This window comes from Halovenus anhuiensis (assembly GCF_037080055.1).
Classification (GTDB): Archaea; Halobacteriota; Halobacteria; order Halobacteriales; family Haloarculaceae; genus Halovenus.
Genome location: NZ_JBAOJI010000003.1, coordinates 166114 through 220729 on the forward strand (window position 1 = coordinate 166114; position 54616 = coordinate 220729).

At 60.6% G+C, this 54616-nt stretch carries 64 protein-coding genes, 1 tRNA gene and 1 pseudogene (2 of these 66 running past the window's edge); 29 read left to right on the forward strand and 37 right to left on the reverse strand.

What is annotated here, in order from left to right:
* A protein-coding gene (locus V8P86_RS09595) for a protein phosphatase (protein ID WP_336327044.1) crosses the window boundary here: on the reverse strand, positions 1-462 show its 5' portion. Its footprint begins 105 nt before the window's first position; only the first 462 of its 567 coding nucleotides appear in the window; the start codon lies at positions 460-462; its stop codon lies beyond the left edge, outside the window.
* A 217-nt stretch (positions 463-679) separates the two neighbouring features.
* On the opposite strand from V8P86_RS09595, the gene V8P86_RS09600 reads away from it, so the two are divergent.
* A complete protein-coding gene (locus tag V8P86_RS09600; RefSeq protein ID WP_336327045.1) occupies positions 680-1474 on the forward strand; it encodes an enoyl-CoA hydratase/isomerase family protein in 795 nt (264 codons plus the stop codon).
* A 1-nt stretch (position 1475) separates the two neighbouring features.
* Here the strand turns inward: V8P86_RS09600 and V8P86_RS09605 are convergent, their stop codons facing one another.
* From V8P86_RS09605 to V8P86_RS09620, 4 genes and pseudogenes are all read right to left on the reverse strand, one after another.
* Positions 1476-2600: an ABC transporter ATP-binding protein gene (locus V8P86_RS09605; protein ID WP_336327046.1), complete on the reverse strand. Its 1125-nt coding sequence runs from the start codon at positions 2598-2600 to the stop codon at positions 1476-1478.
* On the reverse strand, positions 2597-3409 hold the full coding sequence (locus tag V8P86_RS09610) for an ABC transporter permease (RefSeq protein WP_336327047.1): 813 nt from the start codon (positions 3407-3409) through the stop codon (positions 2597-2599). Before V8P86_RS09610 ends, V8P86_RS09605 begins: the two co-directional genes overlap by 4 nt.
* Positions 3406-4350 carry an extracellular solute-binding protein gene (locus V8P86_RS09615; protein ID WP_336327048.1) on the reverse strand — a complete coding sequence of 315 codons (945 nt, stop codon included), beginning with the start codon at positions 4348-4350 and terminating at the stop codon, positions 3406-3408. The genes V8P86_RS09610 and V8P86_RS09615 overlap by 4 nt, the downstream gene beginning before the upstream one ends.
* 261 nt (positions 4351-4611) lie before the next feature.
* Positions 4612-4896, reverse strand: a pseudogene (locus V8P86_RS09620) (DUF5789 family protein); the annotation flags it as partial.
* 100 nt (positions 4897-4996) lie between these two features.
* On the opposite strand from V8P86_RS09620, the gene V8P86_RS09625 reads away from it, so the two are divergent.
* From V8P86_RS09625 to V8P86_RS09635, 3 genes are read left to right on the forward strand one after another with little or no spacing between them, the layout of a single operon-like run.
* On the forward strand, positions 4997-5830 hold the full coding sequence (locus V8P86_RS09625; RefSeq protein ID WP_336327049.1) for a cell division protein CdpA domain-containing protein: 834 nt from the start codon (positions 4997-4999) through the stop codon (positions 5828-5830).
* Between the two features lie 54 nt (positions 5831-5884).
* A complete protein-coding gene (locus V8P86_RS09630) occupies positions 5885-6205 on the forward strand; it encodes a transcription factor S (protein ID WP_336327050.1) in 321 nt (106 codons plus the stop codon).
* A gap of 7 nt (positions 6206-6212) precedes the next feature.
* Positions 6213-6851 carry a DUF6517 family protein gene (locus V8P86_RS09635; protein WP_336327051.1) on the forward strand — a complete coding sequence of 213 codons (639 nt, stop codon included), beginning with the start codon at positions 6213-6215 and terminating at the stop codon, positions 6849-6851.
* Here V8P86_RS09635 and V8P86_RS09640 read toward each other — a convergent pair.
* The 7 genes from V8P86_RS09640 to pyrB form a co-directional block, all read right to left on the reverse strand.
* Positions 6848-7579 carry a methyltransferase domain-containing protein gene (locus V8P86_RS09640; protein WP_336327052.1) on the reverse strand — a complete coding sequence of 244 codons (732 nt, stop codon included), beginning with the start codon at positions 7577-7579 and terminating at the stop codon, positions 6848-6850. The genes V8P86_RS09635 and V8P86_RS09640 overlap by 4 nt on opposite strands.
* 2 nt (positions 7580-7581) lie before the next feature.
* Complete coding sequence (locus V8P86_RS09645) at positions 7582-7965, reverse strand: nascent polypeptide-associated complex protein (protein ID WP_336327053.1); 384 nt, start codon at positions 7963-7965, stop codon at positions 7582-7584.
* A gap of 95 nt (positions 7966-8060) precedes the next feature.
* Entirely contained in the window at positions 8061-9221 is a 1161-nt protein-coding gene (locus V8P86_RS09650; RefSeq protein ID WP_336327054.1) for an acyl-CoA dehydrogenase family protein, read from the reverse strand.
* A gap of 67 nt (positions 9222-9288) precedes the next feature.
* Complete coding sequence (locus V8P86_RS09655) at positions 9289-10467, reverse strand: hypothetical protein (protein ID WP_336327055.1); 1179 nt, start codon at positions 10465-10467, stop codon at positions 9289-9291.
* A 27-nt stretch (positions 10468-10494) separates the two neighbouring features.
* Positions 10495-11595: an ATP-binding protein gene (locus V8P86_RS09660; protein WP_336327056.1), complete on the reverse strand. Its 1101-nt coding sequence runs from the start codon at positions 11593-11595 to the stop codon at positions 10495-10497.
* Between the two features lie 59 nt (positions 11596-11654).
* Positions 11655-12113, reverse strand: a complete 459-nt coding sequence (gene pyrI / locus V8P86_RS09665; RefSeq protein ID WP_336327057.1) for an aspartate carbamoyltransferase regulatory subunit — start codon at positions 12111-12113, stop codon at positions 11655-11657.
* Complete coding sequence (pyrB, locus tag V8P86_RS09670) at positions 12110-13024, reverse strand: aspartate carbamoyltransferase (RefSeq protein ID WP_336327058.1); 915 nt, start codon at positions 13022-13024, stop codon at positions 12110-12112. Before pyrB ends, pyrI begins: the two co-directional genes overlap by 4 nt.
* Positions 13025-13177: 153 nt before the next feature.
* Here pyrB and V8P86_RS09675 point away from each other — a divergent pair, with 153 nt between their 5' ends.
* Positions 13178-13810 (forward strand): HAD family hydrolase, encoded by a 633-nt coding sequence (locus V8P86_RS09675; RefSeq protein WP_336327059.1) that lies wholly within the window; start codon positions 13178-13180, stop codon positions 13808-13810.
* An 18-nt stretch (positions 13811-13828) separates the two neighbouring features.
* Here V8P86_RS09675 and V8P86_RS09680 read toward each other — a convergent pair whose 3' ends face one another.
* The gene (locus tag V8P86_RS09680) at positions 13829-15316 is read right to left on the reverse strand and encodes an FAD-binding protein (protein WP_336327060.1); all 1488 of its coding nucleotides are present in this window, start codon (positions 15314-15316) and stop codon (positions 13829-13831) included.
* A gap of 101 nt (positions 15317-15417) precedes the next feature.
* Here V8P86_RS09680 and V8P86_RS09685 point away from each other — a divergent pair, with 101 nt between their 5' ends.
* On the forward strand, positions 15418-16371 hold the full coding sequence (locus V8P86_RS09685; RefSeq protein ID WP_336327061.1) for a ribose 1,5-bisphosphate isomerase: 954 nt from the start codon (positions 15418-15420) through the stop codon (positions 16369-16371).
* Complete coding sequence (locus V8P86_RS09690) at positions 16368-17231, forward strand: ATP-dependent ribose-1-phosphate kinase (RefSeq protein WP_336327062.1); 864 nt, start codon at positions 16368-16370, stop codon at positions 17229-17231. The genes V8P86_RS09685 and V8P86_RS09690 overlap by 4 nt, the downstream gene beginning before the upstream one ends.
* Here V8P86_RS09690 and V8P86_RS09695 read toward each other — a convergent pair whose 3' ends face one another.
* The 9 genes from V8P86_RS09695 to V8P86_RS09735 all read right to left on the reverse strand — a co-directional run bounded on the left by V8P86_RS09695 (position 17232) and on the right by V8P86_RS09735 (position 26622).
* On the reverse strand, positions 17232-18251 hold the full coding sequence (locus tag V8P86_RS09695) for a phosphotransferase family protein (RefSeq protein WP_336327063.1): 1020 nt from the start codon (positions 18249-18251) through the stop codon (positions 17232-17234).
* Between the two features lie 74 nt (positions 18252-18325).
* The gene (gene rbcL / locus V8P86_RS09700) at positions 18326-19576 is read right to left on the reverse strand and encodes a type III ribulose-bisphosphate carboxylase (protein WP_336327064.1); all 1251 of its coding nucleotides are present in this window, start codon (positions 19574-19576) and stop codon (positions 18326-18328) included.
* Between the two features lie 41 nt (positions 19577-19617).
* The gene (locus V8P86_RS09705; RefSeq protein ID WP_336327065.1) at positions 19618-20994 is read right to left on the reverse strand and encodes a hypothetical protein; all 1377 of its coding nucleotides are present in this window, start codon (positions 20992-20994) and stop codon (positions 19618-19620) included.
* Between the two features lie 123 nt (positions 20995-21117).
* Positions 21118-23529: a hypothetical protein gene (locus tag V8P86_RS09710; RefSeq protein ID WP_336327066.1), complete on the reverse strand. Its 2412-nt coding sequence runs from the start codon at positions 23527-23529 to the stop codon at positions 21118-21120.
* 122 nt (positions 23530-23651) lie between these two features.
* Positions 23652-24251, reverse strand: a complete 600-nt coding sequence (locus V8P86_RS09715; protein ID WP_336327067.1) for a flagellin — start codon at positions 24249-24251, stop codon at positions 23652-23654.
* Positions 24252-24433: 182 nt separating this feature from the next.
* Positions 24434-24721: a DUF7521 family protein gene (locus tag V8P86_RS09720; protein ID WP_442909380.1), complete on the reverse strand. Its 288-nt coding sequence runs from the start codon at positions 24719-24721 to the stop codon at positions 24434-24436.
* Between the two features lie 259 nt (positions 24722-24980).
* The gene (locus tag V8P86_RS09725; RefSeq protein ID WP_336327068.1) at positions 24981-25316 is read right to left on the reverse strand and encodes a helix-turn-helix domain-containing protein; all 336 of its coding nucleotides are present in this window, start codon (positions 25314-25316) and stop codon (positions 24981-24983) included.
* Positions 25317-25468: 152 nt separating this feature from the next.
* Positions 25469-26194 (reverse strand): RAD55 family ATPase, encoded by a 726-nt coding sequence (locus tag V8P86_RS09730; protein WP_336327069.1) that lies wholly within the window; start codon positions 26192-26194, stop codon positions 25469-25471.
* 2 nt (positions 26195-26196) lie between these two features.
* Positions 26197-26622, reverse strand: coding sequence for a chemotaxis protein CheW (locus V8P86_RS09735; protein ID WP_336327070.1), 426 nt, complete (start codon positions 26620-26622; stop codon positions 26197-26199).
* A gap of 234 nt (positions 26623-26856) precedes the next feature.
* Between V8P86_RS09735 and V8P86_RS09740 the strand changes: the two genes are divergently transcribed.
* From V8P86_RS09740 to V8P86_RS09760, 5 genes are all read left to right on the forward strand, one after another.
* Entirely contained in the window at positions 26857-27933 is a 1077-nt protein-coding gene (locus V8P86_RS09740; protein WP_336327291.1) for a protein-glutamate methylesterase/protein-glutamine glutaminase, read from the forward strand.
* A 2-nt stretch (positions 27934-27935) separates the two neighbouring features.
* On the forward strand, positions 27936-29930 hold the full coding sequence (cheA, locus tag V8P86_RS09745; RefSeq protein WP_336327071.1) for a chemotaxis protein CheA: 1995 nt from the start codon (positions 27936-27938) through the stop codon (positions 29928-29930).
* On the forward strand, positions 29927-30733 hold the full coding sequence (locus tag V8P86_RS09750; RefSeq protein ID WP_336327072.1) for a CheR family methyltransferase: 807 nt from the start codon (positions 29927-29929) through the stop codon (positions 30731-30733). Before cheA ends, V8P86_RS09750 begins: the two co-directional genes overlap by 4 nt.
* A complete protein-coding gene (locus V8P86_RS09755; protein ID WP_336327073.1) occupies positions 30733-31977 on the forward strand; it encodes a HEAT repeat domain-containing protein in 1245 nt (414 codons plus the stop codon). The genes V8P86_RS09750 and V8P86_RS09755 overlap by 1 nt, the downstream gene beginning before the upstream one ends.
* Before the next feature lie 78 nt (positions 31978-32055).
* A complete protein-coding gene (locus V8P86_RS09760) occupies positions 32056-32919 on the forward strand; it encodes a CheF family chemotaxis protein (protein ID WP_336327074.1) in 864 nt (287 codons plus the stop codon).
* Between the two features lies 1 nt (position 32920).
* Here the strand turns inward: V8P86_RS09760 and V8P86_RS09765 are convergent, their stop codons facing one another.
* The 3 genes from V8P86_RS09765 to V8P86_RS09775 form a co-directional block, all read right to left on the reverse strand.
* Positions 32921-33799: a CheF family chemotaxis protein gene (locus tag V8P86_RS09765; RefSeq protein WP_336327075.1), complete on the reverse strand. Its 879-nt coding sequence runs from the start codon at positions 33797-33799 to the stop codon at positions 32921-32923.
* An 84-nt stretch (positions 33800-33883) separates the two neighbouring features.
* Complete coding sequence (locus V8P86_RS09770) at positions 33884-34312, reverse strand: DUF7112 family protein (protein ID WP_336327076.1); 429 nt, start codon at positions 34310-34312, stop codon at positions 33884-33886.
* 4 nt (positions 34313-34316) lie between these two features.
* Complete coding sequence (locus V8P86_RS09775) at positions 34317-34703, reverse strand: 30S ribosomal protein S6e (RefSeq protein WP_336327077.1); 387 nt, start codon at positions 34701-34703, stop codon at positions 34317-34319.
* Positions 34704-34817: 114 nt separating this feature from the next.
* Here V8P86_RS09775 and V8P86_RS09780 point away from each other — a divergent pair, with 114 nt between their 5' ends.
* The 4 genes from V8P86_RS09780 (at position 34818) to purF (ending at position 36981) form a co-directional block, all read left to right on the forward strand.
* Positions 34818-35063, forward strand: a complete 246-nt coding sequence (locus tag V8P86_RS09780; protein WP_336327078.1) for a hypothetical protein — start codon at positions 34818-34820, stop codon at positions 35061-35063.
* A gap of 115 nt (positions 35064-35178) precedes the next feature.
* Positions 35179-35373 carry an LSM domain-containing protein gene (locus V8P86_RS09785; protein WP_336327079.1) on the forward strand — a complete coding sequence of 65 codons (195 nt, stop codon included), beginning with the start codon at positions 35179-35181 and terminating at the stop codon, positions 35371-35373.
* Positions 35370-35540, forward strand: coding sequence for a 50S ribosomal protein L37e (locus V8P86_RS09790; protein ID WP_336327080.1), 171 nt, complete (start codon positions 35370-35372; stop codon positions 35538-35540). Before V8P86_RS09785 ends, V8P86_RS09790 begins: the two co-directional genes overlap by 4 nt.
* 1 nt (position 35541) lies before the next feature.
* Complete coding sequence (gene purF / locus V8P86_RS09795; protein ID WP_336327081.1) at positions 35542-36981, forward strand: amidophosphoribosyltransferase; 1440 nt, start codon at positions 35542-35544, stop codon at positions 36979-36981.
* A gap of 40 nt (positions 36982-37021) precedes the next feature.
* On the opposite strand, the gene V8P86_RS09800 is transcribed toward purF, so the two are convergent.
* Positions 37022-38131 (reverse strand): sensor histidine kinase, encoded by a 1110-nt coding sequence (locus V8P86_RS09800; RefSeq protein WP_336327082.1) that lies wholly within the window; start codon positions 38129-38131, stop codon positions 37022-37024.
* Positions 38132-38172: 41 nt separating this feature from the next.
* Positions 38173-38667, reverse strand: coding sequence for a multiprotein-bridging factor 1 family protein (locus tag V8P86_RS09805; RefSeq protein ID WP_336327083.1), 495 nt, complete (start codon positions 38665-38667; stop codon positions 38173-38175).
* Between the two features lie 216 nt (positions 38668-38883).
* Between V8P86_RS09805 and sdhC the strand changes: the two genes are divergently transcribed.
* The 13 genes from sdhC (at position 38884) to V8P86_RS09870 (ending at position 48445) form a co-directional block, all read left to right on the forward strand.
* Positions 38884-39276, forward strand: a complete 393-nt coding sequence (gene sdhC, locus V8P86_RS09810; protein ID WP_336327084.1) for a succinate dehydrogenase, cytochrome b556 subunit — start codon at positions 38884-38886, stop codon at positions 39274-39276.
* The gene (locus tag V8P86_RS09815; protein WP_336327085.1) at positions 39276-39641 is read left to right on the forward strand and encodes a succinate dehydrogenase/fumarate reductase transmembrane subunit; all 366 of its coding nucleotides are present in this window, start codon (positions 39276-39278) and stop codon (positions 39639-39641) included. The genes sdhC and V8P86_RS09815 overlap by 1 nt, the downstream gene beginning before the upstream one ends.
* A 2-nt stretch (positions 39642-39643) precedes the next feature.
* Positions 39644-40501 (forward strand): succinate dehydrogenase/fumarate reductase iron-sulfur subunit, encoded by an 858-nt coding sequence (locus tag V8P86_RS09820; RefSeq protein WP_336327086.1) that lies wholly within the window; start codon positions 39644-39646, stop codon positions 40499-40501.
* A gap of 28 nt (positions 40502-40529) precedes the next feature.
* Positions 40530-42359: an FAD-binding protein gene (locus tag V8P86_RS09825; RefSeq protein WP_336327087.1), complete on the forward strand. Its 1830-nt coding sequence runs from the start codon at positions 40530-40532 to the stop codon at positions 42357-42359.
* A 70-nt stretch (positions 42360-42429) separates the two neighbouring features.
* On the forward strand, positions 42430-43098 hold the full coding sequence (locus tag V8P86_RS09830; protein WP_336327088.1) for a helix-turn-helix domain-containing protein: 669 nt from the start codon (positions 42430-42432) through the stop codon (positions 43096-43098).
* 57 nt (positions 43099-43155) lie between these two features.
* The gene (locus V8P86_RS09835; protein ID WP_336327089.1) at positions 43156-43536 is read left to right on the forward strand and encodes a hypothetical protein; all 381 of its coding nucleotides are present in this window, start codon (positions 43156-43158) and stop codon (positions 43534-43536) included.
* 46 nt (positions 43537-43582) lie between these two features.
* Positions 43583-44119: a cob(I)yrinic acid a,c-diamide adenosyltransferase gene (locus V8P86_RS09840; RefSeq protein WP_336327090.1), complete on the forward strand. Its 537-nt coding sequence runs from the start codon at positions 43583-43585 to the stop codon at positions 44117-44119.
* 47 nt (positions 44120-44166) lie between these two features.
* Complete coding sequence (locus V8P86_RS09845; RefSeq protein ID WP_336327091.1) at positions 44167-44430, forward strand: DUF7553 family protein; 264 nt, start codon at positions 44167-44169, stop codon at positions 44428-44430.
* A 56-nt stretch (positions 44431-44486) separates the two neighbouring features.
* On the forward strand, positions 44487-45242 hold the full coding sequence (locus tag V8P86_RS09850; RefSeq protein ID WP_336327092.1) for an alanyl-tRNA editing protein: 756 nt from the start codon (positions 44487-44489) through the stop codon (positions 45240-45242).
* 29 nt (positions 45243-45271) lie between these two features.
* A tRNA-Val gene (locus tag V8P86_RS09855) sits at positions 45272-45346 on the forward strand.
* 329 nt (positions 45347-45675) lie between these two features.
* Entirely contained in the window at positions 45676-45912 is a 237-nt protein-coding gene (locus V8P86_RS09860; RefSeq protein WP_336327093.1) for a DUF8599 family protein, read from the forward strand.
* Positions 45913-45988: 76 nt separating this feature from the next.
* Positions 45989-47614: an SLC13 family permease gene (locus V8P86_RS09865; RefSeq protein ID WP_336327094.1), complete on the forward strand. Its 1626-nt coding sequence runs from the start codon at positions 45989-45991 to the stop codon at positions 47612-47614.
* Positions 47615-47749: 135 nt separating this feature from the next.
* Positions 47750-48445, forward strand: coding sequence for a DUF7978 family protein (locus V8P86_RS09870; RefSeq protein ID WP_336327095.1), 696 nt, complete (start codon positions 47750-47752; stop codon positions 48443-48445).
* Positions 48446-48474: 29 nt separating this feature from the next.
* Here the strand turns inward: V8P86_RS09870 and V8P86_RS09875 are convergent, their stop codons facing one another.
* The 10 genes from V8P86_RS09875 to V8P86_RS09920 form a co-directional block, all read right to left on the reverse strand.
* A complete protein-coding gene (locus V8P86_RS09875) occupies positions 48475-49344 on the reverse strand; it encodes a universal stress protein (RefSeq protein ID WP_336327096.1) in 870 nt (289 codons plus the stop codon).
* Positions 49345-49411: 67 nt separating this feature from the next.
* Positions 49412-49903 (reverse strand): pyridoxamine 5'-phosphate oxidase family protein, encoded by a 492-nt coding sequence (locus V8P86_RS09880; protein ID WP_336327097.1) that lies wholly within the window; start codon positions 49901-49903, stop codon positions 49412-49414.
* Between the two features lie 73 nt (positions 49904-49976).
* Positions 49977-50453, reverse strand: coding sequence for a bactofilin family protein (locus V8P86_RS09885; RefSeq protein WP_336327098.1), 477 nt, complete (start codon positions 50451-50453; stop codon positions 49977-49979).
* A 112-nt stretch (positions 50454-50565) separates the two neighbouring features.
* Positions 50566-51000: a pyridoxamine 5'-phosphate oxidase family protein gene (locus V8P86_RS09890; protein WP_336327099.1), complete on the reverse strand. Its 435-nt coding sequence runs from the start codon at positions 50998-51000 to the stop codon at positions 50566-50568.
* 100 nt (positions 51001-51100) lie between these two features.
* A complete protein-coding gene (locus tag V8P86_RS09895; protein ID WP_336327100.1) occupies positions 51101-51265 on the reverse strand; it encodes a hypothetical protein in 165 nt (54 codons plus the stop codon).
* 90 nt (positions 51266-51355) lie between these two features.
* Positions 51356-51523: a hypothetical protein gene (locus V8P86_RS09900; protein ID WP_336327101.1), complete on the reverse strand. Its 168-nt coding sequence runs from the start codon at positions 51521-51523 to the stop codon at positions 51356-51358.
* Positions 51524-51943: a universal stress protein gene (locus V8P86_RS09905; RefSeq protein ID WP_336327102.1), complete on the reverse strand. Its 420-nt coding sequence runs from the start codon at positions 51941-51943 to the stop codon at positions 51524-51526.
* A 179-nt stretch (positions 51944-52122) separates the two neighbouring features.
* Complete coding sequence (locus V8P86_RS09910) at positions 52123-52410, reverse strand: hypothetical protein (RefSeq protein ID WP_336327103.1); 288 nt, start codon at positions 52408-52410, stop codon at positions 52123-52125.
* A gap of 65 nt (positions 52411-52475) precedes the next feature.
* Positions 52476-54077 carry a preprotein translocase subunit SecD gene (locus tag V8P86_RS09915; RefSeq protein ID WP_336327104.1) on the reverse strand — a complete coding sequence of 534 codons (1602 nt, stop codon included), beginning with the start codon at positions 54075-54077 and terminating at the stop codon, positions 52476-52478.
* Positions 54074-54616, reverse strand: partial view of a protein translocase subunit SecF gene (locus tag V8P86_RS09920; RefSeq protein ID WP_336327105.1) — the 3' portion only. Its footprint extends 339 nt past the window's final position; only the last 543 of its 882 coding nucleotides appear in the window; the start codon falls outside the window, past its right edge — the gene reads right to left on this strand; it ends in the stop codon at positions 54074-54076. The genes V8P86_RS09915 and V8P86_RS09920 overlap by 4 nt, the downstream gene beginning before the upstream one ends.

A 54616-nucleotide genomic window follows, 5' to 3' on the forward strand; every position in this document is an offset into this window, starting at 1 on the left:
CTCGACGATTCGGACTGCCCGGTCCGGCCGGTACCCGCGGTCATAGGCGAGCCACGCCGACAAGACCTGCCCCGTCCGGCAGAGCCCCGTGAGTCCGTGGACGACAGTCGCCTCGTCTGCTGCTTTGCCCGCTTCGAGGAAGGGAAGAATCTCCCCGTTCAGTTGCTCGGGTTCGGCGAGTCTGTTCGTCGGAATTGATGCGTGTAACGTTCGGTCGGGGCCGAACTCCTCACGATAGACGCCAACGTTCGCCCGCTCTGCTTCGTTTTCGCTGGCCGCGAGCAGACAACAGACGCGCTCGATTCCCGCCGACTGCACATCTTCGACCCACTCGTAGATGCAGGTTTCGTGGTCCGCCGCGGCGTGCCACCCCGGCGCACACGAACCGTAGACATACTCTTCGCCTGGTGCCGCGGGACCAAGTCGATGGGCGTCCTGAAGGAGGGCTTGTGTATTCCCCATCGTTGGACACCTAGTAGTGCGCTCACTTCAGTCTGTGTGTGCAGTTCTCAGGGCTGAGAACTCAACTCTGAGAGCTCACGCTCTGGGATCCGATCACTCCGGTCAGACAGTCGATTCCCTCTCTGTCGGATCGCCTGCAAATTCTGAACGATGGAAATGAACGGCCCGGGTGAAAGGGGAAACTGTTACCTATCAGGCCCGAGATGATGACAAGCGTATGAGTGACGAATCGGTCCTACTCGACATCGAAGACGGCATCGCAACTATCACGCTTAACGAACCGGATCGGCGCAACGCGCTCTCGCAATCCATCGAATCGGGGATGCTCGACGCGCTGGACGAAATCGACGACAGTGACGCCAGCGTCGTCGTCATCGAGGGTAGCGGCGGGTCGTTCTGTGCAGGCGGTGACATCGACCGGATGCTCGAAGGGCTCACGGGAGACATTCCGCTCGACGACCGCGCCAAGGAACTCGAAGAGGGGACGCCCGAAACACTGACGCGAATCTACGAATACCACCTCCCGACGATCGCCAAAATCGACGGTCCTGCCGTCGGTGCCGGCGGGAATCTCGCAATCGCCTGTGACATCCAGGTCGCCAGCGACGACGCTAGTTTCGGCTTCGTCTTCCGTCAGGTTGGCCTGAGTGTCGACGCGGGAACATCTTTCCTCCTGCCGCGACTCGTCGGTCTGAACGTCGCCAAAGAACTCGTCTTCACGGGCGACATCTTCGGCGCCGAGCGCGCCAAAGAGATCGGACTGGTCAACCACGTCTACGACTCCGAGGAAATCGACGAGAAGGTCGACGAACTCGCCGCGAAAATCGCCTCGGGCCCGGACGTGGCTTTCCGACACACCAAACGCCTACTCAACGAAGGCTTCGAGAAATCCATCGAACAGGCGATGACCGACGAAGCCGTCGCACAGGGTATCGTCTTCCAGACCGACGACCACCACGAGGGCGTCGAGGCCTTCATGGAGGGTCGTGACCCCGAGTTCCAGGGCGAATAACTCACTTCAACCGGAGTTCCGGTTTCGGTTTCAGCGAGCGCTCGACCGCCCAGTGGTCGAGTCGCTGCCCATTACCGCTGAATACAGACAGCGAATCGGCAGCGGCCTGTACGCGGACGGAATCGCCGACCGACGGCGGTGAGTCGGTCCCTTCTACGACGACGGAATCGCCGCGGTCGAGTTCGACGGTCACGTCGTATCGCCGTCCGAGGTCGTCGACCGACTCCACACGGCCGGGCAACGACACGGCCGCTCTATCGTCCTCCTGTGGGCTGATCGTGAGGTCCCGCGGTCGCAGTTGACAGATAACCGCATCGGGGACGCCTCCCGCCTTTTCGATACTGATCCGTCGCATCTCGGCTCCGAGTTCGACCGCGGGCGTGTGTCGGCCCGTCACCTCGGCGGTGATCGTGTTCGACCGGCCCAGAAACTCCGCGACGAATCGATTCGGCGGCCGTTCGTACAGTTCGCGGGGCTCCCCGACGGCGGAGACGGTCCCGCCGTTCATCACCACGAGCCGATCGGCAAGCGCCATCGCTTCCTCCTGGTCGTGGGTGACGAACAGCGTCGTCACGCCCGTCTCCGACTGAATCCGCGCGATTTCGTCCTGTAACTGTTTGCGGAGCCGTCGGTCCAGTGCCGACAGCGGTTCGTCGAGCAAGAGCAGATCCGGTTCTGGCGCGAGCGCGCGGGCGAGTTCGACCCGCCGTTTCTGCCCGCCGCTCAGGTTGCCGGGCGAGGCGTCGGCCTGCTCCCCGAGTGCGACCAACGTCAGGTACTCCTGGACTCGCTGCTCGCGCTGGTCAGCCTCGATTCCTGCCGGCCTTAGCCCGTAGGCGACGTTTTCGGCGACGGTCATATGCGGGAACAGCGTCGGCTCCTGAAAGACGAGTCCCACGTCTCGGCTCTCGGGTGGACTCTCGGTCACGTCCGCACCGCGGAGACGAACTTCACCCTCCGACGGCTGGAGATGGCCCGCAATCGCCTGTACGAGTGTGGTCTTCCCGCAGCCACTCGGGCCGAGCAGGGCAACCAGTTCACCCTGTTCGACACCGAATGAGATATCTTCGACGGCCGGGTCATCGTCGTCGTACCGGTGTGAGAGAGCATCGAGTTCGAGGATCATCTGTCGATCACCGTTGGAACGCGTCCGAGTCGCTGGATGCTCGCCACGACGAGCAACGTGATCGCGAGTAGCGCGAGCGCGAGTGGAATGATTTCGTCGATGCCGCCGGTGATGAACTCCACCCACAGGCGGGTGGGCATCGTTCGGGGATTGTACGCGACCATCATCGTCGCGCCGAACTCCCCGATAGCCCGGGCGAAGGTCAGGACGACGCCAGCGACGATTGCCCCGCGAGCCATCGGTAGCGAGACGTTCCAGAAGGTCCGCAGTGGGCCGTACCCCAGCGAGCGCGAGGCTCGTTCGAGCCGTTCGTCGATGGCACCGAAGCCCGCCCGTGCGGTGATGATGACGAACGGAGCGGCGACGAACACCTGTGCGAGAATCACGCCGAGCAGGCTGTTGGTGAGCGCAATTCCCACCGTTTCGGCGGCCGATCCCAGCGGCGTGAACTGGCCGACGGCGGTCAACAACATCGCACCGCCGACGACCGGCGGCAACACCAGCGGCAGGATGACCACTGCCTCGACGACTCGCTTGCCGGGAAACGAGCGCCGCGCGAGCACGTACGCGAGCGGGACGCCAAAGACCGTCGCGATGGCCGTCGAGACTGGAGCCGTGAGCAGTGAGTTGCGGATCGCTTCCTGCGTCCCCGGCGTCGACAGTCCCGCCAGTACGTTCGCGGTCCCGGTCCGGGAGAGGAAGGCGACGAACGGGAGCAGGAAGTAGACGAGCAACACACCGCCGAGCACGGCGGGGACGAGCAGTTCCCGGCCGGATTCGCCGGAGCCGAGTCGACCGACGTAACTCATACGGTGATCCCCTCCGGAGTCGACCCGCGTACGGCCGGCAGCGGGTCGTTGACGGTTAGTCCGGCGTCGCTCAGCATCTGGGGATTGTCCGCGAGAAATTGGACAAGATCCCGACCGAGTTCTGGTGAATCTGCCTCCGAGTGAACCGTGGCATTGTACAGAATCGGGCGGCCCTCGATCGTATGGTTCTCCTCGTCAGTGGTGTAGGAAACTGTCCCGTAGTGGCTCGCCAGCGATGGCTCCGCGAAGTTGTACGCCGGGGGGAATTCGTAAAACGGAACATCGTGGTCGATGGCCATATTCCGGTAGACGATCGCTGCCGCGCTGGATCCCGTCTCGATGCCGGCCATGATCTGTGGCTCTTCGGGCTCTCTGTACGCCGAGTCGAGCATCTTCTCGCGGAAACCGTCGAGACCGTGTTCGCGCTCGGCCAACTCGAACGCCTGTACCGCGCGGTAGCCGAGCGGATCCAGATCCGGATCGGCAATTGCCAGTTCCCCGTCGTCGAGTTCACTCAGTAGATCGTACCACTGCTCCGTGCCGGCGTCGAGTGCCGACCCGACATCGGTCTCGGTGCTGTACCCGATACCTAGCGAATTGGTCGCAAATTCTACGTCCCAGTCGGGCGAAAGTCGCTCTCGCAGCAGCGTCGCGTCGGCACTGACGATTACGTCCGGGAGTGCCGTCTGGTCTTTGACCATCCGGATGAGCGCGTTCGTCCCGAAGTACTCGCCACGCAGGTCGGCCCCCGTCTCAGACTCGAAGGCTGGGCCGACGTGGTCCTCGAAGGTCGTCGCCAGACTTCCCGCCGAGAGTACGTGTACGGATTCACCGCCGACGCCCAGACAACCAGCCACGCCTGCACCGACGACAGCCCCCGCAGTCGCAAGCACGTCCCGCCGACTCCGGGCCGACCTGTTGACCTCGATGGGACTCTCCATCACGGTAACATTCCGTCGCGTCGTATAAAAAACCAGTATCGATTACCGACCCCTTGGAACGCAGGGCTGGCATCCCTCGATCAGCGTCTACTCGTTCTCTTCGTCCGCTGGTGCATCTTCGTCCGTCGTTGACTCTGGTGTCTCTTCTGCCGTGGTTGCGTCCTCGGCATCGGTCTCCCCGTCGGTCTGTTCGGCTGCGTCCTCGCCAGCATCTTCAGCCGGTTCGGTATCCTCGTCTTCGGCCGATTCGACTGCTTGTTCGTCCGATTCGGTGGAGACTGGCCCGTCTCCGATCACCGCACCGAGTGCGGCCTCGAACTCCTGGCGGGTGGCAAAATACTGCTTGTCGACGTCGTCGAGCAAATCGCCGAGTTCCCGTGGGCCTTCGGGGGTCCGGATCACGGTGTCCCCCTCGCGTTCGCGGACCACGCTCTGTTCGATCCCCCACATGAGGCGTGCCGTGACGCGGGCGAGCGGTGCTCCCTCGACGGCCCGCTCGGTCCCGAGCGTCACCGCTGGCTCTTCGCTGTCCTCGTCGTCTGTCATATCCGACAGTTCAGGTGCACAGCGATTATGACTTTCGGCTCGTGTTCGTCTGACGGCCGTCTGACGGGTAGTTTTGTAGGTGCTCAAACAACACGAGGATATGACCAGCCTCTCGGACGTTTACGAGGGCGGCATCAACACCGTCGCCGACCCCCGCCAGCGCCGCCTCGGGATGGCGCTGTTCGCTGTGGGCGCGGCGATGGTCGTCGGGTCGATTCCGATTGCGACGACCGACCTGTCGACAGTGTTCGGACTCGATGTGTACGCCGCCCGGGAGGTCGCTGGCGTCCTCGCCGGCCTCGGTATCCCCGCTGTCTTCGTCGGCCTGTTCGTCGTCCTCCCAGCCAGTGATCGTGCCCGCGCCGCCGCGGCAGTGGGCGCGAGTCTGGCTATCCTCGGCGTGTTGCTCTTCCAGCAGGCCTACCCCTACCGCTGGTTGGCCAACGACCCGCAGGTTGCGCTGGCGACGACGGCCATCTACGCCTTCGGGACGCTGCTGACGCTGTGGGCGCTGTTCATCAGCGTCGCGACGTTCAACCGCCGCATCGACCCCGGCGGAACCGCCCGAATCGCAATCACCGAGGAAGGAAACGTCCGCGTCATCTCCTCTGGCGGTTCAGAGGGCGGCGCTGGCAGCGTCGGTCTGTTCGGCCGCGAGCCAGACGGCTCCGTGCCGACACAGACCAACGCAACCGATGGCGGGACGACCCCCGAACCGGCCAGCGACGGGAGTGGTGCCGTCACTGACGACGCGCTCGTTGACGACGAGATTTTCGAGGCGACTCAACAGCGTGGGATGCCCGACGAGTACTGTGGCAACTGCAAGCACTTCAAATACGTCCGGCTGGACGGCGAACTCGTTCCATACTGCGGGCTCCACGAGGATCTGATGGACGACATGGACGCTTGCGAGCAGTGGGAAGAGAATGCGTGACCCGGATCGCAAAAAACCAGTCTTTTATATGATCTCCGTGGCATATCCGGTGACATGGAATTCTGTGACGAATGCGGCTCTATGATGAAAACCGAGAACGGCTCGTGGGTCTGCGGTAGCTGTGGCTACGAGAAGGTCCGCGACGAGAACAAAGAAGAAGGAATGGTCACCACGTCGGGTCAAGAAGAGACCGAAGTCGTCGACGTGAGCGATGTCGAGGACCAGGGCCGGCCGACGACGACCGCGCAGTGTCCCGAGTGTGACAACGACCAGGCCTACTGGTACATGCAGCAGATCCGTGCGGCCGACGAGAGCGAGACGCGGTTTTTCGTCTGTACCGAGTGTGAACACAAGTGGCGGGAAGACGACCACTGACTGTTGAATGACGACAGACGGGCCGGAGCTACCAGTTCCCGAAACGATGCTCGACGAGAAAGGCTTTGCCCTCGCCGAGCGTCGCACGGAGACGCTGTTCGAGTTGGCTGCGGTCCGCATCGAGGGAATCACACGACGGCACGAAGACGACCACTCACGTGAGGCGCTGCGGGACGCCACCGGCGGAGCAATCGATCATCCAGTTCGATTTTTGGCGGTCACACAACTGCAGTTCAAACCCGCCTTGCCGCCCGGCGTCTCGCTGTCGATGTTCGCCTCGACCATTCGCTCTGAGGCCCGCTCGTCGTTCGAGTCACAACTCGAAGACCGGGGCCTGACGAACGTCGAACGCGGGTCGTCGAACCGGCTTCGACTCGACGGCGGCAGCCGTGTTCGGGTCCGAGAGTTCACCGCGGAGGATCCACTGCCGGACGCGGACGGACACTCGCTCGAACTCGAATTCCGGCTGGCTGTACTCACTCACCGCGGAACGGCGCTAGTCGTCACGGCCGGGTTCCCGGTCGCTGCGCTCGCCGACCAGTTCGATCTGCCGAACCCGCCTGCTCCGCTCACCAGAACGGCCGAAGAATACGACTCGGCGTTCACCGACCTTCTCGACGGGATCTATGCAGAACTGACCGATTAGACCGGATTCCGCGCGAAGGTCAGATAGCCGGTGTGGCCGACGCCGGCCGTCGACGGTCGCGTACCGCGGTCGCCGACATCCATCTCTCGCTGGATCGTCTCTAAACTCTCGACTTCTTCGAGTCCCGCCTCCCGGGCAGTCTCGACAACCTCGCTGGTCGCCTCGACGAACGGCGAGTACACCGCGAGAAATCCGCCGGGCGCGAGCAGTTCGGGCGCGCGCGCGACAACTGTCGGCGCGTCCGCCGTATCGAGCGTCACTAAGTCGAACGCTGATCCGGTCAACTCGTCGATTTCTTCGGTCACGTCGCCGGCCCGAACTTCGACCGCGTCGGCGACGGAGCCGAGTTCCATGTTCTCGCGGGCAACCTCGGCAAACTCCGGGTCCTGTTCGTAGCTGAGGACCTCAGCGCCGGCCCGTCCGAGTGATGCGGCCAGCACGCCCGTTCCCGTCCCGGCGTCGAGGACGTGGTCGCCCTGTTTGACCCCCGTGTGGCCCATGACGAGACCGATATCTCGGGGCATCATCGGTGCGCCGGTCCGCTCGAAGTGATGAAAGAGATCAGGACCGCGGAGTTCCCGGGCGACGAACTCTGTCCCGAGATGTGTCTCGACGGTCTCACCGGCCGCAACGCCCTCGGGAACTTCGAGAATCCCGAGATCGGATTCGAGTGTCTCGCCCGGTTCGAGCAGGTACTCTCGGCCCTCGCCGACGAAGAGATACGCCACTCTTACTCCGAGAGGTGCTCGATTGCGTCAAGCGGCATTCCGTCGGTCGCTTCGAGCGCTTCTCGGGCCTCGTCTTCGCTCACACCGGCACGGTCTGCGACCGTCTCGATGTCTTCCTGTGGGATCTCGTCGTCGTCAGATCCTGCGTCGGCATCTCCCGAGGAGAGTTCGCTGGCCTCCTCCGTCCGGGGACTGCCGACGATGTTGTACGTCTCCTGGCCCTGTGCGTCCATCTTCTGGACATCGGGACTGTCGAAGACGAGTGTCTCGTCGGCTGTTTTGATGATCACTTCTTCGGCATCGAGTTCGTCGATGTCGATGCCCATCTGTTTCATCATCTGCTGCATCTTGCGTGAGTCGAGTCCGCCGCCGCCTCCTCCAAACATACCTCCCTCTTCTCACCACGCAATAAAAAGATCTGCGTTGCTGACTCGCTGTCCTGCCGTCGAAAAAATCGCGTCGGATGGTGGCGCTCCTGCGGTTAGGTCATGCCCTTGTCCTGCAGCTCGCGGGCGATGATGTTCTTCTGGATCTCGGTGGTGCCCTCGTAGATCTGGGTGATCTTCGCGTCGCGGTAGAACCGCTCGACGTCGAAGTCGTCGACGTAGCCGGCACCGCCGTGGATCTGCAGCGCCTCGTTGGCCACATCGACGGCCACGCGGGAGCCGTACTCTTTGGCCATCGACGCCAGCTGAGTGAGGTTCGTGTCGGCGTCGTTCTCGACAGCCCACGCGGACTTGTGCGTCAGCAGGCGTGCGGCCTCGATTTTGGTGAACATATCCGAGAGCTTGTGCTGGATAGCCTGGAACTCGCCGATCGGCTGACCGAACTGCTCGCGCTCGTCGGCGTACTCCAGTGCGCGCTCTGCGGCACCGCGGGCGATACCGACACCCTGTGCGGCGACACCGGTCCGCGTCTCGTCGAAGAACTGCATCTGCTGGAGGAAGCCAGCGCCGCGGGTGCCGACGAGATTCTCTTCGGGCACGCGCACGTCGTCGAAGATGAGTTCGGCCGTGTCGGAGGCACGAATCCCCATCTTGCCGGTGATTTTGTCGGCATCGAAGCCGTCGCGGTCGGTCTCGATGATTATCTGGGAGAAGCCGTTGTATCGGCCGGCGGCGTCGGGGTCGGTCTCACAGAGCGCAACGACGAAGTCGGCGACAGTTCCGTTGGTGATCCACATCTTGTTGCCGTTGATGACGAACTCGTCGCCGTCTTTCTCGGCAGTCGTCGAGATCGAAGAAACGTCAGAGCCAGCGTGGGGTTCGCTGATTGCCGCGCCAGAAATCTTCTCACCGCGAGCGACGGGTTCGAGGTACTCTTCTTTCTGTTCCTCGGTCCCGAACTCCATGATGTTCTCCGTTCCGAAGGATGTCGACATCACGCAGAGTGCGATACCGGGGTCGGCAGCAAATAGCTCCTCGGCGATCATCATGTTCTCTGTCGTCGAGTAGCCCGCACCACCGTATTCCACGGGGATCTGAGAGCCGGTCAGGCCCATCTTGACCGCCTCGTCGACAACATCGTGAGGATACTTCTCCTCGCGGTCGTACTCCGAAGCGTTCGGCTTGATCTCGTTCTCAGCGAACTTCCGCACCTCTTCCCGGATCTGTTTTTGCTCTTCGGTAAGTCCAAACTCCATACCCCCCCATTCGTTCTGAAGTATATAGATGTTGTGTCACAATCGCACGTTTCCAGCAGCCATCTTGCTACCGCTCTGCAATGACTGTTGCAACGACGACCAAGTGAATGACACCGCCGCCGGCCGCAAGGACCTGCCCGAGCGTCGTGACCACTGGGAGGCCGCCGAGAGTCCCACCGACCTCGACGAGCAACCCGCCACCGAGAAGTCCGAGCGCGAGATAGGCCGTCGGGTCGTCGACCAGTGGCTGGGAACTCACGCCGGGCGGGTAGAACTGGTAGCTGACGCCGACGATCGTGAGTCCGAGCAGTCCGAGGAGGTTGAGGCGTGCGTGCGCGGCGACTCTCGCGGCCGTGACGCCGTCAAACGCGAATAGCAGACCGATCACCACAGCCAACAGGCCTGCGCCGGCAGCGGCGACGACGCCGTACAGACCGACTCGTCGCCGACCTGAACGCGTGAACAGCAGTCCGATTGCCACAGCGTAGCCGGTCACCGCCGTCGCTTGTAATACCGCTCCGACGACGAACAGTCCGCCGGCCGGGAGTGAGAACGCGATCACCGCCGGGCCGACCGCGCCGGCTGTGAGTACGACAAGCGCGAGCGGGCGCTCGACGCTTGTGACGAAAAACCGCGGAAGCAATCGGAAGCCGATTGTAAAGATCAACAACAGCCCACCGCCCGCGGCGAGTAGGTGGGCGGTTCGCGGCGGATAGCCGTCGAACACCGTCGGGAGGCCCGTCTCGGCGGCGAGCAATCCGTAGGAGCCGACCAGCAGATACCCCAGCACGACGGGAAGAAACCGGTTCGCAGTCCGGTCGAGCGCCTCCCGGTGTCCGGAGGCGTCGCCGGTTCCCGTCTCGGAGCCCAAGGGGTTGTCACGGATCGTCGCGCCGATGGTTCCGACGAAAAGCAAAACAGCGAGTAGCCACGTCGCTGCGCCTGCAATCCGGAGCGTCGGCGTCGCGGTTTCGATACCGACGGCGAGCAACGCTGGTCCGAGGCCCGCGGTGAGGAGATGGACCGGCATCAGTCGGGTCGTCGCGAGCGAACGGTCGAAGTAACTCGGCACCAGCGAGTACCCCTTCCCGAAGACGGTCCCGAAGACGAAGCCAAGTAAGCCGATCACCACCTCTGTCCGGTGGCTGACACCGGCGAGGACGGCGATTTGCCAGACGGCGAACCAGCCGGCTCCGGCGAGGACGAACCGTCGCGCCCAGCGGGAGATCCGCTCTGCAGTAGTCACGGCCGAATCCGACGACTGCCGACCTGTTCAGTCTTCCCCCGGACATCTTCCCCGGGGAGTCAGGCAGCCCTCTTCGCCAGGTGTCACTTCTTCGGCCGTCGCGCTCTCTCCGTCGTGGGTGGTCTTGCGCTCGCGAATTTGCGCCGCGTGAACGGTCTCGGTGGCGTCGTCGATGATGATAGCTTCGCCGGTTTGAGTCGGCATCTGCTCCTCGATGGATTCGTTCATGTACGTCGGCTGAGCGAGTTTCAGCGCATCGACATCGGACTGTGCAGTCAGTCGATGGGCGAGGAGAATATCCGACTGTGACACCCCGACATCGGAGACTGCACCCGGCCGCTGTGTTGCCAGCACAGTGCTCACACCGGGCGCGCGTCCGCGGGTGAGAATCGTCTCCAGTGCGGACTGTGCCACCCCCTGAAAAAAGGTGTGCGCTTCGTCGACCAACAGCCATGGCACACGTTTGATTGCCTCGTTGACTCGGGCCTGATACAGCGACTCGGCGACAGCGCGAGCCACGGCATTCATCGGCTCGTCTGCCAGCCCCGACAGGTCGAGAACGGATACCTCCGGGCCTGCCAACCGCTGGGCATCCAGCCCCTGCGCTGCGTCGAAGATGCCCCAGCGCTCGGCCATCCCGAGGTGGTTGATCGCCGCGCGCCTGTCCGCTCTGTCGGCGTCTGTCTCTCGGATCTGCTCGCGCATTCCATCGAGCGTGGACGCTCGTTGTGCGGCCTGCCAGATCAGCGCGCCGGCAGCATCAGTCGGGGAGAAACCGATCAGTGCACACCACGACCGCGGGTCCAGCGAATCCGGTGTGACTGTCGGTCGAGTCCAGAAATCCGCGGGTATGTCGGTAGCGGTCTCCTGCCCGAATCCCTCGAATGCGCCCATCGGATCGAGGACAACGGGGGCGATGGCGTCGGTTCTGGCGAGTTCTTCGGCGACGACACCGAGCGTGTAGGACTTGCCGTAGCCGCGTTTGCCCACGATCAGCATCGCGTGTGGGCTGTTCAGATCGAGATACAGCGATGCGCCCCGACTGCCGTCGAGGGCACGGTAGGTGCCGAGTTCTCCGACCGGTTTCGGGCCGAGTTCCTCACGGCCGCGTCCGATGATGAAAGGCACGGCCTGGTGTGGCTCCCGTTCGTTTATAAATCTCCGGTAACCGGAGAGACAGAAACGACTCAGACCTTGATGTGATCGGCGATATCCTCGCGGATGATCGAATCACAGTAGACACAGCGGACGCCGTCGTCGAGCACCTCGAACTGTGTGCCGATGGGTTCGTTTTCGTTCGTGATGCAGTGGGTGTTCGGGCATTCGAGGACACCGGTGACTTCGTCGGGGCGCTCGACGCGGTGTTTCTCGACGACATCGTAGCCGCGGATGATGTTGATCGTCGCGGCGGGAGCGATCAGCGAGAGCACGTCCAGTTCCGACTGGCTCAACTCTCGATCCTCGACTTTGACCACGTCCTTTTGGCCGAGTCGGTCCGACGGGACGTTCATTCCGATGGAGACGGCCTCGCCGCGGGTGCCGTCGATGCCGAGAATCGCGAGGACGTTCAGTGCCTGTCCGCCGGTGATGTGATCGATCACAGTGCCGTTTTCGATTTTGCTGACGCGGAGTTCCTGTTCGGTCATTGTTCACCTCCGAGCAGAAGATCGAGCAGTGCCATCCGCACCGGGACGCCGTTGTGGGCCTGCTCGAAGTACGTCGCGTACTCGGTGTCGTCGATGTCGTGGGCGATTTCGTCGACGCGGGGCAACGGATGCATCACCGTCAGCGAGTCCTGCGCGGCTTCCAGCGTCTCCGAATCAATCTGGTACTCGCCGGCCACCTCGCGGTACTCGCTTTCGTCGGGGAATCGCTCCTTCTGAATACGCGTCACGTACAGCACGTCGAGCGACGGGAGAATCTCTTCCAGTTCGGTGTGCTCTTTGATCGACGAACCCTGTTCGTGGAGGTCGTAGCGGACGTTGCGGGGCAGTTTCAGGCTCTCCGGGCTGATGAAATGCTGACGAGTCTCGAAGTTCGTCAGCGCGTAGGCCAGCGAGTGGACCGTCCGGCCGTATTTCAGATCGCCCATGATACCGATCGTGAGGTCGTCGAGACCGGCGTTTTCCTGGATCGTATAGAGATCGAGCAGTGTCTGTGTCGGGTGCTGGCCGGCCCCGTCGCCGCCGTTGATCAGCGGTACATCGACGAACTCGCTGGCCATCTGTGCCGATCCCTCGCTCGGATGACGAAGCACGATCGCATCGGCGTACCCTTCGACGACTCGGACCGTGTCGGCCAGGCTCTCGCCTTTCTGGACGCTGGAGGAATCGACCGGCCCCATGTCGACGATGTCGCCCCCGAGGCGTTTGATCGCCGCGGAGAAACTCATTTTCGTCCGGGTGCTCGGCTCGAAGAACATCAGGCCGAGCAGCGCTCCGTCGTGGCGGTCGGCGACGGCCGCGGGGTCGGCCGCGATCTCGCTCGCGCGGTCCAGTACCGCTTCGATATCGCCCCGTGAGAGCTGTTTGGCACTCGTAATGTGGTCGTGACGCATCGGTCGGATTGGGGACCCGGACCCTCTTGAATCCCCCGAACCGTTCTGACCGACACTCCTCCAGCGGACCGATGGCGTCTGAGTCCCCCGTTTTCTCTGTCGACAATCGCCCAGAACGCTCTTATAATTACGATGCCTACGTGTTATTCCCAGATGAGCAGAGGTTCGTACGATTTCTGGCTGCTCGATCTCGACGGGACGCTGATCGATGTCGAGCAGCAGTATATTTACGACGTGATGAACACCGTCGGACAGCGGTTCGGTGTCAGTTTCAGCGAGTGGGAGGCGGAGATGCTGTGGTACGGCCCCAGCCAGTCCCGAGCGACGATCATGGACCGCCACGACATCGATCCCCAGCCGTTCTGGGATACCTTCCACGAGGTCGAACAGCCCCAGGTTCGCGCGTCTGCGTCACATCTCTATCCCGACACGGAGCAGTTCGTCCAATCGATCGATCGGCCGCTCGGGGTCGTTACCCACTGTCAGGAGTACCTTACCGGGCCGGTGCTCGACCAACTCGACATCCGCGACTGGTTCGACACGGTCGTCTGCTGTTCGGACGAAACCGGCTGGAAACCCGATCCGACGCCGGTCGAACTCGCGATGGACGACCTCGGCGTCGACGGCGGCCGCGGCGCACTCGTCGGTGACGATCCCAGCGATGTCGGTGCCGCGTGGAACGCCGGCCTCACCGGGATCCACATCGAGCGCCGGGATCCCGACCGCGTCGGACAGTGTGTTCGCGGCGACCAGCGAATTCGCTCGTTGACCGAGTTAGACGCCTAAGTCGGCTCCAGACCGCTCTCAGTACTTCTGCTCGCTCGACGGAATATCCAGCGCGTCGTAGAAGGAGCTATCGACACGATTGCGCCGCGAGAGCCAGTTTTCGTAGGTCCCTCGGTCCTCGGGATAACTCGCATACACCTCTTCGTACGAGCGGACGTACTCACGCGTCTCGATAACGCCCGTGACAGACTCGTACAGTTCCTCTTTGGTCACGCCGAGTTGCTCGAAAGTTCCGGAGCGATACTCCGAGATAAGGTTTTTCAGGATGCCGGCGCCGACTAGCGCCTTGGACGTGAGGTCGGCGACGTTCGTCTCTGTGCCGACGATATCCCGGATCTCGTCTTCGGGAAGCAGCGCCGCGACGGCTCGGAGAATGTTCACGTCGATGGTGCTGCCCGCGACATTGTAGGCGTCCCGGGAGGCGAGCATCGCCGCTTCGCCGTGTTCCCGGTAGAGCCAGCGGTTGTGCTCCCAGAGGCCGTACTCCGTGAGATCACTATCCTCGACTGCTTGGGCGGCCGCGCGGCCAGCCGAGTACCCCGAGAAGGCCGCGCCGCGGATTCCCTTGCCCGTAATCGGATGGGTCGTTCCGGCAGCGCCGCCGGCGGCGAGATAACCGGGCGCGACCATCGAGTCCAGCGGTCGGCGCAGAGCGATCGCGGCCCCGAGTTTGTCCTCCTTGTCGAACATCTCGGCGACGTTTGCGCCCTGATACTCGGGGCGGTTCTGAATATCTTTTTTCAGTCGATCAACCAGCGGAATCGGCTCTTTGTTCATCTGGAAACCGAGGCCGACGTTGATCTCAGTCGGCGACCGGGGGAAATACCAGATGTAGCCCATCTCTTCGAGTGGTTTGCCGACGATGGCGTTCTCGTACTCGACGGGTTCTGGCGTCTCGATGATCTCCCGGTAGGCCGACCCGAAGTGGGTGTAGTGGGGTTGCTCGAAGGTTGGCGTCCCGGGCGTATCGAGTGCCTCGAAGTCGATCATCTCCTGAATGATCGACTGTGCGCCGGCGGTGTCGATCAGGACATCGGCTTCGTAGGTGACTGGTTCGCCCTCTCGAATCGCTTCGACGCCGGTGACACGACCGTTCTGGGTCACGTCGTTGACGACCGTATCGTAGTGCTGGTCGACACCGAAGTCGGCGGTCTGCTCCAGCAGACGCTGGCCGAACTCGTAGCGGTCGATGACGTTGCTGTTGTCCTCGTAGGGGAGCACCTTCCGCACGCCGAGTTCCTCGTCACGCCACTCGATCTGATCGATATTGCCGTTGATCAGCACGTCCTCGTCGTCCGCAATCGCGTCCATATCGATCGGACCGGGGTACTTTTTCGAATTTCGGGGCGCTTTCATCGCGTCCCCGCAGGCGATATACCCGCCCTGCTCGCGTGGCTTCCGTTCGAGCTGGACGACATCTGCACCATCGGCCGCCGCGGTTGCCGCTGCGAACGAGCCCGCGACGCCACCACCAACGACGATTATCTCGTATGTTTCGCTCGCCATGACCTGTTACCCTCTCTATGGAAATTGCGAATGTAACTCTTTGGGGTTTCAGTCGCGTCTCTGGCCCGGTCGCTTTTGTCGCCGCGCCGAATATTTCCGCTATGAGCAGTCGAATTCACCCGGATGTCGAGGTGACCGCCGAACGGATCGCCTCGATGGAGACGCGGGGGGCAGCGGCCATCGCCGGAGCGGCCGCGGAGGCGCTGGCCAGTCAGGCGGCAGATAGCGAGGCCGAGACGCCCGACGCGTTCCGTCGCGAACTGCGCACCGCGGCCCGACGACTCGTCGATACCCGTCCGACCGCAGTCAGCCTCCCCAACGCAGTCCGCTACATCTTCGAGCGTATCGAGGGCGATACTGTCACAGAACTCCGCCGGAGTACGGTGGCCGGCGCAGAGGCATTTCAGACACAACTGGAAACCGCACAGGACGACCTCGGCGCAATCGGTGCGAACCGACTCCGAGACGGCGATACTATCCTCACACACTGCCATTCGACGGACGCGCTGGCCTGTGTCGAGGCGGCCCGCGAACAGGGGAAATCGCTCTCGGCCATCGTCAAGGAGACTCGCCCACGCAAGCAGGGCCACATTACGGCCAAACGCCTCCGGGAACTCGACGTGCCGGTGACGCTGATCGTCGACGGGGCTGCGGGAAGATATCTCGACGACGCCGATCACGTCCTCGTCGGGGCGGACTCGATTACCGCCGACGGCTCTGTCGTCAACAAGATTGGGACTCGCTCGCTCGCCGTTAACGCGCGCGAACGCGACACGGCAATCGTCGTCGCCTCACAGACGCTGAAACTCGATCCGGCGACGCTATCCGGCCACACTGTCGAAATCGAGCGCCGCGACGAATCAGAAGTGATCGGCGACGAGGAACGCGAAGAAATGGGCGATATCGACGTGGCGAATCCGGCTTTCGATGTAACGCCGCCACGGTACGTCGACGCTATCGTGACCGAGCGCGGTCAGTTCCCGCCCGAGAGTATCGTCACGCTCATGCGCGAACTGTTCGGCGAGGGCCACGAGACGCCGTGGACGGAGCAATGAACCGGGTCGTCTGCGCCGGCCACGTCAACTGGGATGTGACGCTGCACGTCGACGCGCTCCCGGATCCCGACGGCGAGGCGGCGATCACTCACCAGTCACAGGCCGGCGGCGGCAGTGCCTCGAACACAGCGTGTGCGCTGGCGGGACTCGGCGTCGAGGTTCCGCTGCTCGGCAGCATCGGTTCCGACCGCTACGGCACGCTGGTCACCGAAGAACTCCAGACCGTTGGCGTCGACTGCGATCCACTCGTCTCCGTCAGCGGCGAGACCACGGTCAAGTACATCGTCGTGGACGACGACGGGGAGGTGTTCGTGCTCGCAAACGAGGGCGTCAACGAGGCCTACGAGGCCGACGATCTCCCGACCGAGACGCTCGCCGAGGCTGACCGACTCCATCTCACGAGTCAGGATCCCGCGACAGCGATGGATCTCCAGCAGCGTGCCAAACGGCGGTCGATTCCCGTGAGCTTCGATCCGGGCCGTAGACTCGGTTCGCGCGCGTTTGGAGACCTCATTCAGGATGTCGACCTGCTCTTTCTCAACGAACGCGAGGCCGACGAGGTGGTGGATCTGCTCGAGGGTCGACAGTCACCGACCGTAATCAAACGCGGGGATGGTGGTGCAGTCTTTCGAGATGAATCCCGGACAATCAGCCACGAGGGATTCGACGTGACCGCGCGGGACACGGCCGGTGCTGGCGATGCGTTCGCGGCGGGCTTTCTCGCAGCGAGGCTTCGCGGCCGCTCAGTTCGGGAGGCGCTCGCGACCGCAAACAGTTGCGGTGCGCTCGCAGTTCAGTCAAGCGGTGCGCGCGTCGACCTCTCCTGGGCGGCGGTCGAACGCTACTGCCAGACCCACTGATCAGAACTCTGGGAGTCGTGTGGCGAGTTGGTCGAACTGCTGGCGAAACCGGACCTCGGCACGACCCTGTGCCAGTTCGCCTGCCTCTGCGAAGGCGGCCTCGAATCCGAGCATCCGCCACAGAAGTGTCGCGAAGTAGTAGACAGCTCGTCGGTCGTCGAAGCCCTCCGGCGGGTCGAAATCCAGATACTCGCGGTACCCATCGTACAACTGTTCACGCAGCAGATCTCGTGTCTCGGCGTTCTGAAAGGCGGGATCGATGAATAGAAACTCTGTTCGGGCGATGTGATACTCGGCGTCGGCCGCCAGTGCGAACTGCCAGTCGAGGACGGCCGTAATCGGATCCGCGTCGTCGGCGTCGAACAGCATATTCGCCGGCCGGAAATCGTCGTGGACGAGTCGTGGCGGGCCGGTACTCTCGATACAGTCGACGGATTGGTCCAGATACGCCCGCGCGTCCTCCTGTAAATCGGTGAAGGGGGTGTCTGCCAACCGATCGATGTACGATTCGACCAGGTCGGTGAAAAATGCCTGCCAGTCCCAGGAAAATTCGTCGACGATCAGCCGTTCGTCGTCGTCGTTCAGCGCGAGGCGACCGAAGCCCTCGAATCCGACGTTGGCGTGCATGTCTCCCAGCGTTCGTCCCGCGTGTTCGATCACTCGCTGGCGCGTTTGTCGGTCGAGTTCCCCCATGGACTCCGCGAGGTTGTCCCCGCGGATCCGTTCGGTGACGAAGTACGGATCGATATCGAGGTCGGGGTTCTGCTCGAAGACGAGAATCCGCGGGACGGGCACGTCGGTCCGGTCGGCGACGTACTCGTGGAGGTACGGTTCGAGCGCGAAATCGGGATCTCCAGCCTGAAACTTGATGACGACTTCGTAGTTCTCGCCGCCGACGGTCAGCGTGACCATGAACACTTCCCCTTGATGACCGGCGGTCGGCCGCTCGAAGGAGAACGAATCGTAATCTGGGCCGGATTCGTCGAGGACTGCTTCAATATCACGCTCGGGACTCGACACAGCACCCGGTTCGGTGTACCCGACAAAAAACCTATCTGTCTGCCCTCGTGGTTCGCAACTCTCCCTCGATACGACTACCGCGGCGTCCCAGTCCCCCATTTGTCGACTGCCGTCGCCAGTTCCGGGCAGTCGGCACCGGCGGCTTCGAGACTGCGTCCTTCGACTCCGGCTTCGACGGCCGCTCGGAGCGCGCGCGCACCGGCACGAGTCCCGTCGGGGTGGCCGTGAATCCCGCCGCCGGCCTGTACCATGATCTCGGTTCCGAGCCGGTCGAGTAGTTCGGGCACCAGCCCCGGATGCAACCCTCCCGATGCGACCGGGAGCACATCCCGAAGGCCGTGGCAATCGCCCCGCAGCCACTCGTTGATTCCGACGGTGTCCTCGTTTTCGAGTTTCCCGAGATCTGCCGTTCCCGTATGGATGTGATCGACCCCACAGAGGCGGGCGATCTGTGCGATGACACGCATCGAGACGCCGTGGGAGGGCACGCGGTCGAAGGCGGCGTGCATCGCCCGGTGGGCGTGGATCGCGAGGTCGTGGTGTTCACACCGCTGGCGTACTTGCTGGACCGCCGCCCAGCCGGTCGTCACGACATCGACCATGACGAACTCACAGCCGTGTTCGGCGGCCATATCGACCCGCTCGAGCATCTCTGCGCCGGGCGCGGTGACGTTCAGCAAGTAACTCTTCGATTCGCCGGTCTCGCTTTCAGCGTCGTCGCGGCGCGCGAGACTCTCGATCAAGCGGTCCTCGAAGGGGTTGAACGACTGATCGGTGAGGTTTTCGTCGTCTTTCAACAGGTCGACGCCGCCGACCCACGCCTCGTAGCCCACCTCGGCGTGCTGATCGGTCGATAGCCCGACCTTCGGCTTCGGGACCGTCGCGAGCGCCGGGCGATCACCGGCGTCGAGAAGTTCCGATCTAACCGCGCTCCCGTACTGCGGGCCGGGAAACTCCTCGACGATGGGAGCGGGCCACTCACAGTCCAGCAGTCGAATCCGGTCGACAGCCTTCATCCCCATGATATTCCCGGCGATACAGGAGAGAATCTGTGGCATGCTTCCCGGCTCGAACAGTGCCTCTGGATAGGCGACCTCGATTTCTCCACGGTCTTCGTCGATGTGATACGCGACCGCGGAGAGATCCGTAATCGAGCCGTCGACAGTGAGTTCGGCCCACGTGCCGTTCGAGCTCTCGCTGGCCACCCGACCCGCGGCATCCGCCCAGCTCATATCTGCGGCCGGTTCGATCGAAAACCGACAACAGAGGTCCGACTCGTGCGGTTCGTACTCCCTGTCGAGGAAGTCTTCGTAACTGATCCCCATACCGACTCTTCGGGGGAAGGGCCAATAAAATGGGCCGCCGTTCAGGACGGCCAGTATCTGAGGAGGACGGCGGCGTCGGTCGTCTCCGCTCGCCAGACGAGCCAGATCTGTGTCTCGGGATCGACGGTCTCCTCACTCGTGAATTCGTCGCCTGCTTCGACCGGCCCCTCCCACGATTCGCGCTGAACGCTCCCATCGTGAACGTACCGTACGCCAAGATCCTCAACGGCATCGCCGCCATCGTGGGTGATCTGCACCTGGTCCGCAGACTCGTCCGTCCCGAATACGGCCCGCGGGGTCGGCGTCCTGCCCAGTTCTCCCGGAGGAATCCGGTTGAAGAGGTTCTGATATCCCGGCACCGGCAGCGCTGTGTTGAGCATGGCCTGATCGGGAAGTTCATCCAGCGTTGCGCGGGCACTGAGTGTCGCCTCGCTGGTCGAAAGTTCCCAGCGGTCCGTCGGAACTGTGTCTGTCTCTGAAGCCTCGAAGGCCGCTTCGAGTCGATTCTGCGATATCAGCCCCGATTCCAGATACGTGATCGCCCGCTGTAGTGCCGGATTCGATTCTATGGTCGCACTGAGTCCGCCGCCGACCACGCCATCGATTACGTCGTCGAATGCTGCCGTTCCGGTATCGGCCCCCTGTGGGATCAACGCGTATCCCGTGCCCGCCCGGATCGGTCCATCGTCGAGTTGCTGGACGGTATCGGCAAAGGCCGGTGCAGTGTTGGCAATTGGTGCGTCGGTACGTTCGAGTTGATCTAATTCGAGCGCAAGTGCTTCTCTGGCTGCTTCCTCGTTCGTGTCGTATCTGTCCGTCCGTCCTGTTACCTCTGATCGACTGACGATTATCACTCGTCCGTCCCGAAGTGCCCACGTCTCGAATCCTCTGCCCTCTTTCGTCTCTGCCAGATACCGCTCCCAGGAATCGTCGGACGAGATAGACTGGTACCCGTCTACCGAGTCGAGCCAGTCGACAAATGGCTCGGCGTCGAACTCCCCTGTGGCGTGGATTGTCTGTCCGCTTGGAATTGGCTCGGCGAGTGCTCCGCCACTCGATAGTGCGGCGTAGTTGCTCCCGGTAACGCGGTTAAACTCTGCTATCGGGATCTCAATGTTCTCCTCGGTGGCGCTGAGGAATTGCCCACCCAACAATGGTACTGTCTCGACTGGATCTAGCCTCTCCCGAATCTCTGCGAGACGGTACTGATAGCCGCTGAAAAACGCTGGAGGGATCTGAAACGACGGGTCAGCAACTCCGGTGAGCAGTTCGTCGTCTGTGTCTAATCCTGCAGGCGGGAATATGTCCGGTCCCGGCTCTTCGGAGTCCTCTGACGAGGGTAGTATACCGGAACAGCCAGCAAGTCCGAAAAAAGCGGCGCTCCCACCGACCCCGGTGAGAAATCTGCGTCGATTCATTATTCGCTTGCTTTACAGCAGTTTCGTAATAAACTCTTGTGGCCCGAGCAACCGATCTGATAATTGGATCCGAACAGCGTGTCGATCGTGATTATTCACCGACCAAATCCGCTGCAGTGTCCGCTAACTCCCGGTAGATTGCTGCTCACTTTCCCGCATCTCCTTTCGAGCGCCCTGCTCGACATCCTTCTCCGTGATTTCCAGACTCGTCCCGTCCGGTAACTCGTACTCGCCCGGGTAAGAAACGGTCACGTTGTACGTTCCGTTCTCTGTCGCCGTTGTGCGACGGTTGTACGTGAAGGACCCTCCTGAGACTTCGACATCCGTCTTCACAACAACTGAAGTTCCCGGCTCTGCCGTTCCGTTGATCGTTGCACCCGGAACCGGGCGGTAGACGAGCTGTGATCGGTCCTCGGTCGCATGAACCAGTCGGAAATGTGCAACACCGTCGATCGCCTGCGTTGCACTGCCGTAGGTGAGGACTAGCTGGCCGTACGTCGTCAACTCAGCGGTTTGGTAGTTGTCTATCGAACCGCCCCGGTTTTCGACGACGACATAACCGACCCGATTCTCGAACTGGCCGTACCATTCATCGGGATCCTCGCTGTTCAAAAAGTCTTCGTGGGTTGACCGAGCGTAGCCGTAGGATTTCCCCCGTTCTCCGTCTGAGGCGATGTAGTTGTACATTCTGTTTCGCCCCCACGTACTCAGGACGTACTCCTCGCTATCGCGGTCTTCGAGATCGTTTTCGATCCAAGCCGCGGCCTCGTACTCGCCATCTTCGATCGCCAGCGGTCCGACTGCACTCGGGATCGCAATAATAGCTAATGTCAGGATGACCACGAGGGAAAACGAAATATAGAGTCCTTTGTTGATGTTTTGAAACCCACCAACTGGTCGGGCGCGAATCCGCGGTCGATCCCCGAAGCAGGCGAGTGGCTTGACGAGCCCCCGATTAGTGAGTAATCCGACAACACCGACAGCAGTGAATACCGCTGCAAACGGAGAGAACTCAGCCAAAAACCGCGCCTGAATTATCGATAATCCGAGGAACGCCCAGGCGTAGCTGACGAGGACGAGCCATCGAGGATCGTGATCTTCGACGCACTGCCAACTCACGTATGCGAGCGCAGGAACAGCGAAGAAGACGAACCAGCCGTACGGATGGACCGGGCCAAACGGGATGTTGAAATTTGCAGAGATCAGCGGCAGGGTCTCGACAGCACCCTCGCGACCTAACAGCGATCCAGTGAACCGCTCACTGTACCGCGAAAATATCTCTGGAGCGATGGCCTGGAGACCGACGAAACTGGCAACGCCGACCCCCACGACACCGCCGAGAACCACTCTCGGGTCAGGATAGAAACGACTCGCGGCTTCCGCAGCCAGCGCAACCCCCAGTGCACCCACTAAAACGACAACCGGGGCATAGACCACTGCAGCCTCCTGCCAGCCGGCACTCGAATGGATCTGATGGGTGAGAACTCCCGCGAGTGCGAGCCCGCTCATAACAGGAAGACTCGCGAGCAGCGGTGACTCTTCGGTCCGAACTTCGGATGCTGGCAACAGTACGGCGTAGAATCCAACGCCGATCAACAACAACGGGGAACCGTTCCAGGATAGCATCGCTGCTGCACAGGCGATTCCAAAAACGACGCTTCCGATCAACGTCTGGTAACTGGTGAGATGGTCGCGAACCGACTCAGCCGCTGCTAGATTGCGAGCGACCAACACCAACGAGGCGGCCATAACCGCCAGCCAGAGGTAATCGAAGGGGTGGTGATCGAAAAATCCGATTCCGGAGTACAGCGCGTGTGACGGCATCACCGCGAAAAACAGCACCGATAGTACCGTAATCCGCTCGTCGTTTGTTACAACCAGTGCGATCCAGGCGGTCAACAGGCCAACAACGAGTGACGACACGACCGGGAACCAGGCGACGACGAATCCGCTTGCGTCGGCACCACCTGCGAGACTCATCAGCCACCACCCGAGGACGTGAGTCAGTGGTTCACCGGTCGCTTGTCCGCCCAGAACCTCAGCGATTTCCGAGAACGCGAACAGATCTGGAGACGCTGCGAGTAGTTCCTCTGACGTAATCCGGTAGTAGTACGGGTCGTTCCCGACCGCGACCACGCGACCGTCACGGAAGACGCTCTGATAGTTGATTATTCGGACGAGAAACAGCAGAAGAAATCCGACCGCGACGCTGCCGTAGAACCCGGTATTCGCTTCCTGAACCCGCTGTCGAATACCGTCGACGATTTCGCTCGATTCTTCTTCGCTGTCGGTCGGCTCCGTGTCGGCTGAAAGATCCATCTGCAACGCCGCCCGTGTCGCTTCGCGGTCGACGAGTCGGTAGCCACCGCCGGCCTCTTCGACAAATTCTCTCGAGACGAGATAGCCAAAATTCCCGGAATCGCAGTCGAGGTCGTCGAACGCCCACGGTCCCTCTTCGTCGAGTTCGACGATGGTTTCGAGGGTGTCCTCGATTTCCGGACGTTCCTGAAGACACTGTACGGTGGCCTCTCTCATACAGAGGCAGAACCAAGCGGGATCAAAAAAGTTGCTGATCTGGGTCTCTTCTAATTATTCACTGTACCACGCAAAAATTAAAAAAAGATGATTCCCTGGCCGGATCAGAGAGTACGGCCCAGTTACAGCTCGACAGTATTTTTATCTTGCAGAGTGCTTGGAACTTCTAACGCCACTTCTCGCCCTGCACCGTCCTGCGTCGTAAGTGTCAGGGTTGCGGATTCACCGGAGAGCAACTTGTCACCAGTGTCTGCATCGGTGGTAGTGACCGTGATCTGATATCGGTCTGAATCAGCGGTGATGACATTGTCATCAGTGTCCGCTTTGATGGCCGTAACCGCGAACGTCCCATCGCTGTTCTCAGTTGCTTGGTCACTATCTGCTGAGATCAAGTTTGCGAACCCATTATCTCCGATGTACTCGATACTAACCTCGTCTAGGTCAACGTTGTCGGATCCGGGCGTCCGCGTCAATTGAATCTTCGCATCGGTGATTCCAGCGTTTCCAGACGTATCGACAGTTCCACTAGCCCCAACAATCTCAAGATTGTTCGAAACCTGATCCGTACTTTCTTGTCCAGTCGATTCGGCTTGGGTTTGCAGGAACCCAGCAGTATTGATCAGCACACCTGCCGCGATGGCGGCGACCAGTACCAGCGCAATGAACACGATGAGTGTTCCGATACCAACCTGACCGCGTTCGTTAGTTAGTTTTTCTTTCATGATTATCTCGTCTGCGCTCCGTGTGGCAGACTTATCTCACTCTTTCGCATCACTCCATATAAGCGATATCCCCGAATTATCGCGTATGAAAACGTCCACCGTTACTCTCTCAGTCCTGAGAATGGCAGATTGCGGCTCAAATAAACTTCATAGGGCTCTTTCGGCAAGATCGCGTCTCTGTTCTACGCGTCGTAGGTCACGATGCTGTACATCACGAACAGCAAACCAAGCGTAAAGAGTCCGCTTTGCACCATCAACAACCAGCGGGCATTCTCGAAGCCATAGAGGAACGCAGAGAACAACGTCGCTGCTGACCCGGCAACGGTGATGGCGAATCCCAGCGAGAGATAGATCATCGAACTTCGCGAAGTCTCCACGTACGCGCGGAGGCCCATCCCAGACATCGCTAACCCGGAGACGATAAACACTGCCGAACTCAACGCATAGACGAATTCGATTGCTGTGGGCACAGTACAACTCCCTATGTGGGGCCCCTAATTAAACTCTCTTTCTCGAATTCAGGATCTGATAACGAGCTAAGAGGAACGCCCGAAACTGCTAGCTCCTGTCACCAGTTCGAGGTAGCCCAGAGCGTTCTCAGCCATCGTATCCGATATTTGACTGTTGTTCTCTCACTCGATGGTGACCTTCTCGGGTAGTCATCTAACAGGTGTCTCAGCGGACAACAATTTTGTAGAGAATAGATCTCGGCCGTATCTGAATACTCCGCTACCCTTCCGACAGTGTTCGCCAGGCTTCGTCGAGGGTGTTCGTCACTTCGGTCCGTTCTTCGATGTCGACAGTCAATTCTTCGTCGAAGTCAATGGTTACTTCGTCGACGTTTCGGCGGTAGACTTTGATCCGTCGGCGGTCGTCCGAGAGGATGTTGTCGTGCAGTTCGAGGAGGTTGTGTTCGGTCAACTCGTCGATGCGACGGTAACACGTTGCGATGGGAATCTCGAGTTCGTCGCTGAGCTCCTGGGCCGACCGGGGCTCGTCGGTCGCATCCAGAATCTCTGCACTGTATTTGTTCCCTAACGTTTGTAGCAAGTCCACTGAAGACATCGGTTATCAGAATTTAAATTTCGATAATCAATAAAGCTACCGGCCGAGAACGGCGTTTTCTGCCTCTGAAAACACCTAGGCTTCAAACGCTATAATCACTCTGTTAAACGGCTCATTGACCCATTTCATATCGTAATAACAGCCGCAACCTGTCAGAGGGGCGACTCGTCTTCACTCATCATCGAGAACGCACTGGCGTTCTGGTGGACCGTGATGCCACCCTCGGAGATCTCCATCGGGAAGATGTCAGTGTTGATGTTTTTCTTGCGCATCTTGGCAACCCAGGCGTACCGGTTGACTCCGGAGTCCGTCGGCGTCTGAATCAGATATATGTTGCCGTCGGTCAGGAAGTTTTCGAGGCTGATGTCTGTCTCGGGGAAGACCGTCCCCTGCTCGTTGGTCATTAGTGTCGTCAGACCGTTTTCGGCGAGGATGTCGGTGAACTTCAGTAGATAAGTTCGCTGTTCACGCTCTGTCTCGAAAAAGAGTTTGAACATCGTCAGCGAGTCCAACACCAGTCGCTCGTAGTTGTCGTCGCCAAGTTCGTTGAGTAGCAGTTCCAGCGAAGAACTGAAATCGTTCTCTCGCAGGAGAACCTGCTTGTCGTAGATGGTGATGTTCCCGTCCTCTACGTGTTGGGCCCAGTTGTCCAGTCCAATTGACTCCGCCGCCTGTCGAAGGTCTTCCGTATTCTCCTCGAACGAGAGGAAGATGCCTTTCTCCCCGAACTGTTCGATCCCGTTGTAGATGTACTGCAGGCCGAGGATACTTTTTCCTGCACCCGGATTCCCACTGACGAGCGTCGTCGAGTTGTTCACGATACCGCCGTTCAAAATATCGTCCAGTCCGTCGATTCCGGTTTTGGTAAGTTCGATCATGCCTACGAGTGCACCCTCTGGGGATCGACCCAGATAACGAAATCACCTTCTCCCTGTTTGATAACTCCTTTGATCGACTCTTTGTCTTCGGCGGGAGACTGGTCGACGTTGTCGTAATCGACCTGGACGACCTGTTTCACTTCGTCGACCAGCCAGCCCGCTGCCCCGGCGTTGTCGGTGATCTCGGGATCGTAGACGATGATCCGCTCCGAATCACGACCCTCTTCGTCGATATCGAAGACGATCTTCGGATTGACGATCGATGTCGTCCGGCCGCGGAGGTCCATCACGCCTTCGACGTGGTCCGGGGAGTTGGGGACCTTCGTCAACTCACCCACGTCGACGATTTCTGTTACGTAGTCGATGCTCACACAGTACGTTTCTTCCCCTAACTCGAATTCGAGGACTTGTCCATTTGTCTCTGTCATCACGGAACCCTCCCTGCATACTGCAGGTCATCTGACGGCAAGATTCGAACCGAATCCGGCACCGTCATCTGGTTGTCTACTCGTAGTGACTTCTCGGCCGGACTTAAATCTGCCCTCTGGTCTATCATATTTGATTACGCGGGCGGAGTCTTTATTTGCGGAGTGCGCACAGTACCAGACGAGAATGCTGTCGATCCTCGTACAGCGGCCGTCCCGGTGTCGGGTGAGCGGTCGATGACCAGAGCGGTCATTGCCGACGACTCTCATTTCATGCGGAGTGTGATCTCCGACATTCTCGACGACGGGGGAATTGAGGTCGTCGCGCAGGCTCGCAACGGCCGGGAAGCCGTCGAGGCTGTCCGGGAACACAGTCCCGATGTCGTCACGATGGATGTCGAGATGCCGGAGATGAACGGAATCGAGGCTGTCGAGCAGATCATGGACGAGCAACCGACTCCAGTGCTCATGCTGTCGGCACACACGGACGAGAACGCCGACGTCACGTTTCAGGCACTGGACAAAGGGGCTGTGGACTTCTTCACGAAACCCGGCGGTGAGGTGTCGATGGAGATGTCCCGACTCGAAGACCAGCTCGTCGACATGGTCTCGTCGGTTGCTGAGGCCGGCGTCGGCAGCAGTCAGGAACACGAGAGCAAATCTGCCACGCAGACGGCCCCGGCGGACCGAACCAACGACCGATCCGGCAGCCAGTACGCCGAGCATCCGACGCTTTTGATCGGGTCCTCGACCGGTGGACCGAAGATGGTCGAACAGGTCTTGGCCCAACTACCGCTGGACGCGGACTTTCGGGTGTTGATCGTCCAGCACATGCCGGAGGGGTTCACCGGCCGGTTCGCTGACCGCATCGACTCCCGCAGCGACTACGACGTGAGCGAAGCCGAAGACGGCGACCGGATCGGCGGCGGAGAAGTTCTCGTCGCACCCGGTGGCAGCCACATGGTGGTCTCAAACTACCACGCCGGACGGCTCCGCGTCAAACTGACTGAAGATCCGCCCGTCAACAGTGTCCGTCCCGCCGTGGACATGACTATGTCCAGCGCGGCAGAGGTGATCGACGGTCCGATGGTGGGCGTCATCCTCACCGGAATGGGTGAAGACGGCGCTGCCGGGATCAAATCCGTCAAGGCAGTCGACGGGGCAACCATCGCACAGAACGAGGAGACATCAGCGGTGTTCGGCATGCCGAAACGCGCAATCGAAACGGGGTACGTCGACGACGTGCTATCGATCGGGGATATTCCCGACGGGATCCTGAACGCAATCGAACGCGACAAACAAGAGGTGAACTAACTATGGACGATCAGTATCTGGATGCATTCATCCGCGAGAGTGAGGAAGAAATCACGAAACTGAACAATTCGCTGCTGGAACTGGAATCCGATCCCGAGAATCGGGAGGCGATGGACCAGATCTTCCGGACAGCACACACACTGAAGGGCAACTTCGGTGCGATGGGTTTCGAGGACGCCTCGAACCTCGCGCACGCGATGGAGGATCTCTTGGACGAGATGCGCGAAGGCAACATGTCGGTCACGCCCGACGTGATGGATCTCATCTTCCAGGGTGTCGACGAGATCGAAGCCATCGTGGGGCAGATCGAAGAGCAGGGAGAATCCCAGATGGACACCGCCGACACAGTCACGCAACTCCGGAACGTCCTCGAAAACGGACCCGATGCGGCGGGCCAACCAGTGGACGGTCAAACAACGGAACCCTCGACAGAGGATACCGGTAGCTCCGACAGCAGCGACCTCAACGTCGACAGCAATCTCGATACTGTCGATATCGACGAGGGCGAGGTAGAAGATCAACTAGCCTATGTCGAAGTCGATCTCGGCGATACCGATATGCCGGGCGTCGACGCGATGTTCGCGATGGAATCCGTCGAAGAAGTGTTCGACATTCTGGCGACCGACCCCGACAGGAGCGATATCGAGGATGGCGAGTACGAGGACACCTTCGGACTCTTCTTAGAAACTGACGATCTGGGTCGGGTCGACGCCGAACTCGACAGCGTCGGTCAGATCGACGAGGTGGCGGTCGAAGACGTGACTGACGACCTCTTCGGAGGTGGCTCCACAGCTGGCGGATCTGGAGACAGTGGCGGTGGAGGTGACGAGGACGAACACTCTGTCGACGAGATCAAGTCTGTCCGAGTCGATGTCGACCAACTCGACGATCTGCACGGACTGGTCGAACAACTGGTCACCTCCCGGATCAAACTCCGGCGGGCGGTCGAAGACGAGAACATGGATTCCGCGGAGGAGACGCTGAACGAACTCGACAAGATCACCGGCAGCCTCCAGAACACGGTGATGGACATGCGGTTGATCCCGCTGAAGAAAGTCGTCGGCAAGTTCCCCCGGATGGTTCGGGATCTCTCCCGCGAACTCGGCAAAGAGGTCAACTTCGAGATCGAAGGCGAAGAGATCGAACTCGACCGGACGATCCTCACCGAGATTTCCGACCCGCTGATGCACATCATCCGGAACTCGCTTGATCACGGGGTCGAGGCCCCCGAAACCCGTGTCGAGAAGGGCAAACCCCGGCAAGGGAACGTCACCCTCCGGGCCTCCCGTGAACGAGACCACGTCGTCATTCAGGTCGAAGACGACGGTGCCGGCCTCGATGTCGATGGAATCAAGAAGACCGCTATCGAGAACAACGTTCGCTCGGCCGAGGAACTGGAGATGATGGACAACTCCGAGATTTACGATCTGGTCTTCCATCCTGGTTTCTCGACGACCGACGAGGTAACCGATACGAGTGGCCGCGGCGTCGGAATGGATGTCGTCCACGACACCGTCACGCGTCTGGATGGCTCCGTCGACGTGGACAGCACGCCCGGCGAGGGGACGACAGTCTCGCTGCGCCTGCCGGTGACGATGGCCATCGTCAAAGTTCTGTTCGTACAGGTCGGCGACGAGGAGTACGGCGTGCCGATCAAAAACGTCGACGAGATCACTCGAACCGACGAGATTCAGCAGGTCAACGGCCGGGAGGTCATCAAGCACAACGACGAGATCTATCCGATCGTCGACCTCGGAGAGACGTTCAACGTCCCCGAGCGAGCGGCGACCGACGGCGGCACGGAGGGCGGCCAAATGCTCGTCCGCATCCGTGAGTCCGAGCGTCAGATCGCTCTGCGGTGTGATGCAGTCAACGCCCAGGAGGAAGTCGTGGTCAAACCACTGGAAGGAATCCTCAGCGGGACGCCCGGGCTGTCGGGAACGGCTGTCCTCGGCGATGGAAACATCGTCCACATCCTCGACGTGGTGACGCTATGAGCACACAGGACGACCGATTTACCGATCTGCTGGAGTACATCGAGCGCGAACTCGATTTCGAGTCCGGGTTCTACAACGACTCGTATCTCGACCGACGGATCACCGCCCGGATGCGCCGCACGGATACCGAGGAGTACGACGCCTACCAGCGGTTGCTCGCTCGCGACGACGAAGAGAAAGAGGCGCTGCTCGACTCGCTGTCGATCAACGTGACGGGCTTTTTCAGAAACCCCGACGCGTGGGAGAAACTGCGGCCAGTTCTCCGTGAGTTGACCGAGAACAACCACCGGGTTCGAATCTGGTCGGCCCCCTGTGCTGACGGCCGCGAGCCGTATTCGATCGCGATGCTCGCACTCGACGACAGCGAGATCAACGAGCGACGGATCGAGATTACGGCGACCGATATCAACCCGGATATTCTCGAAGAGGCCCAAGCGGGTGTCTACGAGACCTCACAGACCAGCGATATCGCGGAGGAACTCGAACCGCTGGACGATTACGAGCTGTATATCGAACAGGACGGCAACCGATTTCAGGTCAAAGACCGGGTCAAAGACCTTGTCACGTTCGAGCAACACGACCTCATTCGAGGCGAGGAGAAGACCGACTTCGATCTCGTGCTCTGTCGGAACCTGTTGATCTATATCGATTCCTCGTTCAAAGTGCCGATCTTCGAGACTATCCGTGGTTCGCTGCGCGAGGATGGCTATCTCATGATCGGGATGACCGAAACCTTGCCGACCGAGTGCCGTGACGACTTCGAACCGGTGTACAAACAACAGCGGATCTACCGACGTAGCTAATGTCGCTTTTCGAGCACGAACGAGCCGGAAACGCCCAGGAGATCATCAGGGCGCTACACAACTCCCAGAGCGGTGAAGTGCGCAAGCGGGCCGCCGAGATTCTTGGGCGGATGGACGACCACGACGACCGCGGCGATATTATCACTGCGCTCGTGCGAGCGGTGCAGGAAGACGAGTCAGACGCGGTCGTCGCCGCTGCGATCGACGCGCTGGACGAACTCGGCCAGGAGGCCCTGGAGGAACTCATCACGAGCATGGCCGACCTCGATATCGGCGAGGACGCCGCAGACTGGGTGAAGACCAAAGCCTTCGTCCGGGCGCTCGGCGCGGAACTACCCGAGTTGCGGATGGCCGCCGCGAACGCCATCGGCGAACTGGAGGTCCCCGATGCCGTCCCGAAGGTGGTCGATCGGTTCGAGGATCCAGATCCGCGAGTTCGGGCTCGAGCAGCGCGAGCGTGCAGAAATATCGGCGACGCACGCGCCACGGAGCCGCTGACAGGGCTGCTCTCCGACCCGAAAGCCGCGGTCCGTGTCGAGGCCGCCGAGGCACTGGGTCGGATCGGTAACCGTCAGGCGTTGCAGGCGCTGTTGCAGTTGTACGACGACGAAGACGAGCGCGTCCGCCGGATCGCGGTGCGCGGGTTCGGCCAGTTCCGCAACGACCGCCCAGTCGAATATCTCGCCGAGGCGTTGACCGACGAGTCCGCTCCGGTCCGCCGGACGGCCGTCTTCTCGCTGATCGAACTGCTCTCGAACGTGCCGACCGAGCAGAGCCACCAGATCCGTGAGACGGTCGTCGAACAACTCTCCGAAAGCGAGGACAACTCAGTTATCGATCCGCTGGTCGAAATCCTCAACGCGGGAACGAAGTCGGCCCAGCGACGAAACACGGCGTGGCTTCTGGGGCGGGTGATGGAAAGCGACGAGAACCGCGCAGCCATCGACGCGCTGACTGACACTCTGAAGGAGGGCGGCAAGATGACCAAACAGTTCGCAGCGACGAGTCTCGCCGAAGTCGGCGGGACCTACACGGAAGAACAACTCCTTCAGCTCGCCAAAGACGATAATCAGGACAGCGACGCGCGGGCACAGGCGGTGTTCGCGCTCGGCAAAATTGGTGACGAGGATACCGCCGAAGATATCGAACGGTTACTCGACAGTACAGAAGACGAACAGGTGCGACAGCGTGCCTTCTCGGCGCTGTCGAAACTCGGCGGTCACGCACAACCCGGACAGGGATGATCATGTACCCGGAGACAGATGCACAGCCCGAACAATTAATGAGACCCTGCGTCCAACTCACAGATAGGATCGACAGCGATGAGTGATGGCGAGAGCACACTTGCTGACCAGCAAGGGAAGTTTACGCAGGTTGTCAAAGACGGGAACAAAGTTCCGGATGTCGAGTGGATACCGGGCCGAATCCTGCTCAGTGACAAGCGAATCGTCCTCGCCAGCAATCAGGGCAAACGGACGATTCCCCTCTCGAAAGTCTCGACGATCAAAACGAGAGACGACGCGAGCCAGCCGTTCGCAAACGTGTCGAGTTATCTTTCCCTGCAGGTCGGCAACGACGTGACCCTCGTTGCGCCGAAGGACCACGAGGAGTTCGAACACGAACTGTACAGTGCTGTCCTCGACGGCGAGGTCGTCATCACGAAACACCCGGCGGTCAAAGGCGGCGTCATCCAGGACACGGAGTGGCAGAAAGGCCGGATGGCCGTCGACGAAGACCAGATCGGCCTCGCGCTGGCCGACGGTCAATTTGTCGAGGTCGAAGTCGACGACGTGGGCGACCTCTCGCGCAACCGCGGCGAGGTACTCGACAAGGAACGTCTCTTTATCGAGGTCGAACACACCGTCGGCAATGCGGCCGTCGAGACGCACATCTCGGGCAAACAGCGCAAGGTGAACATTCTTGCCGGACTGCTCGGCAGCAATCAGGCACGAGACCCCGAGAATGTCGAACTCTCCGAGCGCGAACAGGAGGTCTTGATGGCGCTGTACTCCGGCGTCTCACCGTTCCAGATCCCGCAGTTCGTCGGGATGGACGTGGAGACGGTCGAACAGATCTACGATCAACTCATCGAGCAGGGGATTCTCGAAGTCGAACGCGAACGTCGCGAAGTCGAACTGAAAGCCCGCGGCCGCAACGTCGCCAGCGAGGCGATGGGCCAAGAGTGAGCTAGACGTTCACTTCTTCGAGGTGGCGGTTGACGACGATCTGCCCTTTCGGCGTGAGTCGCGTGCCGCTTGCAGTATCGACGACGAGTTCTTTCTCTTCCAGTCTGTTGAGCACCATCGTCACGTTCGATGGATCGATCTCGACGATTCCTGCCAGTGAGACGCCTTCCTGTCCGCCCCCGGAGTAAATCGCGGTGAGAATCTCCTTCTCGTCGGCGGTGATCTCGACATCTTTCAGTTCGTTCATCAACTCGGTGTATTCGAGTCTGAGATACCGCCCGAGAATCGTCATCTCCCGGGGGGTGTTCATCGCGGCCATCGTCACCATCGCCTCCCCGGATGGCATGTGCTGCAACTCCAGGACTGGCTGGCTGCTGCCGTTGATGTCCCGGTTCGTTCGACTGAATTTCGTCACCGTCGCCAGTTCGATCTCGACAGTGTTGTCGTTCGTTTTGAACCGGACCGACTGCGGGCGCAAAAAGAGCCGACAGGGGGCGAAGGACTCGTCGGTCACGCGGCCGCCGACCCGTGCCGGATGTTTGATCGACATGCGCGTGCCGTTGAGAATCGCCTTGAACAGGACCGTGGCGAATTTCTGGATCGTCGAATCCTCTGCCTCGACGACGGCCTTGTGCCGTTGGCCCTTCAATTCGAAGGCAAGCGTGACCGTCGACTCGAAAAAGCCCTGAATCTCGTCGGGGACGTGCCCGACGGCGACGTCGATCACCGAGTGCAGCGGGATCGTCAATCTGTCGCTACTGTCGACTGCTAGCACCAGTCGTTTCTCGCTCAGAAGCACTCGGCCTTTCGCGGGCTCCGCACGGGTTGCGACGCTCGAATCAAACTGCGCGACGAAATCCGCGATGATCGATTCCGACATGGCTCTGACAGTCCGCGCGGATCACGGAATTGTCAGAGAGAACGCCGCGGGTGATCAAAAGGTTGACGGAGGGGCAACTGCCCGCTATTCACCCAGTGAATCGGCGATATCCGACAGCGACGAGTCCGGCTTCTCGATGGGCTCGTAGACTGTTCGCTCGCCGGGTACCCTGAGCCCGTACGCGTATCCCTCTGTGAGCACGTCGAGGACGAGCGTACTTCCCGGTCCGAAGCCGGCGTCGTCGAGCCATTCGCCGAGAAGATCTGTCCCCTCTCCCGTTCGGGCGAGCCGTTTGTTGGCGTATCCGGCCCGAATAGCGCGCTCGCCGCCGAGCGTCGAGACGACTTCGGCGTGGGTCTTCTGCCCGTCGACAACCAGCCGGACAAAATCGTTCTCCGCACAGTCCAGTTCGGCGGGAAGCACGAGCTGGGGTCGGCCGGTCGATCCAACCGCGGAGAGTTCGACGCGGTGAGAATCGACGGCCGGATGATCCGACGGAATCGCGTCGGTCACTGCCTTACTCCTCGTCGGTGAGAAGCTCTTCGACGTCGCCGCTGCCCTGCTCGACGATTTTGGCGTTGATCTGTCGCGTCGCGTCACTGACTTCGCGCCCGCGGACGGTCACGCGTTTGCGCTCGCCGTCTTTCTCGGGGTTGAAGCCGGTGCCACCGGTGAGCAGGATTGCCTTGAGACTCTCGCCCTTGACGTCGTCGCGCATCGGTCGGCCGGCGTCGTCGGAGCCGCCGGTTAGTTCGAGCGTGAACCCGTCGAGTCCGACGGCACTGCCGTCGACTTCCTCGCCGAGCTCTCGCCCGATGAATCGGTTCGCGTCTTGGTCTGATACGTCCACCTGATACGTGTGTCCCGTCTCCGGGTCGGAAACGGCGACGGTAAATTCGGCCATACTTCTACGCAGTAAACCCCCAATAAAAAGCCCGTCGAAGTTTCTTCCCGATGACTGCCGACCCAGCGGCGTTTGCTCGGGTGGCCTTATCACAGCCTGGGCCGTAGTCCGGGTATGCTCACGATCGACCTCGAGGAGTTCATGTTCGAGTTGAAAGACGGAACGGTCAAGCACGTCGGTGCCTCGAACAACGCCGCGACCGCCAAACTGTACGATATCGAAACCACGGAAATCCGGGAGTTCGGCGATCAACTGAAACTCGCCTGTGCGGACGACAGCGGTAACGAAATTGAATTAGCACTGGACTCCGACACTGCCCGAGAGATCGCCGATAGCGTCGAAGACCTCGCTGGAGAGTAATCTCCTTCGGAGTAAGAATTCCACCAATGTTGAGCAGTCACATGGGAGAAGCTATCACCAGTCGTGAGAGTTCCGAGCCGGTACGTTTAAGCAGACATCGCCACCGGATACAGGTATGAGCGAGAACGGGAACCGGCCGCTCGATGTGCTGGAGACATCAGTCGGCGAGACGGTCACAGTACAACTCAAAGACGGCGAAGTCTACGAAGGGACGCTTGCTGGCTACGACCAGCACATGAATCTCGTCGTCGAAGAGAGCGAAGACACAACGATTATACGCGGGGATAACGTCGTGTCTATACGTCCATGACGACTGGAACGTCAAGCCAGGGAAAGAAGAACACGACCACACACGTGAAATGTCGACGATGCGGTGAGAAGTCTTACCACGTGAAAAAGAAGGTGTGTGCCTCGTGTGGCTTCGGTAAATCGGCAAAGCGCCGTGACTACTCCTGGGAAACGAAAGCTGGCGAATAAAATGCACGAAAAGTGCGGCGTTGTTGGTGTCTCGCTAACGGATAGAGAGGCCGCGCGTCCGCTCTACTACTCTTTGTATGCGCTGCAGCATCGCGGCCAAGAATCCGCTGGAATCGTCACACACGACGGCTTCCAGCAACACGAACACGTCGAGATGGGTCTCGTCGGCGACGCCTTCGGCCCCGAGGATCTCGACACGCTAAACGGTGCCAACGGGATCGGTCACGTTCGGTATCCGACCGCCGGCGGGGTAAACACCTGCTGTGCACAGCCGTTTTCAGTGTCGTTCAAAAGCGGGTCGCTGGGACTTGCCCACAACGGCAACCTCGTCAACGCCGACGAGGTCCGTGAGGAACTGGCCGAACTCGGCCACGCCTTCACTTCCAACGGTGACACCGAGGTCATCGCCCACGATCTGGCGCGAAATCTCCTCGAAGAGGATCTCGTCCGTGCCGTCAAATCGACGATGAGCCGGATTCACGGCTCGTATTCGCTGACGATCATGCACGACGAGACTGTTCTCGGTGTTCGCGATCCGCAGGGTAACCGACCACTCTGTATCGGCGAACTCGACGACGGTTACGTCCTCGCCTCGGAGTCGGCGGCCATCGATACCCTCGACGGCGAGTTGATCCGAGACGTAAAGCCAGGTGAACTGATCGTCCTCCATCCGGACGGCTCGGGATTCGATAGCTATCGACTGTTTGAGGAGTCACAGACGGCCCATTGCTTTTTCGAGCACGTCTACTTCGCGCGTCCCGACTCCGTGATCGACGAGGAACTCGTCTACGAGGTCCGGCGGGATCTGGGTCGTGCGCTCTGGGAGGAATCTGGTGTCGAGACCGATGTCGTGATGCCGGTTCCCGACTCGGGGCGATCATTTGCCTCGGGCTATGCGGAGGCGGCGGCCGAAGACGGTGCCGATACCGAGTTCGCGGAGGGACTGATGAAAAACCGCTACGTCGGGCGGACGTTCATCATGCCGACACAGGACGAGCGCGAGCGGGCGGTCAGGCTGAAGCTCAACCCAATCAAATCGACCATCGAGGGACGAAGCGTGACGCTGATCGACGACTCCATCGTCCGCGGAACCACCTCAACGCAGTTGATCGAACTGCTCCGTGACGCCGGAGCGGAAGAGGTACACGTTCGGATCGGTTCGCCGGAGATCGTCGCCCCGTGTTATCTCGGGATCGACATGGCGAGTCGCGACGAACTGATCGCAGCAGACAGGAGTCCCGAAGAGGTCCGCGAAGAGATCGGTGCGGACAGCCTCTCTTATCTCTCGATCGAAGCGATCACCAACTCCTTGGGGAAAGACTACGACGATCTCTGTCTGGGCTGTGTCACCGGCGAGTATCCCTACGATGTCGAGGGCGAACAGACCGATCGAGAGGTCTCCCGTCCGACCATCGACAGCCCGTCGAGTGCAGACGACTGATCGGGCGCATCGATTTTCGGTTGTCGATTGTTTCGGCGAGTTACTCTCGAACTGACCGCTCAGTCTCGACTGTTTCGATCGGGAGTTCGAGTCGGAATGTTGTGGGGTTGTCCGGCCGTTCGAGCGTGATCTGACCGTCGTATCGGTCGACGATCAGCGATGCAAAATAGAGGCCGAGACCATCGCCGTCGCTTCCGGAGCCGCGAGTGTTCGGCTCGAACGGTCGGTCGAGTTCGACGCCCGGGCCGCCGTCGTGAACCTCGACGGAGACCGTCTCGGCGGCCGTCGTCACAGAGACCGAGACGTCGCCGTCGCCGTGGATGGCACTGTTCTCGAAGAGTTCGGCGAAGGCGAGATGCAGCAGTTCGTCGGCTCGAACCAACGCTTCGACCGAATCGATACCCGAGACAGAAAGCTCCGGCTCCGAGTCCGCGGCTACCATTTGGCCGTGGTGGAGCGCGGTTGCCAGCTCGTACTCGCTGGGGTCAGCGGCGTGGGTCAGAATCTCGACCAGAGTTTCGACGCGGTCGACGGTTTCCTCCATGTGTTCGGAGTGAGCGAGAATCGACTCGGTTCCATCGTCGGTTTCGATCTTGCCCGCAGCGAGGAGTTCGGCCCGACCACTGATCGCCGAAAGATCGTTCAGAATCTGGTGTCGCAAGATGCCGTTGAGCGAAGAGAGCGTCTCCTGCTGTTCGTCGAGGAACTCCCGGCGGGCCTGTTCCCGACTCGCTCGGGTGACCAGTCCACGGACCCGAACGTCATAATAGCCGATCACCGCACCGAACAGCGCGCCCGCGGCGAGTACGGAAAGGAAGACAAACATTGCCTCGAAGGCCGAGCTAATTGTTGGGACGACGACACTCGCCCACGCGGTGAGCGCCGCGAGCACGAGTACGCCGAGGCTCATCCATCCCAGGACCAGTCCCATCTGATTGAATTCGCGGACGGTGAGGGCGATGCGAGCCCCAGCGGCGATCAACAGCAGGGAAAACACCACCAATCCGACCGACTGCAGGAGCTCTTCGTCGTCGAGTTGGCCGTCGAGCAACGTCGCTGCGACGCCGACGGCGAGTATCAGCGTTCCGAGGAGGCTGATCGTGTACCGCCAGTAATCACCGACGAGCAGATCACGGAGTCGACCGGCCATTCGACTGACGGTAGCGGGCCGGCTATGTTAAGCGTACTCCCCTATTCTCCTTCCACGAGTTCCAGATCCAGAAATTGCTCGACAGCCGCGACGACGCTGCCGCCGAGGTTGGCCTGGATCGCCCGTCCCTGTTCGAGCGCGAGCAGGTCTCCTTCGTCAATGCCGAGTTCGTCGGCGAGTTCGCCGAGTTGATAGCCGGCCTCCTGTCGGGCTTCGGTTACCAGATCGTCGTATCCGGAAACAAGGTAGGGAAGCTGGTCGTCCTCGTAATCTGCGCCGCTCTCCCAGTGGGAGGCGTCAGCCTTCGCGGCGTCGTGGACCTTTGCAGTGTTCTGTGCGGCTCGTTTCTTCCGATTGTCTGATCGCTCGGTATCCGTCGACTGGGTGGCGTTGTCGTCGTGTTGGGCACAGTCGCTACAGACTTCGAGTTCGGCACCCGCGACGTTGACCGATTGGGTCTCGACGCCTGCGGCCCCACAGAGTTCACAGCTCTCGCCGGAACCGCCACCACCGCTACCGGTCGAGTACTTGGCCATGGGGGCGCTAGCACATTGCCGATATATAACTCTTAGTTCCTCGTTGTCGTCGCTGACTCTGTGGACGGTCCGTACTGGCTGCTCGTCGCCGAAAATCAGTCTGTATTACACTACTGGCCGCCGATTCCTGGCTCTGGAGCGAACATATGGGGGAGTACTTGAGTGACCGTGGCACTGTGTAGTAACTACTATTTACCCGCACGCCAAGGCCCTGATATGGCTCAATCGTACGATCGAGGCACCGTCGAGAGTTTCGGACGGTGGCTGGAGTTCAAACCCGGGATGTGGGCCTGGATACTCCACAAACTAACCGGGTGGATACTCGTCGGCTACCTGTTCACACACATCGCCGTGTTGAGTACGGCGACGCAATCACCGGATATGTACACGACGACGCTGCAGGGGCTCGAAGAACTGCTCATCGTCCGGTTCCTCGAAATCGGACTGCTGACCGTTGCGGTGTTTCACATCCTCAACGGGATTCGACTCCTGTTCGTCGACCTGGGGATCGGACTCAACCGACAGGATGTCAGTTTTTACGTATCACTCATCATGACTGCACTGATCACGCTGGCTAGCCTGCCAACGTTCCTCGGGGGTGTGCTGTAATGGCTGAACACTATTCCTCGTTCCAGCGCGGGAACTGGCGATGGTTCGTCCAGCGCATCACGGCGGTGTTCCTCATCGGGGCACTCGCTTTCCACTTCATCACGCTGCATTTCGTCAATCACGCAGCGGAGATTACCTTCGCCGGGACTGAGGCGCGAATGGGCCAGATCGGCTACTTCTCGCTGATGGTCACGTTCCTCGTCGCAGGGGCATTCCACGGCGTCAACGGCGTCTACAACGCCCTCGTCAATATGGGGCTGAGTGGGGCCCAGAAGAAGGTAGTCGGCGCAATCCTTACGATTGCGACGCTCCTACTGATCGCACAGGGACTGCGCGTTGCTGTCGCAATGAGCGGCATGTTCTAACAATGAGCACGGAAATTCAACAGGAAACCGAGACTGCCGAGGAACAGACAGCCGAACAGATCCGTGAAGAGGTTGCAGAGGATCTCTCGGAGAAACGCCGCGAACAGATCCAAGAAGATCTCGAAAGTGCCGAGAAGACGGTTCAACTGAAGATCTTCCGCTACGACCCCGAAATCGAGGGCAAAGAGGAACCGCGCTTCGACTCCTTCACGGTTCCGTTCCACCGCGGGATGACTGTCCTCGACGCGCTGATTTATGCACGGGATCGATACGACTCGTCGCTGACCTTCCGACATTCCTGCCGGCAGGCGGTCTGTGGCTCGGACGCACTCTTTGTCAACGGCCAGCAGCGACTGGGTTGTAAGACCCAGATGGGTGATCTCGAACACCCCGTTCGGATCGAACCGCTTCCGCATCAGGATGTCGTGAAAGATCTGGTCGTCGACATGGAGCACTTCTACGACCAGATGCACGCCGTCGAGCCGTACTTCGACCCCGACGAACTACCGGACGGCGAACTCGAAGAGCAGTACCAGACGCCGGAGAACCGCGAGAAAGTCAAACTTTCGACGCGGTGTATCTGGTGTGGTGCCTGCATGTCCTCCTGTAACATCGCGGCCGGGGATAACGAGTATCTCGGCCCCGCAGCGATCAACAAGGCCTACCGCTTCGCGATGGACGAGCGGGAAGGATCGGACCGCAAACAAGAGCGACTTCGGATTATCGAACAGGAACACGGTGTCTGGCGCTGTCAGACCCAGTTCTCTTGTACCGAAGTCTGCCCCAAAGACATTCCACTGACGGAACATATTCAGGCACTGAAACGCGAATCGATCAAGAACAACTTGAAGTTCTGGTAGACCAATATACCACAGATTCAACCCACCCATGTACAAACACGACGTCATCGTGGTCGGCGCGGGCGGCGCCGGCCTCAGGGCAGCAATCGCGGCACACGAAGAGGGCGCAGACGTTGCGCTCGTGAGCAAACTCCACCCGGTGCGCAGTCACACCGGTGCAGCAGAGGGCGGTATCAACGCCGCGCTCCACCCCGAGGACTCCTGGGAACTTCACGCATACGATACGATGAAGGGCTCGGACTACCTCGGCGACGCGCCTGCCATCGACACCTTCGCCAAGCAGGCACCTGACGAGGTCATCCAGCTCGAACACTGGGGGATGCCCTTCTCGCGTGAGGAAGACGGCACCGTCTCCCAGCGACCGTTCGGCGGCCTCTCACACCCGCGAACAACCTACGCCGGTGCCGAGACGGGTCACCACCTCCTGCACACGATGTACGAGCAGGTGGTCAAACGAGGCATCGAGGTCTACGACGAGTGGTACGTGTCCCGACTCGCTGTCACCGATCACGACCGTCCAGAGGATCGGGAGTGTTACGGCGCTGTCGGCTACGATATCAAGACCGGCGAAATCGACGGCTTCTACGCCCGTGACGGCGTCATCCTCGCGACCGGTGGGAACGGACAGGCCTTCGATCACACCACCAACGCCATCGCCAACACCGGTGACGGGCAGGCACTGGCCTACCGCGCCGGCGCGCCGATGGAGGACATGGAGTTCGTCCAGTTCCACCCGACGACGCTTCCGTCGACTGGCGTCCTGATCTCCGAGGGTGTCCGCGGTGAGGGTGGGATCCTCTACAACGAAGACGAAGAGCGGTTCATGTTCGAGTACGGCTACGCGAACAACGAGGGCGAACTCGCCTCCCGTGACGTGGTTTCCCGGGCGGAACTCACCGAGGTCAACGAGGGCCGCGGAATCGACGACGAGTACGTCCACCTCGACATGCGCCACCTCGGCGAGGAGCGCATCCTCGACCGACTCGAAAACATCCTCCACCTCGCGGAGGACTTCGAGGGAACCGACGGACTGGATAACCCGATGCCGGTCAAACCCGGCCAGCACTACCAGATGGGTGGTATCGAGGTCAACGAGAACGGCCAGACCTGCATCGACGGACTCTACGCCGCCGGCGAGTGTGCCTGTGTGAGCATGCACGGCTCGAACCGCCTCGGCGGCAACGCCCTGCCGGAACTGCTGGTCTTCGGTTCCCGCGCCGGCCAGCACGCCGCTGGCGGCGACCTCGGCGAGCCCGAAATCCCGACCGGCCCCTCGGCCGAGAGCGAGGACGGCGAAGTCGACACGCCGGTCGAACCGGGCAGTGTCGGCGATCAGTCCGATCCGGTCGTCGCAGACGGCGGTGCGGTTGCGACGCCGGAGGAACTGCTCGAAGAGGCTATCGGTAAAGAGCGCGAGCGCGTCGATACGATGCTTGACCGCGACGGCGTCAACCACGCGGAGATCCGTGAGAAAGTCCAGAAGACAATGACGGAGAATGTCAACGTCTTCCGCGAGAAGTCAAACATCAAGGAGGCTCTCAAGGATATCCGAGAGGCCCGCGAGCAGTACCAGCACGTCGGCGTCGCTGACAAGTCTCGCACCTACAACACGGATCTCATTCACACCATCGAGACCCGCAACGTCATCGACAACGCCGAAGCTATCGCACTCGGCGCGCTCGCCCGTAATGAGTTCCGTGGTGCCCACTGGCGCAAAGAGCACCAGGAGCGTCGCGACGACGAGTGGCTCAAACACACGATGCTCTCTTGGAACAACGGATCGCCGAACCTCTACTACAAGCCCGTGATCCTCGAAGGTCACGAGCAGACCTACGAGCCAAAGAACCGCTCGTACTAAGCGGCCCCCTCCCTTTCTCAGGCTGACCGACAAGTAATTACGAGTGCCGTCCGAGGGTTCGACAAACGGCATGTACGTCGAGTTTCACCATCAGAGTGAGATCTTTCATCGGACACTGCAGGAGACGGATCACGTGGAAGTGGTGATCAGGAATCTCTCGACTGGCCCCGAAACGCCGTTACAGGTCATCGCGGCGGTGACAGGAGACGGCTGTGGGACCTTTCACTCCATGGTCACCGACGACCCGTCCGTCGACGAACTCAAACTGCTGGAAGACGGTGATCTCCGTCGATTGTACTGGATGCGGGCCGTTCCAGGAACGATCGATCAACGCGCCTACGAGGCCGCTGTCGACTCCGGTGGTGTCTATCTCCAGTCACGCTGGGCCGGCAACGGCTGGTACACCACGATGAACTACCCGGATCAGGAATCCTTTCAGGACTATCAGCGACGGATCGACGAGGCCGGCATGCAGATCGAACCGACCGTCGTCCGGGTCGGCCGATATCTCATCTCCGGCGGTGCCTTCGATCTGACGGAGAAACAGGAGGCGGTCCTGCTGGAAGCCATCGAGGGCGGCTTCTTCGACATTCCGCGCGGATCGACACTCGGCGATATCGCGGACCGGCTCGCGATCAGTGAACAGGCGGCATCGGAGCGACTGCGCAGGGCGATGGGGTCGCTCGCGCGAGCGGCGGTGACCAACGCCGCTGAAGAGCCGATCACCGTCGACGACTGAGTGCTGACCAGGACAGCGGGGTGATTTCTTAAATGTGATGGCGCCGTAGAGGGCAGCATGGCTTCGGAGCCGTCGTTTACGATTCCCGCTCGCCCGAAGCGACGGTACCCCTACAGCGGCGGCGTCGAGTACGACGGACAGACGATTTTTCAACTTATTCCACCGGAAGACTGCCAGAACGACGAACTGGCGACCGAACTGGAGACCCTTCTCGCCGAGGGACCGTATCGGTACGGCGATTTCTACAACCTCCCGATGGCGCTGTATCTCGTCCGCGACGAGGAGACTGGTGACGTGTTTCGAGCGTCGGTGCGTAGTGGTCGAATCCGTCTGCACGTTCTTCCCGAGACTGACTCGGCAGGGCTCAGGCGACTGTACGACCGATTGGTCGATCGGACCGGCCGCAGCTATCGCGTTCGGTGCGAAACTTCAGAGTGAGGGCAACCACCGGCATTTTAAGATGCTCTCGGCCCGACGAGTAGATATGAAAATTTACACCGGCCGTGGTGACGACGGACTGACCGACCTGCGGAACATGGAGCGGGTCTCGAAGGCGAGTGCGCGCATCGAGGCCTACGGCAGCGTCGACGAGGTGAACGCGCTTGTGGGAAAAGTCCGCCCGACGGGTCACGACGATATCGACGAGCAACTGCGCGAAATCCAGAATCACCTCCACATCGTCCAGGCTGACTTCGCGAATCCCGACCCAGACGAGGACGACCCGTCGGTCCGTGAGGAACATATCGACGCTGTCGAAGAGATGATCGACGCCTACGACGACGAACTCGACCCGCTGGAGTCGTTCATCCTCCCCGGCGGCTCAGACCCTGGCGCACGACTCCACCACGCCCGTGCCGTCTGTCGACGGGCGGAGCGACGAGCCGTCACCTTCGCGGCCGAGGAATCCGGCGTGAACGACGACGCTGTCGTCTATCTCAATCGACTCTCGGATACGCTCTTTACCCTCGCCCGCGTCGTCAATCAGCGCGAAGGCGTCCCCGAGGAGAACCCCACGTACTGAGCGGACCGCCCACAAGAGATATATTTACTGTTCACTTAAGTTATAATATGAACAAGCACTTCGAAGATACGAAATACTACGTCAAACGCGCGGGCGAAACGGCAAAGAAAGGTCTCGCAGAAGAGTTGGAGCCGGTACAGGAGCGACTCCAGGAGCTTCGAGACGAAGACGAGGAGCCGGAACCGGGCCGCGTCGAAAAACTCCGAGAGGATCTGAAAGGATTCCAGGAACGGGCCGAGGGTGAAGCCAAAGAAGCGCTGGGTGAGGCCCGCGAACGCCTCGACAAGGTTCGCGAGAAGCCAGCCGAGTAATCGGCCCCGCCGCGCCTGACACAACGCTCTTTTATCGACCGTACGGAGTGGTGGTGATGACTGATCTGCGGTATCTTCCCGACGCGGACGACGTTACCAGCTTCGAGGCAACAGTCACGGAAGCGACTGAGGAGTACATCGTCCTCGACGGAACGTACTTCTATCCCGAGGGTGGTGGACAGCCACCGGATCACGGCACGATCGAGTGGGACGGCGGCAGCGCGTCGATTGACGACGTTCGGAAAGACCACGGAGACGTTCGGCACGGTGTCGCGTCGATGGACGGCGACCCGCCGGCAGCGGGGACCACAGTCGAGGGACGGATCGACGAACAGCGCCGCGAAAATCTCTCGCGGATGCACACCGCCCAACACGTCGTCTCTCGGGTTGTTCTCGACGAGTTCGACGCCACTACTGCGGGCAATCAGGTCTATGCCGACCGCTCGCGGATCGACTTCGAGCCAGCGTCGTTCGACTCGGCCGACCTCGACCGGATCGAAGAACTGAGCAACGCAGCCATCGACGCCGACTACGGCGTGATCAAAGAACAGCGCCCCCGGGAGACCGTCGAGGCCAACGTCGACGAGGGGCGGGCACTGCTCGATATGATCCCCGATCACGTCGACCCGTTGCGCGTCGTCGCAATCGAGGAGTTCGATATGTGTCCCTGCGGCGGCACGCACGCCGACAGTCTGGGTGAACTCGGCGGTATCGAAATCCTCGACTGCATCTCGAAGGGTGCGGATGTCGAGCGGATCGAATTCACGCTCGCGTCTGTCGACTCACCTGACGAGCGGGAAGACAATTCTTAAGTCGGGCGCAGAGATAGTATCGGTTGCGCGGGTTGGTGATCTAGCCCGGTTATGATACCTCCTTCACACGGAGGACGTCGGCGGTTCGAATCCGCCCCAACCCACTTCTCCCGAACACAACGCCGAGCGATAGCGAGGCGTGTGTGAGTGGGAAGTGGAACGGGCGGATTCGAATCAAGAAAGGCGCGCGCAACGAAGTGAGCACGTCTTTCTCCGGTTCGAATCCGCCGAGCGAGGGAACCTCACTCGAATCTGTGCTCGCAAACTCGCACAGACGCCGGAAGAACGAGTTCTTCCGAGCCCTCGCTCACTTCGTTCGCGAGGACGCCCCAACCCATCCCGTTTCCTCATTCGTCGCAAGGAGACGAGAAGATTCTCCGAAATCACATCCGTGAGTACTTTTATCTCGCACTGCAGACTCCTGAATAGCTGAATGCCCGCAGTTGATATCACAGACCTGTCGCCGCTGGCCTGGCGGCTTCTCCGAGTCGCAGCCGGATACGAACAGCGGACTGTCGAAAAAGAGATTGACGGAATCCTGCAGGCGCACGTCTCCATGCTCGAATCTGGAACGCGCTCGCTCTCCCAGCCTCGAAGACAGGAAATCTTCGATCTCTACGCCGCCGAACTGACCGACGAACAGATCCATGCCCTCGCAACGCATTTCTGAGCGAGTTCGACAACGCCATCCGCTAACAAGATTTTCGTAAATATTAATTATACAGTTCCGCTACCGGCGTGTATCAATGATACAGGCAGGTCTCACACAAGCACAACGACGGTTGGTACTGTTCACAGCAGCGATCGTTGGCACGGCAGTGGTCGCTGCGTTGCCCTCGCCCGAGGGGCTGTCGATCAGGGGACAATACGCAATGGCAACGATGTTCTTTGCCGGGTTCCTGTGGGTGACTGGGGCGCTCCCGCTTGCGGTGACAGCGGTATCGATTCCGTTCGTGTTGACCGCGCTGGGCGTGTACGCGAACCTCGATATGGCACTGCGAGGATTCGCCGATCACCTCATTTTCCTGTTCATCGCTGGCTTCATGCTCGCGAATGCACTGCAGAAGTACGATATCGACCGTCGGATCGCGCTGTGGCTGATGTCGAAGATGGGCACGTCGCCGCGGCGTCTCGTCGCTGCGGTGATGGTCGCGACTGCCGGGCTCTCGATGTGGGTCTCGAACACGGCGACGGCCGCCATGATGACACCGATTGCGCTGGGCGTTCTCTCCCAGGTCGTCGGTCGTGAGAACGTCTCCGCCGCCGCGGTGGATCCGAATACGGATCTCGACTCCGACATCGCTGCCGATGGGAGCGCCGAAATCGGCGCCGTCGACGAGTCGTTCACGAACCTCCAGATTTCGATGCTCCTCGGCACAGCCTACGCCGCCAGTATCGGTGGTGTCGGGACACTCATCGGGACGCCGCCGAACGCAATCCTCGCCGCTCAACTCAACGAGATTCTCGGTTACGAAATCGGGTTCGCCCAGTGGCTGCTGATCGGCCTGCCGATCGTCGTCGTGACGCTTCCACTCGCGTGGTATCTGCTCACCTATCGGATCTATCCGCCAGAGATCTCCAATGTCGAAGCCGCTCGGGAGGAAGCGCAGCGCTATCTCGAAGAAGAGGGAACGCTGAGTACGCGCGGCAAACGCGTCGCGTACATCTTCGTCGCGACGGCTGCGCTGTGGGTAATCGGTGGATTGGGTGAACTACTCGCCCCGTATCTCCCCGCGGTCTGGGCGACGACGATTTTCGGTGGCGAGGGACTGACGGTGTTCGGCGTCGAGGGCCATCAAGGGATGCTCTACTACGTGATGGTCGGGCTGGCGGCGATTCCCGCGCTCGTGCTCGCGGATACGATGGAGTGGGACGAACTGGCCGATATCGACTGGGGGACGATTCTGCTGTTCGGCGGCGGCATCGCGCTCGCCAACGCCTTGGCGACGACGGGAGCGACCAACTGGATCGCCGACTCCGTGTTCACTTCGCTGACTGGCGCCCCAATCGTCCTCGTGGTCGCAGTGATCGTTCTCCTCGTCATCTTCCTCACAGAGATGACCTCGAACACGGCGACTGCGACCATCATTATCCCGATCCTCATCAGTATCGGCGGCGTCTTCGCCACGACGCTCGGCCTCGCAGACGTATCGGCAGCGGTGTTCCTCTCGGTATCGGGGGCTGTCGCTGCGAGCTTCGCGTTCGCGCTTCCGGTTGCGACACCACCGAATGCAATTGTCTTCGGCTCTGGCTATCTCAAACAGCGACACATGATGAAAGCTGGTGTCATCCTGAACATCGTGATGACTGCAGTGCTGACCGGCCTCATCTGGCTGCTGTTTCGGTTCGTCTGGCCGGTCGTGCTCTGGTGAGTCACTGCCGTCGGTTTTCGATCCGTCTCGCGTGTCTCGTCCTGCTGGGAGGAATTGGCCGGGTTCCAATAGCGTAACTATTACCAAGTGACAAGTACACAAAACCTTTTGAGAAACAATTTAAAATATGAGGACATGTCATCTGATGGTCCGGGAAATAGACAGCGTGACCGGAGCGATCAGCGGGCAAATCAACCACGGGGTGGGCAGCCATCCAACCAATCCCGTGGTGGGCAGCAGCCGAGGGGTGCCCAGCAACAGCCTCGGCAGTCTCGCCAGCCCCAGCGGGGGCCGTCCCGCGGACAGCAACAGAACACGTCCAGTGTCGACTTCAGCACACTCCCGTGGATCTCGGGTGCGATCAACGGCGTGGCCTACTTCATCAGTTCCTATCTCGTTCTTGGGTTGATCTTCATCGGCGATTTCTTCTACTCACTGGGCGATACCTTCGAGCCGAACGCGGACTTTTTCATCTACGGCGTCGGGTGGAAGATCTACGACAGCTATCTCGTGGCTGTGCCAGAAAATTTCAGCGTGTTGAGCGAGGAGTTTCTCGTGCCGTCGATCGCGTATACGCTGCTGGCAGGATTCTTCCTGTTTCTCGCCGGGCGCTCGGTCGCCCGCACGAACGGGACCTTCGAGACGCCAAACGTCCAAATGGCACTCTACGGGGCGACGGTGGCGGTGGGATACGCCATCGCAGCAGCTATCGGCGCGATTGCACTCGAACACAACGGCACCAGCCCGGATCTGATCGAGTCAATCGTGTTGATCGGTCTCGTCTTCCCGGCGGTATTCGGCGGACTGGGCGGCTATCTCGCAAAACGCTAGCGGACCGGACTTGCCGTTTCGAGTTCAGATCACTCTTGATCGGGAACTAACAGGACCGGCACCGGGGCGGATCGGATCACCTTCGTGCTCACACCGCCCAACACGTACCGACTGAAATCTGTCTCTCCGCGGGTCCCTAGAACGATAAGATCGATATCGTGTTCGGTAACGTACGTGTGTAGTTCCCGGTAGGGCCGCCCGTAGGCGACGGCTGAGGTCACTGACTCGATGCCGCCCTCCCTGGCGGTTGCCGCCGCAGTATCGAGAATCTCCGTTGCCTGCGCTTCGAGTTTGTCGCTGGCGACCGTCGACCGCACGTCGAGACCGAGTGTAGTAGTCTCGACAACCGTCAGCAGGTGCAACCCCGCTCCGATCGCGTCGCCAAGTGCGGTCGCCTCTTCGAGTGCCAGGTCTGCACATCGACTGCCGTCCGTCGGAAGCAGGAGGTCGGACGGCGGATAGACGAACTCACCGCCCTCGCTCGGGGTCACGGTGAGAACAGGGATCGACGCCGTACTGACGACACGTTCGGTCACGCTTCCGAGCAAGTGCCGTTTGAGTCCGTCTCGTCCGTGCGTCGGCATGACGATCAGATCGATGTCGTATTCGTCGGCGTATTCGACGATCATATCGGCGGGGGCTCCTTGCTGCACGTCAGTCACGACAGAAACATCGGCCGCCTCCGCTCGTTCTTCCAACTCGTCGACGTACTGTTTGCCCTCCTCTTCGAGAACGTCGACGACGCTACCCCCGACGTTGGTCGTACTGACAACCGACGAATCCGCCACGTGCAACAGGTGAACCGTCACGTCGTGAGCGGAGGCAATCGAGAGCGCGTACTCGAAGGCTGCGGCGGCCGTCTCGCTCCCGTCTGTCGGAAAGAGGATCCGATCGTACATACCGTATCATTCGACAACATGTGTTAAATATCTCCTGCTGGTGTCAGTGCCGGCCACGGATCGGTGGTTACTCCGCCGTATCAGTAGATCGCTGTTGTTGCAATCCGGGCGGCAGCCCCATGTTTTTGAGGCCGATCCGTTCCTGAATCTCGAAGGCGTATAGCCGGAGTTGTCCTGCACTCCCTGCTCGCTCGAAAAGGTCGAGATGCCACGCGTTATCCAGCGCGGCGTCATTCTCGCGGATCTCGTCTGCCGAGAGTTCGGTGATCTCGCCCCGCAAGAGGACACTCTCCCAGAAAAACACCGAATCTGCGCTGTAGGCGAGAAAGGTAGCTAACTCCGCACGCTCGCTCAGTTCGACTTTCGTGCTCTCTCCTCCGACGAAGAAACTGAAATAGAGGCAGTCCCCACCGTCGAATCCGAACGACATCGGAATCAGATACGGCGCGCTTTCGGTTGGAAGACCCAACACGCCCACTCCCTGGTTCGTGAGGAAATCGCCGATCTCTCCGTCGGTCATTTCCTCCAATCCGTACTCTTGTAATGTTTCAATAGTCATCTCTCTAGAGATACATCAGGATTTCCAATAAGTGGGGCGGGGCTACAGCGGCAACAGCGCGCAAGCCACGGCATTACCGGTGGGTCGCTGCCGATTTGGCCTGCGCCTCGCCCAACCGAATCGTCTCGGCTCCGATCTGTGCGTCCTCGCGGATGGTTCCCTCGATACGCACGTCTCCTGCGCCGACGTCGAAATCGCCTTCGACGAGACCGCTCTCGGTGAGATAGATTGATCCCGCTCCCGTCGAGACGGTGCCTTGCACCGTCCCCGCAATCCGGATATTCCCGGCCGCCGCCTCGAAGTCACCCTCGACGACGCCACCGTTTCTGACGACAATATTGCCAGCTACCCCCGACACGTCGCCGGTAACGGTCCCCTCGATGATGATCACGCCGTACACGCCACTGACATCTGAGACACTCTCTCCGGATTCGATGACAGTCGAGTCGCCGACACCTGACTGTGCAGCACCGACACCGGGAACGATACTCACGACGACCACCGCAATCAGCACCGTGAGCACCCTTCGCTGTGTCGATTCCACTGACATATCTCCCCTACACAGAACTTTCAAATAAGATCATGGACAGCCCAGACAACAGAATCTCACCCGTGATCGGGCACCGACGAAGCCAGGCGATACCGATCTGTCCGGCGCTGTCCTACGCCTCGGCCCGTGTCGTGAATTCGTCGGGCACCAGTCGATAGAATCGGAACGTGACCTCACGGAGCGGTGCCTCGAAGATATCCACTAGCGGGATGTCCACCCGGTCGAGTCCTTCCAGCGTCTCGATTTCGATCCCTTCGCTTTCGACGTGTTCGAGTTGCCCCCTCGCAACGACGCTCCACCACCCCTCGTCTGTCTCGTCGTACGTGACAAACGAGACGTGGCCGGTATCGAGATCTGACCTCGATGACTCCGCACCGACAGCCAGCCGGAAATAGAACGTCTCTGTCGTGGCGTCGTAGCCGTACGACACCGGCACCGAGTGTGGCGGCTCTTCACCCGTCGCGAGTGAGAGCACGCCCGTCCCCCCGTTTTTCAGAAACTCGTCACGCTGCTCTGTTGTCAGTTGGACTGGGCTCTCCTGGGACATACGTAATATGACGGCTGGACTGCTGATAAACCTACATTGCTGTTACGAGACTGATGAAAAATCGATTGATCGTGTATGCTCCGGGAGCGACGGGTAGTGTTCACCCCGGGAGAACAATGTTGATGACGGCGACGACCAACCCAGCCAGTGCCATCCGGATCGCCGCGACGTACCACCGCTGGTCGGAGATCGAACGCAGATACGCTTCGAAGACTCCGAGATTTCCGATGTCGAGAGCGCCAGAACCCACCGCGGTTTCGGTCATGCCTAGGATCGTCCGCTCGCAAGGGTGTGGAATAGGCGAGCTCCCCGTGGTCCCGCTGGATATGGGTATCGTCCGGATCCGTGAGCACGCTTATCGATCCGGAGAACTTCCGTTCTCGTCTCGGCGCGCTCGATCGCCCTCGGCGTGGCCGACTGGGGACTGGTAGGCGTCGTCCTGAGTGTTCCCCTCCCGCTGTATCTGCTGACGGCAGTCGGCGTCAAGAGATTCCGTCCGCAGTAATGCGACGTTTCTCGACACTCACCGGATGGTTGTCACCGGAACGGGTGATCGCCTGAACACCGTTTCGGCAACGTTACCGACGAACAGACGATCGGCGAGGCTGCCACTGTGGCTCCCGATCACGACAGTGTCGTAATCCTCGGCACGGTTGAGAATTGCTCGCGCCGGACGACCGACTGCAACGACTGTGTCGAGGTCGGCGTCGTACTCTGCCGCCAGTTCCCGGGCGCGGTCGTGAACCTTCTTCGCGCGTTCGTTCGCTGCCTCCTCGAAGTCCTCTTCGAGGGCGAGTCCAACCGCGTTGCCCATCATCCCCGACGGCTCGCCGACGATTGTGAGAACCGTGATCTCCGCATTCGGGTAGTTTTCGAGGGCGAATTCGAGGGCGTGTTCGGCCATCTCTGAGCCGTCCATCGGGACGAGCACTCGTGAGATCATACCCTCCGTAGACGACCCAGGTCAATAAGTTATCGAGGCCGCTCCGATACCGAGTGCCGATGTCCCGTAGGACCTCTTCGAGGGCCTAGCGCATTTGGTGATGTCTCACATAGGTTCACCATGGGGACCCACGTACTCGTGCCGATAGACGGCTCACGGCAATCCTGGAACGCGCTGGATCATGCAGTCACGCGGTACAGCGGCGAGCGCCTCGCTCCATGCCGTCGATCCAGTCGAAGGGATCTACGGGGACTCCGAAGACAGGTACTACGACCAGGAGGCCCATCAGCGTGCAATCGAGAGAGGCCAACGACTCGGCGAGCAAGCCAGAAATCGAGGCCGATCGCTGCTTTCGCATCGCGGGCGATTTCGATCGCTCGCTCGGGGAGATCGGCAGTCCCGTCGGCGACACTCCCGCCCAGCGAGACGTTCGTGGGCCACTCGCCCGCTTTCGCGCTTCGGTTCATCGATCCAATCACGCGGTTGGGCAAACCACGACGCGGCGAGTGACTCGAAAAAGGGGCGTTCTCGATTACTTGCGCTTGACGTCGTCAAGCATCAGTTTGCGGAGGACGTCACCGTAGGCGGGGCGGGTGATGAGGACACCGATGAGGACGCCGACGATGGTGACGATAGCGAAGCCACGGAGATCACCGAGGCTGAGTACCGCGAGTGGGCTCATGGCGATGATCGTCGTCCCGGCGGCCATGCCGATGATCCAGAAGGCCTTGCGGAACCGACTCTGGAATATGCGTCCAGTCTTCACCTCGTCGCGCCGTTGTAAGATCTCGTCAGCCATGATTATCAGGTCGTCTAATCCTGTCCCGATGACTGCGATGAAGCCGGCGATGTGAGAGAGATCCAGCGCCATCCCGATCGCAGCGGCGAAGCCGAGCAACAGGAACACCTCACTGGCCGCGGTGACCAGCATCGGCACGGCGACTCGAACGTCGCGGTAGAAGATGTACACCACGAGGCTCACCGACAGCCACGCGAGGAAGGCCGTCAGCAGTGCGAGCGGCTTGAACACCTGTGCAGTGCTCGGTGAGATGAAGCTGCTGGATTCGATGCTGAGCGTGGTCGGCAGCGCACCTGCCCGGAGGTCGATCTCCAGGGCACGCGCCTCGTCCATCGAGCCGGTTGTAATGCGGTACCCACCGTCGAAGTTGCCGGCTTCGAGATTAGACGCGAACTCCGCTGTGAGTCCCGCACCGCTGGTGATGTTTCCGTCGACGACCGTAATCAGGCAGTACTGATCCGGATTGGGCTGTTCGCCCTCGTCCAGCCCGGGACACTGCTGGCCGGGACTCGCGTCGGTGAATCCGGACTCGACCATCCGCTCCTGGAATCGCTCGGCAGCGTCGTCGGTCAACTGGATCGAAACGTACGGTAGCTCACTCGTCTCGTCTGCCGGAGAGGCGCCGGGGATCCGAAGCAAGTCGTTCTCCTCGAGCAGCACTTCTGTCTCCGGTGCCGTCGCGTTTTCAGTCCCGTTCGGGCTTGCGAGCAGGATCTGTACGCGACCCGGCTCACCGATCAGCTCTTCGACCTGTGTCCGGTCGGCACCCGGCACCTCGACGACGATGAAGTACTCGCCGCTGGCGGACTGGGTCGTCGTTACACTCGATCCGCCGAGACCGGTTTCGTCGATCCGTCGTTCGAGCACTTCGACCGCCTGTTCGCGAGATGTCTCGGTTACTCCGGCCCGAACGTCGTTTTCGTTCGCCTCGACACCGGCCTCGTTGAGGGCAGCGACGAACTCAGATTTGGGGACCTGTTCGGTAGTTCTGTACAACTCGATCGCATCGAGTTGTGGTCGGACGCGCACGTCGATTGGTTCGACATCGTATTCTCCCTCCAGTTCACTCACGACCGTCGACTGGATCTCGCTGCCACTGCCCCTCTCGAACTGCACGTCTTCGGCGGCCTGTCCGTCGAGTTGGCCGCGAACACGCGTCCCGCCTGCCAGATCGAGTCCGTACTGCAGGTTCGTCGGATCGCTGAACTGCTGTGTCTGGTTGGCGGAGGTGTCCTCACCAGCGCCGGCTCCGATCGGCCCGAACAGCGCGATTGCGGCCAGCGCACAGAGGACGACCAGCATCAGGATCCGCCAGTTGTCTCGAACGTCGATCATGCGCTACCACCGTCCGTGTACCAGCGAAGGAGACTCATATTGAGCAAGTACGTGTTCACGAGATCTGCACACAATCCGAACACGAGGATGAGTGCGACCTCGCCGAGTAACGGGATCGCGAAGATACGGGCCACGATCGCCATCGTGGTCATCGCCGCAATCGAGGTCAGCGTCATCGAAATCCCAGTCCGCATCGCAGCGTATGCGTTCTCGTAGAAACCGCCACGCCGCCGGAGGACGTGGTTATTCAACAGAATATCTGAGTCGACGCTGTAACCGATAATCATGAGTAGTGCGGCGACTGCGCCGAGTGTCAGGTCGATTCCGAAAATGTTCATCAGTGCAACCGGGATTACGATATCTGAAAACGCCGAGAGGACGACTGCTATACTCGGAATGAACGTCCGGAACATGAGCGCTACGAGGATACTCATGCCGGTAAACGCGATGACTACACCGATCAGGGCCTGGCCTTGAGTGTCCCCACCAAACGAGGCTGATCGCTGCTCTGCTCGTTGGACGACCCCTTCACCGTCGCC

Excerpts from the sequence above, each read along its gene's own strand:
- V8P86_RS09600 (WP_336327045.1), top strand. The coding sequence starts at position 680 with ATGAGTGACGAATCGGTCCTACTCGACATCGAAGACGGCATCGCAACT.
- V8P86_RS09605 (WP_336327046.1), bottom strand. The coding sequence starts at position 2,600 with ATGATCCTCGAACTCGATGCTCTCTCACACCGGTACGACGACGATGAC.
- V8P86_RS09610 (WP_336327047.1), bottom strand. The coding sequence starts at position 3,409 with ATGAGTTACGTCGGTCGACTCGGCTCCGGCGAATCCGGCCGGGAACTG.
- V8P86_RS09615 (WP_336327048.1), bottom strand. The coding sequence starts at position 4,350 with ATGGAGAGTCCCATCGAGGTCAACAGGTCGGCCCGGAGTCGGCGGGAC.
- V8P86_RS09625 (WP_336327049.1), top strand. The coding sequence starts at position 4,997 with ATGACCAGCCTCTCGGACGTTTACGAGGGCGGCATCAACACCGTCGCC.
- V8P86_RS09630 (WP_336327050.1), top strand. The coding sequence starts at position 5,885 with ATGGAATTCTGTGACGAATGCGGCTCTATGATGAAAACCGAGAACGGC.
- V8P86_RS09635 (WP_336327051.1), top strand. The coding sequence starts at position 6,213 with ATGACGACAGACGGGCCGGAGCTACCAGTTCCCGAAACGATGCTCGAC.
- V8P86_RS09645 (WP_336327053.1), bottom strand. The coding sequence starts at position 7,965 with ATGTTTGGAGGAGGCGGCGGCGGACTCGACTCACGCAAGATGCAGCAG.
- V8P86_RS09650 (WP_336327054.1), bottom strand. The coding sequence starts at position 9,221 with ATGGAGTTTGGACTTACCGAAGAGCAAAAACAGATCCGGGAAGAGGTG.
- pyrI (WP_336327057.1), bottom strand. The coding sequence starts at position 12,113 with ATGACCGAACAGGAACTCCGCGTCAGCAAAATCGAAAACGGCACTGTG.
- pyrB (WP_336327058.1), bottom strand. The coding sequence starts at position 13,024 with ATGCGTCACGACCACATTACGAGTGCCAAACAGCTCTCACGGGGCGAT.
- V8P86_RS09675 (WP_336327059.1), top strand. The coding sequence starts at position 13,178 with ATGAGCAGAGGTTCGTACGATTTCTGGCTGCTCGATCTCGACGGGACG.
- V8P86_RS09680 (WP_336327060.1), bottom strand. The coding sequence starts at position 15,316 with ATGGCGAGCGAAACATACGAGATAATCGTCGTTGGTGGTGGCGTCGCG.
- V8P86_RS09685 (WP_336327061.1), top strand. The coding sequence starts at position 15,418 with ATGAGCAGTCGAATTCACCCGGATGTCGAGGTGACCGCCGAACGGATC.
- V8P86_RS09690 (WP_336327062.1), top strand. The coding sequence starts at position 16,368 with ATGAACCGGGTCGTCTGCGCCGGCCACGTCAACTGGGATGTGACGCTG.
- rbcL (WP_336327064.1), bottom strand. The coding sequence starts at position 19,576 with ATGGGGATCAGTTACGAAGACTTCCTCGACAGGGAGTACGAACCGCAC.
- V8P86_RS09705 (WP_336327065.1), bottom strand. The coding sequence starts at position 20,994 with ATGAATCGACGCAGATTTCTCACCGGGGTCGGTGGGAGCGCCGCTTTT.
- V8P86_RS09710 (WP_336327066.1), bottom strand. The coding sequence starts at position 23,529 with ATGAGAGAGGCCACCGTACAGTGTCTTCAGGAACGTCCGGAAATCGAG.
- V8P86_RS09715 (WP_336327067.1), bottom strand. The coding sequence starts at position 24,251 with ATGAAAGAAAAACTAACTAACGAACGCGGTCAGGTTGGTATCGGAACA.
- V8P86_RS09725 (WP_336327068.1), bottom strand. The coding sequence starts at position 25,316 with ATGTCTTCAGTGGACTTGCTACAAACGTTAGGGAACAAATACAGTGCA.
- V8P86_RS09730 (WP_336327069.1), bottom strand. The coding sequence starts at position 26,194 with ATGATCGAACTTACCAAAACCGGAATCGACGGACTGGACGATATTTTG.
- V8P86_RS09735 (WP_336327070.1), bottom strand. The coding sequence starts at position 26,622 with ATGACAGAGACAAATGGACAAGTCCTCGAATTCGAGTTAGGGGAAGAA.
- V8P86_RS09740 (WP_336327291.1), top strand. The coding sequence starts at position 26,857 with ATGACCAGAGCGGTCATTGCCGACGACTCTCATTTCATGCGGAGTGTG.
- cheA (WP_336327071.1), top strand. The coding sequence starts at position 27,936 with ATGGACGATCAGTATCTGGATGCATTCATCCGCGAGAGTGAGGAAGAA.
- V8P86_RS09750 (WP_336327072.1), top strand. The coding sequence starts at position 29,927 with ATGAGCACACAGGACGACCGATTTACCGATCTGCTGGAGTACATCGAG.
- V8P86_RS09755 (WP_336327073.1), top strand. The coding sequence starts at position 30,733 with ATGTCGCTTTTCGAGCACGAACGAGCCGGAAACGCCCAGGAGATCATC.
- V8P86_RS09760 (WP_336327074.1), top strand. The coding sequence starts at position 32,056 with ATGAGTGATGGCGAGAGCACACTTGCTGACCAGCAAGGGAAGTTTACG.
- V8P86_RS09765 (WP_336327075.1), bottom strand. The coding sequence starts at position 33,799 with ATGTCGGAATCGATCATCGCGGATTTCGTCGCGCAGTTTGATTCGAGC.
- V8P86_RS09775 (WP_336327077.1), bottom strand. The coding sequence starts at position 34,703 with ATGGCCGAATTTACCGTCGCCGTTTCCGACCCGGAGACGGGACACACG.
- V8P86_RS09780 (WP_336327078.1), top strand. The coding sequence starts at position 34,818 with ATGCTCACGATCGACCTCGAGGAGTTCATGTTCGAGTTGAAAGACGGA.
- V8P86_RS09785 (WP_336327079.1), top strand. The coding sequence starts at position 35,179 with ATGAGCGAGAACGGGAACCGGCCGCTCGATGTGCTGGAGACATCAGTC.
- V8P86_RS09790 (WP_336327080.1), top strand. The coding sequence starts at position 35,370 with ATGACGACTGGAACGTCAAGCCAGGGAAAGAAGAACACGACCACACAC.
- purF (WP_336327081.1), top strand. The coding sequence starts at position 35,542 with ATGCACGAAAAGTGCGGCGTTGTTGGTGTCTCGCTAACGGATAGAGAG.
- V8P86_RS09800 (WP_336327082.1), bottom strand. The coding sequence starts at position 38,131 with ATGGCCGGTCGACTCCGTGATCTGCTCGTCGGTGATTACTGGCGGTAC.
- V8P86_RS09805 (WP_336327083.1), bottom strand. The coding sequence starts at position 38,667 with ATGGCCAAGTACTCGACCGGTAGCGGTGGTGGCGGTTCCGGCGAGAGC.
- sdhC (WP_336327084.1), top strand. The coding sequence starts at position 38,884 with ATGGCTCAATCGTACGATCGAGGCACCGTCGAGAGTTTCGGACGGTGG.
- V8P86_RS09815 (WP_336327085.1), top strand. The coding sequence starts at position 39,276 with ATGGCTGAACACTATTCCTCGTTCCAGCGCGGGAACTGGCGATGGTTC.
- V8P86_RS09820 (WP_336327086.1), top strand. The coding sequence starts at position 39,644 with ATGAGCACGGAAATTCAACAGGAAACCGAGACTGCCGAGGAACAGACA.
- V8P86_RS09825 (WP_336327087.1), top strand. The coding sequence starts at position 40,530 with ATGTACAAACACGACGTCATCGTGGTCGGCGCGGGCGGCGCCGGCCTC.
- V8P86_RS09830 (WP_336327088.1), top strand. The coding sequence starts at position 42,430 with ATGTACGTCGAGTTTCACCATCAGAGTGAGATCTTTCATCGGACACTG.
- V8P86_RS09835 (WP_336327089.1), top strand. The coding sequence starts at position 43,156 with ATGGCTTCGGAGCCGTCGTTTACGATTCCCGCTCGCCCGAAGCGACGG.
- V8P86_RS09840 (WP_336327090.1), top strand. The coding sequence starts at position 43,583 with ATGAAAATTTACACCGGCCGTGGTGACGACGGACTGACCGACCTGCGG.
- V8P86_RS09845 (WP_336327091.1), top strand. The coding sequence starts at position 44,167 with ATGAACAAGCACTTCGAAGATACGAAATACTACGTCAAACGCGCGGGC.
- V8P86_RS09850 (WP_336327092.1), top strand. The coding sequence starts at position 44,487 with ATGACTGATCTGCGGTATCTTCCCGACGCGGACGACGTTACCAGCTTC.
- V8P86_RS09860 (WP_336327093.1), top strand. The coding sequence starts at position 45,676 with ATGCCCGCAGTTGATATCACAGACCTGTCGCCGCTGGCCTGGCGGCTT.
- V8P86_RS09865 (WP_336327094.1), top strand. The coding sequence starts at position 45,989 with ATGATACAGGCAGGTCTCACACAAGCACAACGACGGTTGGTACTGTTC.
- V8P86_RS09870 (WP_336327095.1), top strand. The coding sequence starts at position 47,750 with ATGTCATCTGATGGTCCGGGAAATAGACAGCGTGACCGGAGCGATCAG.
- V8P86_RS09875 (WP_336327096.1), bottom strand. The coding sequence starts at position 49,344 with ATGTACGATCGGATCCTCTTTCCGACAGACGGGAGCGAGACGGCCGCC.
- V8P86_RS09880 (WP_336327097.1), bottom strand. The coding sequence starts at position 49,903 with ATGACTATTGAAACATTACAAGAGTACGGATTGGAGGAAATGACCGAC.
- V8P86_RS09885 (WP_336327098.1), bottom strand. The coding sequence starts at position 50,453 with ATGTCAGTGGAATCGACACAGCGAAGGGTGCTCACGGTGCTGATTGCG.
- V8P86_RS09890 (WP_336327099.1), bottom strand. The coding sequence starts at position 51,000 with ATGTCCCAGGAGAGCCCAGTCCAACTGACAACAGAGCAGCGTGACGAG.
- V8P86_RS09895 (WP_336327100.1), bottom strand. The coding sequence starts at position 51,265 with ATGACCGAAACCGCGGTGGGTTCTGGCGCTCTCGACATCGGAAATCTC.
- V8P86_RS09905 (WP_336327102.1), bottom strand. The coding sequence starts at position 51,943 with ATGATCTCACGAGTGCTCGTCCCGATGGACGGCTCAGAGATGGCCGAA.
- V8P86_RS09910 (WP_336327103.1), bottom strand. The coding sequence starts at position 52,410 with ATGAACCGAAGCGCGAAAGCGGGCGAGTGGCCCACGAACGTCTCGCTG.
- V8P86_RS09915 (WP_336327104.1), bottom strand. The coding sequence starts at position 54,077 with ATGATCGACGTTCGAGACAACTGGCGGATCCTGATGCTGGTCGTCCTC.